The 57,671-nt window shown below is 49.9% G+C and carries 51 protein-coding genes and 1 pseudogene (2 of these 52 only partly in view); 23 read left to right on the forward strand and 29 right to left on the reverse strand.

Translation table 11 applies throughout. The features are described 5' to 3' along the window. Positions 1-95: the final stretch of an ArsR/SmtB family transcription factor gene (locus SYK_RS15200; protein ID WP_281761117.1), read on the forward strand. Its footprint begins 817 nt before the window's first position; 95 of the gene's 912 nt are visible here — the last part of the coding sequence; its start codon lies beyond the left edge, outside the window; it ends in the stop codon at positions 93-95. Between the two features lie 27 nt (positions 96-122). Further along, a complete protein-coding gene (gene ahcY / locus SYK_RS15205) occupies positions 123-1,553 on the forward strand; it encodes an adenosylhomocysteinase (RefSeq protein WP_281761118.1) in 1,431 nt (476 codons plus the stop codon). A 77-nt stretch (positions 1,554-1,630) separates the two neighbouring features. On the opposite strand, the gene SYK_RS15210 is transcribed toward ahcY, so the two are convergent. Then, the gene (locus SYK_RS15210; protein ID WP_281761119.1) at positions 1,631-2,413 is read right to left on the reverse strand and encodes a substrate-binding periplasmic protein; all 783 of its coding nucleotides are present in this window, start codon (positions 2,411-2,413) and stop codon (positions 1,631-1,633) included. Positions 2,414-2,489: 76 nt separating this feature from the next. On the opposite strand from SYK_RS15210, the gene SYK_RS15215 reads away from it, so the two are divergent. Further along, complete coding sequence (locus tag SYK_RS15215; protein ID WP_281761120.1) at positions 2,490-3,509, forward strand: discoidin domain-containing protein; 1,020 nt, start codon at positions 2,490-2,492, stop codon at positions 3,507-3,509. A gap of 23 nt (positions 3,510-3,532) precedes the next feature. Here SYK_RS15215 and SYK_RS15220 read toward each other — a convergent pair whose 3' ends face one another. Further along, positions 3,533-4,786 (reverse strand): molybdopterin molybdotransferase MoeA, encoded by a 1,254-nt coding sequence (locus tag SYK_RS15220; RefSeq protein ID WP_281761121.1) that lies wholly within the window; start codon positions 4,784-4,786, stop codon positions 3,533-3,535. A gap of 7 nt (positions 4,787-4,793) precedes the next feature. After that, on the reverse strand, positions 4,794-5,669 hold the full coding sequence (argB, locus tag SYK_RS15225; RefSeq protein WP_281763281.1) for an acetylglutamate kinase: 876 nt from the start codon (positions 5,667-5,669) through the stop codon (positions 4,794-4,796). 172 nt (positions 5,670-5,841) lie between these two features. On the opposite strand from argB, the gene SYK_RS15230 reads away from it, so the two are divergent. Both SYK_RS15230 and arfB read left to right on the forward strand, forming a co-directional pair. Continuing rightward, a complete protein-coding gene (locus tag SYK_RS15230; RefSeq protein ID WP_281761122.1) occupies positions 5,842-7,035 on the forward strand; it encodes a putative sulfate/molybdate transporter in 1,194 nt (397 codons plus the stop codon). Between the two features lie 885 nt (positions 7,036-7,920). Further along, a pseudogene (arfB, locus tag SYK_RS15235) lies at positions 7,921-8,337 on the forward strand (alternative ribosome rescue aminoacyl-tRNA hydrolase ArfB); the annotation flags it as partial. A gap of 7 nt (positions 8,338-8,344) precedes the next feature. Here arfB and SYK_RS15240 read toward each other — a convergent pair. The 5 genes from SYK_RS15240 to SYK_RS15260 all read right to left on the reverse strand — a co-directional run bounded on the left by SYK_RS15240 (position 8,345) and on the right by SYK_RS15260 (position 12,871). Then, positions 8,345-9,334 carry a glycosyltransferase family protein gene (locus SYK_RS15240; RefSeq protein ID WP_281761124.1) on the reverse strand — a complete coding sequence of 330 codons (990 nt, stop codon included), beginning with the start codon at positions 9,332-9,334 and terminating at the stop codon, positions 8,345-8,347. Further along, the gene (locus SYK_RS15245) at positions 9,331-10,545 is read right to left on the reverse strand and encodes a methyltransferase domain-containing protein (protein WP_281761125.1); all 1,215 of its coding nucleotides are present in this window, start codon (positions 10,543-10,545) and stop codon (positions 9,331-9,333) included. The genes SYK_RS15240 and SYK_RS15245 overlap by 4 nt, the downstream gene beginning before the upstream one ends. A 181-nt stretch (positions 10,546-10,726) precedes the next feature. Then, the gene (locus SYK_RS15250; RefSeq protein WP_281761126.1) at positions 10,727-11,341 is read right to left on the reverse strand and encodes a 3'-5' exonuclease; all 615 of its coding nucleotides are present in this window, start codon (positions 11,339-11,341) and stop codon (positions 10,727-10,729) included. A 103-nt stretch (positions 11,342-11,444) separates the two neighbouring features. Next, the gene (locus SYK_RS15255) at positions 11,445-12,107 is read right to left on the reverse strand and encodes a hypothetical protein (protein ID WP_281761127.1); all 663 of its coding nucleotides are present in this window, start codon (positions 12,105-12,107) and stop codon (positions 11,445-11,447) included. A 17-nt stretch (positions 12,108-12,124) separates the two neighbouring features. Then, the gene (locus tag SYK_RS15260; RefSeq protein ID WP_281761128.1) at positions 12,125-12,871 is read right to left on the reverse strand and encodes a hypothetical protein; all 747 of its coding nucleotides are present in this window, start codon (positions 12,869-12,871) and stop codon (positions 12,125-12,127) included. A gap of 119 nt (positions 12,872-12,990) precedes the next feature. On the opposite strand from SYK_RS15260, the gene lgt reads away from it, so the two are divergent. Then, positions 12,991-13,773 (forward strand): prolipoprotein diacylglyceryl transferase, encoded by a 783-nt coding sequence (lgt, locus tag SYK_RS15265; RefSeq protein ID WP_281761129.1) that lies wholly within the window; start codon positions 12,991-12,993, stop codon positions 13,771-13,773. 164 nt (positions 13,774-13,937) lie between these two features. Here the strand turns inward: lgt and SYK_RS15270 are convergent, their stop codons facing one another. Together SYK_RS15270 and SYK_RS15275 are read right to left on the reverse strand one after the other, a co-directional pair. Beyond that, positions 13,938-14,714 (reverse strand): glutaminyl-peptide cyclotransferase, encoded by a 777-nt coding sequence (locus SYK_RS15270; RefSeq protein ID WP_281761130.1) that lies wholly within the window; start codon positions 14,712-14,714, stop codon positions 13,938-13,940. Positions 14,715-14,847: 133 nt separating this feature from the next. Continuing rightward, complete coding sequence (locus tag SYK_RS15275) at positions 14,848-15,474, reverse strand: TetR/AcrR family transcriptional regulator (protein WP_281761131.1); 627 nt, start codon at positions 15,472-15,474, stop codon at positions 14,848-14,850. 146 nt (positions 15,475-15,620) lie between these two features. On the opposite strand from SYK_RS15275, the gene ispH reads away from it, so the two are divergent. The 3 genes from ispH to moaA all read left to right on the forward strand — a co-directional run bounded on the left by ispH (position 15,621) and on the right by moaA (position 18,248). Continuing rightward, positions 15,621-16,469: a 4-hydroxy-3-methylbut-2-enyl diphosphate reductase gene (gene ispH, locus SYK_RS15280; protein WP_281761132.1), complete on the forward strand. Its 849-nt coding sequence runs from the start codon at positions 15,621-15,623 to the stop codon at positions 16,467-16,469. 402 nt (positions 16,470-16,871) lie between these two features. Next, positions 16,872-17,234 carry a molybdenum cofactor biosynthesis protein MoaE gene (locus tag SYK_RS15285; protein ID WP_281761133.1) on the forward strand — a complete coding sequence of 121 codons (363 nt, stop codon included), beginning with the start codon at positions 16,872-16,874 and terminating at the stop codon, positions 17,232-17,234. Positions 17,235-17,243: 9 nt separating this feature from the next. Continuing rightward, entirely contained in the window at positions 17,244-18,248 is a 1,005-nt protein-coding gene (gene moaA / locus SYK_RS15290; RefSeq protein ID WP_281761134.1) for a GTP 3',8-cyclase MoaA, read from the forward strand. Positions 18,249-18,373: 125 nt separating this feature from the next. Here moaA and SYK_RS15295 read toward each other — a convergent pair whose 3' ends face one another. Both SYK_RS15295 and SYK_RS15300 read right to left on the reverse strand, forming a co-directional pair. Next, on the reverse strand, positions 18,374-22,006 hold the full coding sequence (locus SYK_RS15295) for a DUF748 domain-containing protein (RefSeq protein ID WP_281761135.1): 3,633 nt from the start codon (positions 22,004-22,006) through the stop codon (positions 18,374-18,376). A gap of 180 nt (positions 22,007-22,186) precedes the next feature. Next, positions 22,187-23,407, reverse strand: coding sequence for a hypothetical protein (locus tag SYK_RS15300; protein WP_281761136.1), 1,221 nt, complete (start codon positions 23,405-23,407; stop codon positions 22,187-22,189). Between the two features lie 349 nt (positions 23,408-23,756). Between SYK_RS15300 and SYK_RS15305 the strand changes: the two genes are divergently transcribed. Genes SYK_RS15305 through SYK_RS15325 form a run of 5 tightly spaced genes read left to right on the forward strand, consistent with a single transcriptional unit; the run spans position 23,757 to position 29,404 of the window. Beyond that, positions 23,757-25,490, forward strand: coding sequence for a sensor histidine kinase (locus tag SYK_RS15305; protein ID WP_281761137.1), 1,734 nt, complete (start codon positions 23,757-23,759; stop codon positions 25,488-25,490). 29 nt (positions 25,491-25,519) lie between these two features. Beyond that, positions 25,520-25,951: a response regulator gene (locus tag SYK_RS15310; RefSeq protein ID WP_281761138.1), complete on the forward strand. Its 432-nt coding sequence runs from the start codon at positions 25,520-25,522 to the stop codon at positions 25,949-25,951. Between the two features lie 12 nt (positions 25,952-25,963). Then, positions 25,964-26,338: a response regulator gene (locus SYK_RS15315; RefSeq protein WP_281761139.1), complete on the forward strand. Its 375-nt coding sequence runs from the start codon at positions 25,964-25,966 to the stop codon at positions 26,336-26,338. Positions 26,339-26,361: 23 nt separating this feature from the next. After that, on the forward strand, positions 26,362-26,772 hold the full coding sequence (locus SYK_RS15320) for a response regulator (RefSeq protein WP_281761140.1): 411 nt from the start codon (positions 26,362-26,364) through the stop codon (positions 26,770-26,772). A 58-nt stretch (positions 26,773-26,830) separates the two neighbouring features. Continuing rightward, a complete protein-coding gene (locus SYK_RS15325; RefSeq protein WP_281761141.1) occupies positions 26,831-29,404 on the forward strand; it encodes a PEP/pyruvate-binding domain-containing protein in 2,574 nt (857 codons plus the stop codon). Between the two features lie 79 nt (positions 29,405-29,483). Here the strand turns inward: SYK_RS15325 and tmcA are convergent, their stop codons facing one another. From tmcA to SYK_RS15360, 7 genes are all read right to left on the reverse strand, one after another. Continuing rightward, a complete protein-coding gene (gene tmcA, locus SYK_RS15330; protein ID WP_281761142.1) occupies positions 29,484-29,885 on the reverse strand; it encodes an acidic tetraheme cytochrome c3 TmcA in 402 nt (133 codons plus the stop codon). Positions 29,886-29,895: 10 nt separating this feature from the next. Further along, positions 29,896-31,212 (reverse strand): electron transfer complex ferredoxin TmcB, encoded by a 1,317-nt coding sequence (tmcB, locus tag SYK_RS15335; protein ID WP_281761143.1) that lies wholly within the window; start codon positions 31,210-31,212, stop codon positions 29,896-29,898. A 36-nt stretch (positions 31,213-31,248) separates the two neighbouring features. Next, positions 31,249-31,908 (reverse strand): TmcC family electron transfer complex membrane anchor subunit, encoded by a 660-nt coding sequence (gene tmcC / locus SYK_RS15340; RefSeq protein WP_281761144.1) that lies wholly within the window; start codon positions 31,906-31,908, stop codon positions 31,249-31,251. A 15-nt stretch (positions 31,909-31,923) separates the two neighbouring features. Next, positions 31,924-33,183, reverse strand: a complete 1,260-nt coding sequence (tmcD, locus tag SYK_RS15345) for an electron transfer complex subunit TmcD (protein ID WP_281761145.1) — start codon at positions 33,181-33,183, stop codon at positions 31,924-31,926. A gap of 488 nt (positions 33,184-33,671) precedes the next feature. Further along, positions 33,672-34,844 carry a pilus assembly protein TadG-related protein gene (locus tag SYK_RS15350; RefSeq protein WP_281761146.1) on the reverse strand — a complete coding sequence of 391 codons (1,173 nt, stop codon included), beginning with the start codon at positions 34,842-34,844 and terminating at the stop codon, positions 33,672-33,674. Positions 34,845-34,851: 7 nt separating this feature from the next. Then, complete coding sequence (locus SYK_RS15355) at positions 34,852-35,241, reverse strand: TadE/TadG family type IV pilus assembly protein (RefSeq protein ID WP_281761147.1); 390 nt, start codon at positions 35,239-35,241, stop codon at positions 34,852-34,854. 2 nt (positions 35,242-35,243) lie between these two features. Then, positions 35,244-35,642, reverse strand: coding sequence for a TadE/TadG family type IV pilus assembly protein (locus SYK_RS15360; protein ID WP_281761148.1), 399 nt, complete (start codon positions 35,640-35,642; stop codon positions 35,244-35,246). A 358-nt stretch (positions 35,643-36,000) separates the two neighbouring features. Here SYK_RS15360 and SYK_RS15365 point away from each other — a divergent pair, with 358 nt between their 5' ends. From SYK_RS15365 to SYK_RS15380, 4 genes are all read left to right on the forward strand, one after another. Continuing rightward, on the forward strand, positions 36,001-36,306 hold the full coding sequence (locus SYK_RS15365; protein ID WP_281761149.1) for a c-type cytochrome: 306 nt from the start codon (positions 36,001-36,003) through the stop codon (positions 36,304-36,306). Between the two features lie 248 nt (positions 36,307-36,554). Next, the gene (locus tag SYK_RS15370) at positions 36,555-37,346 is read left to right on the forward strand and encodes a substrate-binding domain-containing protein (RefSeq protein WP_281761150.1); all 792 of its coding nucleotides are present in this window, start codon (positions 36,555-36,557) and stop codon (positions 37,344-37,346) included. 2 nt (positions 37,347-37,348) lie between these two features. Then, the gene (locus tag SYK_RS15375) at positions 37,349-40,552 is read left to right on the forward strand and encodes a PAS domain-containing sensor histidine kinase (RefSeq protein WP_281761151.1); all 3,204 of its coding nucleotides are present in this window, start codon (positions 37,349-37,351) and stop codon (positions 40,550-40,552) included. Further along, a complete protein-coding gene (locus tag SYK_RS15380) occupies positions 40,545-41,615 on the forward strand; it encodes a response regulator (protein WP_281761152.1) in 1,071 nt (356 codons plus the stop codon). The genes SYK_RS15375 and SYK_RS15380 overlap by 8 nt, the downstream gene beginning before the upstream one ends. Before the next feature lie 52 nt (positions 41,616-41,667). On the opposite strand, the gene SYK_RS15385 is transcribed toward SYK_RS15380, so the two are convergent. Next, on the reverse strand, positions 41,668-42,876 hold the full coding sequence (locus SYK_RS15385; protein ID WP_281761153.1) for a M20 family metallopeptidase: 1,209 nt from the start codon (positions 42,874-42,876) through the stop codon (positions 41,668-41,670). A 130-nt stretch (positions 42,877-43,006) separates the two neighbouring features. Here SYK_RS15385 and SYK_RS15390 point away from each other — a divergent pair, with 130 nt between their 5' ends. The 5 genes from SYK_RS15390 (at position 43,007) to SYK_RS15410 (ending at position 48,507) form a co-directional block, all read left to right on the forward strand. Then, a complete protein-coding gene (locus SYK_RS15390; RefSeq protein ID WP_281761154.1) occupies positions 43,007-44,575 on the forward strand; it encodes an ABC transporter substrate-binding protein in 1,569 nt (522 codons plus the stop codon). 74 nt (positions 44,576-44,649) lie between these two features. After that, entirely contained in the window at positions 44,650-45,624 is a 975-nt protein-coding gene (locus SYK_RS15395; RefSeq protein ID WP_281761155.1) for an ABC transporter permease, read from the forward strand. Between the two features lie 9 nt (positions 45,625-45,633). Continuing rightward, positions 45,634-46,521, forward strand: coding sequence for an ABC transporter permease (locus SYK_RS15400; protein WP_281761156.1), 888 nt, complete (start codon positions 45,634-45,636; stop codon positions 46,519-46,521). Beyond that, positions 46,518-47,501 (forward strand): ABC transporter ATP-binding protein, encoded by a 984-nt coding sequence (locus SYK_RS15405; RefSeq protein WP_281761157.1) that lies wholly within the window; start codon positions 46,518-46,520, stop codon positions 47,499-47,501. Before SYK_RS15400 ends, SYK_RS15405 begins: the two co-directional genes overlap by 4 nt. 4 nt (positions 47,502-47,505) lie before the next feature. Further along, a complete protein-coding gene (locus SYK_RS15410; RefSeq protein ID WP_281761158.1) occupies positions 47,506-48,507 on the forward strand; it encodes an ABC transporter ATP-binding protein in 1,002 nt (333 codons plus the stop codon). A 285-nt stretch (positions 48,508-48,792) separates the two neighbouring features. Here the strand turns inward: SYK_RS15410 and SYK_RS15415 are convergent, their stop codons facing one another. From SYK_RS15415 to SYK_RS15455, 9 genes are all read right to left on the reverse strand, one after another. Beyond that, on the reverse strand, positions 48,793-50,127 hold the full coding sequence (locus SYK_RS15415; protein WP_281761159.1) for a sigma-54-dependent transcriptional regulator: 1,335 nt from the start codon (positions 50,125-50,127) through the stop codon (positions 48,793-48,795). Continuing rightward, entirely contained in the window at positions 50,124-51,611 is a 1,488-nt protein-coding gene (locus SYK_RS15420) for a PAS domain-containing sensor histidine kinase (RefSeq protein ID WP_281761160.1), read from the reverse strand. Before SYK_RS15420 ends, SYK_RS15415 begins: the two co-directional genes overlap by 4 nt. A 140-nt stretch (positions 51,612-51,751) precedes the next feature. After that, on the reverse strand, positions 51,752-52,438 hold the full coding sequence (locus tag SYK_RS15425; RefSeq protein ID WP_281761161.1) for a hypothetical protein: 687 nt from the start codon (positions 52,436-52,438) through the stop codon (positions 51,752-51,754). 1 nt (position 52,439) lies between these two features. Then, positions 52,440-53,717: a sulfite exporter TauE/SafE family protein gene (locus SYK_RS15430; RefSeq protein WP_281761162.1), complete on the reverse strand. Its 1,278-nt coding sequence runs from the start codon at positions 53,715-53,717 to the stop codon at positions 52,440-52,442. 69 nt (positions 53,718-53,786) lie between these two features. Then, positions 53,787-54,158 (reverse strand): response regulator, encoded by a 372-nt coding sequence (locus SYK_RS15435; protein ID WP_281761163.1) that lies wholly within the window; start codon positions 54,156-54,158, stop codon positions 53,787-53,789. Further along, positions 54,155-54,541 (reverse strand): response regulator, encoded by a 387-nt coding sequence (locus SYK_RS15440; RefSeq protein WP_281761164.1) that lies wholly within the window; start codon positions 54,539-54,541, stop codon positions 54,155-54,157. The genes SYK_RS15435 and SYK_RS15440 overlap by 4 nt, the downstream gene beginning before the upstream one ends. A gap of 22 nt (positions 54,542-54,563) precedes the next feature. Then, positions 54,564-54,995, reverse strand: a complete 432-nt coding sequence (locus SYK_RS15445; protein WP_281761165.1) for a response regulator — start codon at positions 54,993-54,995, stop codon at positions 54,564-54,566. Then, positions 54,988-56,754, reverse strand: a complete 1,767-nt coding sequence (locus tag SYK_RS15450) for a sensor histidine kinase (RefSeq protein ID WP_281761166.1) — start codon at positions 56,752-56,754, stop codon at positions 54,988-54,990. Before SYK_RS15450 ends, SYK_RS15445 begins: the two co-directional genes overlap by 8 nt. A 381-nt stretch (positions 56,755-57,135) precedes the next feature. Then, positions 57,136-57,671: the 3' portion of an ABC transporter ATP-binding protein gene (locus tag SYK_RS15455; protein ID WP_281761167.1), read on the reverse strand. The gene runs 520 nt beyond the window's last position; 536 of the gene's 1,056 nt are visible here — the last part of the coding sequence; the start codon falls outside the window, past its right edge — the gene reads right to left on this strand; its stop codon occupies positions 57,136-57,138.

The raw sequence follows: 57,671 nt of genomic DNA on the forward strand, positions 1-57,671 counted from the left end.
GGTTGGAAAAGGCGCGGTTTGACGTGAAATCCGTCACTGAATTTGAAGTTAATATGGGACTCGTGGTTGTACTCTACGAGGCCGAGAAAAAATAAAAATCAACACTCTATTTGGAGGAAGTAATGTCCAAGAACGTTATGCCCGTTGACCCGAAGTGCGAGAACAAGGTCGCTGACCTGTCTCTGGCCGAATGGGGTCTCATGGAAATGCAGTTGTCCGAGCGTGAAATGCCCGGCCTGATGGCTCTTATCAATAAATATGGTGAGGAAAAGCCACTTAAGGGTCTTAAGATCATGGGTTCTTTGCACATGACCATCCAGACTGCAATGCTCATCAAATGCCTGTACGAACTGGGTGCCGACTTGCGTTGGGCATCTTGCAATATTTTTTCTACTCAGGACAACGCTGCCGCAGCCATTGCCGAGTCCGGTATGGCCAAGGTTTTCGCATGGAAGGGCGAGACTCTTGAAGAGTTTTGGTGGTGCACCGAGCAGGCCCTGACTTGGCCTGATGGTTCCGGTCCTGATCTTATCGTTGATGACGGTGGTGACGCGACTTTGCTCGTCCATCAGGGCGTGAAGTGCGAAAAAGATCCCAGCCTGTTCGACAAGAAATACGATGTTCAGGAATTTCAGATTGTCATGAATCGTTTGCAGGCATCCTGCGCTGCTGATCCGCAGAAGTGGACCAAAATCGCCAAGGTTATCCGAGGCGTGTCCGAGGAGACCACGACCGGCGTGCACCGTCTCTACGAGATGCAGCGCAACGGCGAGCTGCTCTTCCCGGCCATCAACGTTAACGACTCCGTGACCAAGTCCAAGTTCGACAACCTCTACGGTTGCCGCGAGTCTTTAGCTGACGGTATCAAGCGTGCTACCGATGTCATGATCGCGGGTAAGGTTGTGGTTGTTATCGGTTACGGCGATGTTGGTAAGGGCTGCGCTCAGTCCATGCGCGGTTTCGGTGCTCGTGTGCTCGTCACCGAGATTGATCCTATTTGTGCACTTCAGGCTGCCATGGAAGGTTTTGAAGTCACCACTATGGATGACGCGGCCTCCCGTGGTGATGTCTTTGTCACCTGCACAGGCAACTATCATGTTGTCACTGGTGCTCACATGGACGCCATGAAGGACGAGGCAATTCTTTGCAACATCGGTCATTTTGATTCTGAGATCGAAATGTTGCACCTTGAGGGGAACCCCGAGTGCATCAAGAAAGAAGTCAAGCCGCAGGTCGACAAGTGGACCCTGCCTTCCGGCAAGTCACTCATCGTTCTGGCCGAAGGTCGTTTGGTCAACCTTGGTTGCGCTACAGGTCACCCCAGCTTCGTGATGTCCAACTCCTTCACCAACCAGGTGTTGGCACAGCTTGATCTGGCCAAGAATGAATACGATCCCAAGGTGATGATCCTGCCCAAGAAGTTGGACGAAGAGGTTGCTCGCCTGCACCTCGAACGCCTTGGTGTGAAGCTTGAAAAGCTGTCCAAGGAACAGGCCGATTACATCGGTGTGGAAGTGGAAGGCCCGTTCAAGCCGGATCACTACCGCTACTAGTTTCGACAGATATAATGAATATGAAGGGGAGCCATTTGGCTCCTCTTTTTTTGTGGCATGTGGGCGAAAAAGGATGGCTACCGGTATTTGTCTAGAATCGCCTGAAGTCTTCCGTCTTTTTGCATGGTTTTAAGAGTCTTGTTGAACTCTTTGATGAAGGGTTGCCAGTGTCCTTTTCTGGTGAAGGCGAAACGATAGCTGGCGCTGTCACACGGTGTGTCGTCAAGGATGAAACGGTTAGGGTTGAGTTCTGGCTTGTTACGCATCAACCATTGTGTCTCAACTCGATTGACCAGAGCCGCATCTGCCCGGCCAAGGGTAAGAAGTTCCAGCATGGCGTAGGGAGAAGTGACATCTATTCGTTCAATTTTATTCGGACCGAAGTGTGGTTCGAATACTGGATAGATGAACCCTTTTATTGTGGCTATTGATTTGCCATAGAGCTTTTGGGGCGAAGAATATTCCAGTGGTTTGTCGGTTGGATAAAGGAGTACGTCTTCGCTTTGCATGAAAGGTTCGGTCCACAGGAAGTCCTCTGCATTTGGCACCCATTCAATCGCCTTGGCATGAACATCAACTGAGCCGTTTTCAAGCATCATCCATCCCCGTTGGTTGGGAAGGGGAATGGTCTTTACGGAGTGTCCGAGTGGTGCGGCGACAGCCCGTAAAATTTCAACGAATACGCCTCCGTCAGGATATTCCGGGTTATCCATCAGATAAGGTGGCCAGTCTGTGTCAGGAACAAACATTGTGATCGTTGTCTCAGCCGCTTCTACAGGAAAACAGGAAATATCAAATCCTGTTCCGATCCCAAAGGAGAGGGTGAGGACAAAAGCCAGTATGAGGAATCTACACTTCATAAGAATGTATTATAGTAACAGAGCCCATTTTACAAAGGAATACATGGCAATGTATTTTAATAATGGGTGGTTTTGTATGAAATTTCGCGCAAACAGGTGTGTTTTTTGTGCAGGACTGGCTGCTATGAGTTGTGTTATGAGTCCTCGCATGCGCTATCTTATTTTTCTTTCGATATTTTTTGTTTTGTTTGCGGTGTCCACTCCTGTTTTTGCATTGGAGGTCGAAGTTTCGGTCTCCAGTTTTAAGGTGGATCATGCGTTTTCATATGCTCCCGGTAATCTTCTGGACGGAGATCCCTCGACGGCCTGGGTTGGCGGAAGTATCAGTTCCGGGACTGGCCAGTGGATGGACTTTGCGTTTCCCGTACCGGTCAGGGTGACTCGGCTCGGTATCTTCAATGGTCATCAGGAAGAAGGGCGTTTCAAGGAATTTCGGCGTATTCGTTCCGGGCGTATTGTGTATCCCGATGGATCGGAAAGTCCGTTTTGGCTGCGAGATGAGGCTGGCAAACAGATTATCGAATGTCGATCCAAGCCGGTTAAATCCTTCAGGGTGATCGTGGATGAGGTATTTCCCAAGGGCGGAGCTGTTGGTAAGCAGAAATTGGCGGTTTCCGAGATCAAATTTTATTTGACCCTTATGGCGGTTCCTACAGAAGGAGTTTCTGGGGAGAGCGCAGAGAAAGTTCGAGTTCCGGTGTTGCCCCCAGCGGATTTGACCAACGAAGTTCCAGATGAAATCAAGGAATTACTTCGGACTTTTTATGTAATGCAGAGTTCTCTTGCCGACGACTATCACACTTTGTTCGCACAGCATGTGCGTGATCGGTTTGATTTTCAGTTTGAGGTGTTTAAGCAGATACAGCGTCAGCGTGGGACCTATAAGATTTTACGCACCGCACAGGTGGATCCGGCAGGATTGCGTTTTGATTTGGTCTATTTACAAGAAGATGTGGCCGAGGTTCGTGTATTTGGAACCTATCGGGTACAAGTGGCTGATTTGGATCAGAACCTGGAAGAGGATTCCGTGTTTGCCCTGATGAAAGGGAACGACGGGTGGAAGATCCTCGAGTTGGACGGACAAAAAGATTTTTAATCAGTAATATTGATGGCAACTGCTTAAATAATCCACACGTCAATCAGTTCTCCGTGGTACAATCCTTCGGAGTCTGCTGGAATAGCGGCCAACCCTTGAGCTTGGACAATGGTTCGGAGCAGACCTGATTTGCCGAGGACCGGATGGGCCAGAGGCAGTTGTCCGTCCCGTTCTTCCAGTTTGATACGGATGTAATCTTCCCGTCCCGGTTTGGATGCCACATTTCGAGCCAGTTCGGCCTTGCGTTTTGTACGGTTCATTGCCGTGAATCCCTTGTCATCACCTTGGAGATGACGAATGAGCGGCAAGATCAATACGTGCATGACTACCAGGGCGGATGTCACTTGTCCCGGCAGGCCTAAGACTGGCTTATCTGCTACGCGTCCCAAAATGGTCGGTTTGCCCGGACTAAGGGCCACGCCATGTGCCAGGATTTCGGCGTTTTTCATGGATTCGATGGCTTGCACCGTCAGGTCGCGGACGCCGATGGAGCTGCCGCCGGACAACAAAACCATATCATTGTCTTCGATGGCCTTTTTTAAGGCACGACTCAAGCTTTCAAGATCATCTTTGATGATGCCGTAGCGAGTCGGCTTGCCGTTGGCCTGTTTCACCAGTGCGGCAATAGTGAGGGAGTTGACGTCTCGGACCTGTCCCGGTTTCGGAATTTCTTCGATTTCGATGAGTTCGTCGCCAGTGGACAATATACCCACACGGGGACGGCGGCACAGAGAAATTTCTTCAAATCCCAAGGCTGCGGCAAGGCCAATCTCCTGTGGACGAATGATAGTGCCTGCGGCTAGAGCGACCGCTCCATTTTTAGCGTCTTCACCCCGTTGCATGACGTTTTCGCCGGGGGCCGCGCTTTTGCGGATTTCAATGGTGCCCATGTCAGTATTGGCTTCCATGGTTTGGGTGTGTTCCACCATGACCACGCTGTCCGCGCCGTTTGGGAGTACGCCACCTGTGGCAATTCGAGCACATTCGCCGGGATTCAGTTCAATCTCGGGCATTTTGTCGATGGGCAGGGCTGCCACACATTCCAGATAACCGGGGTTGGATTCCGTGGCTCCGAATATGTCCCGTGCATTGACGGCGAACCCGTCCATGCAGGACCGGTCGAGCAGAGGCCAGTCGTGTTTGGCAATGATGTCGTCAGCCAGAACGCGGCCGGAAGCACGTGTCAGGCTTTTGGTCTCTGGTGCGAGCGGAGAAAATCCTTTGAGCAGGCCGACAAATTCTTCTCGGCTGATAATAGTGAAGAAACCGTGGTTCATGAATATCCTAGTATATAATTTCAGTGCCGATGCCGGATTTCGTGAAGAGTTCCAGCAAAATGCAGTTTTCGACACGACCATCGATAATGGCCGATTTCTCGACATTGGCCACCGCTTCCAGACAGCATTTGATTTTCGGAATCATGCCGCCGGTCACTACGCCGGTACGGATGGCTTCAAAAGCTTCTTTTGCGGAGAGAGATGTCACCAGTTCTTTGTCTTCATCAAGTAGGCCGGGGACATCGGTCAACAGATAGAGACGTTTGGCCCCCATGGCAGTTGCGACAGCACCGGCAACGGAGTCGGCGTTGATATTGTATGTCTCGCCGTTTTCATCAACACCGACAGGTGCGATGACCGGGATGAATCCTTCGCTCAGCAGGGAGTCGATGAGTTTGGTATTGACCGAGGTCACTTCGCCCACTTTGCCGAGATCAATGATTTCTGGCGGTGCGTCATTTTTTTCAATGGCCAGTTCTTTGGGCTCTGCCTGAATGAGTTTGCCGTCTTTACCTGAAAGTCCAACAGCTTCTCCGCCGTGGAGATTAATCAGGTTGACTATTTCCTTGTTCACTTTGCCGACCAGTACCATCTCCACCACATCCATGGTGGCTTTGTCTGTGACACGGTATCCCTGTCGAAAATGTGATTCGATATTGAGTGCGTTCAACATCTCGCCGATCTGGGGACCGCCGCCGTGGACGACCACGGGATTAACGCCGATGTATTTAAGCAGAATAATATTCAGGGCGAAAGCACGTTTCAGCTTTTCGTCTATCATGGCATTGCCGCCGTATTTGATGACGATAGTCTTTCCATAGAATTCCGTGATGTAAGGCAAAGTCTCGATGATGGACTTGGCCTGAAGCTGGTACCGCTTCATGTCCCGTTTGTTGATGGGCTCTTTTTTCATTGATACTCCTGAAACGTGGGCTTTTCGAATTTGTTTCGAGATTGTCAGGCAAAGGCGGGATGAAGTCAATAAACGGTCTTGCCTTCATTGTGTCGAATCTGTAAATTCCTCATACCATATGAAAAATAAGCAGGATAATACCATGAAAATCAGCTTCAACAGAATGGAATGGGCCGGTTCGGTGGGGGATTTGGGGACATTATTGCCTCTGGCTTTTGGTATGATTATGATCAATGGTCTGTCTGCTACAGGCCTTTTTTTGACTGTGGGACTTATGTACGTCGTGGTCGGTTCCTATTATCGGGTGCCTATAGCCGTACAGCCCATGAAGGTTATTTCTGCCTATGGTATCGCGTTGGCCCTGACCCCTGGCGTGATTACTGCTTCCGGCATGCTGCTGGCCGCGCTCCTGCTTATTCTCGGTGCGACTGGGTTGGTCAAAGTTGTTGCCAAAATCGTTCCCAAGTCCGTTATTCGTGGTGTTCAGCTTTCAACAGGTGTGTTGCTTTTATCCAAAGGCGCATCTCTGGTTGTCGGGTCCAATTCATTTCAGACCATGCGTGGAGCTGTCGAACCGTTCATGACCATTCAAAGCCTCGGTCCGGTACCTATGTCGGTGGTGTCGGGAGTGATTTTTGGAATCATCACACTCTTCTTGTTGCGGAGTCATCGGTATCCGGCCGGATTGGTAGTCGTTGTATGCGGGGCGATTTTTGGAGCCGCTTTTGGTGCATGGCGGGAGTTGACTTTGATCCAACCTGGCTTGCATTTCCCGGAGATATTGCCTTTCGGATTTCCTACGGGTGTGGATTTCTCGTATGCCTTGTTTGCTCTGGTTTTGCCCCAGATTCCCATGACTATGGGGAATGCGGTTATCGCCAATCGGGATTTGAGTTTCGAGTATTTCGGCGAAGAAAGCCGTCGGGTCACTGACCGCGCCCTGTGTATTTCGATGGGGTTATCAAATGTCTTTTCGGCTTTGGTTGGTGGTATGCCTGTTTGTCACGGAGCAGGGGGGCTGGCTGCTCATTATGCCTTTGGCGCACGGACACCCGGTTCGAATCTTATTATCGGCGGTTTTTTTGTGGCGTTAGCCGTGTTGCTTGGAACGGGTTCGGTCAACGTGCTTCATCTGCTTCCAATGGGAGTGCTTGGGGTGTTGTTGTTTTTTTCGGGGACGCAGCTTGCCTTGACCATACAGGACGTAGAAGCGCGGACTGATCTTTTTATTATTATCATTATGCTGGGGATTACATTGGCCGCTAATTTGGCTTGGGCTTTTGGGGTTGCCATTGCCTTGGAATATTTGCTTCGTAAAGGACGGATTACTGTATAGATGTTTGTTGAGGTGAGGGAAAAATAAGGATGGCCGCTTAAAAGCGGCCTTTTTTATTGGAAGATGCGCCTTTGGCGAGAGTCATTGTTGGGTGCCGGGCGGGCTTCCTTTTTTGGCAGCGCCCAAAAAAGGAGCAAAAAAGGTCGCTTGCACTAGTTTGGCCGCCCTCATGGTAGGCGGCAAGAATCTGATCCAATCGAGTCGGCCCCACCCGATTAAAAGTATAGGTTCTGCCTCTCCCGTCACCTCTCAGTTTAAGGCAAAGCATTTGATTTTCTTACAAGAGCCGCTTCCTTCGGTTGGTCAGTTTCTAAGCTGTCGATCAAGGGGTGAGCTCGGTCTTCGTCTGATTGGGAGGAGAAAATTGTCTTTGGAGGTAGAGCGGTGTTGGGGTGTTAAACACCCCAAGGCCTTTTATGGTGAGCGAAGAGGTTTAATCCAAAATGGATATTGCTACCGAAAACAAATTTACAGCAATGAAATGTAAAATCCAAAAGTTATGTATGGATAGCGAAGATCCTTATATCAAAAATGAACACCTACACCGGAAAAGTCCTTACAACGACGAGCAATTGATAGCGGGATTTAGAGCCTGTCCAACCCGGCGGAGCGTAGCCCGACTGAGTCTGTGTCACTGGCAATCGTGTCGGGCAGTGGAGCCGCGTACAGGCTCTTGGGTCGTTGTCAGGCGCACAATGAAAAAGGCGTTTTTCGTCTCGAAAAAAGCAGGTCGTTGTAAAAACGGAACACAAAGTAAGAAAAACGAATGAACTTTCACTGCGGATGCACGCATTCCATAAAGAAAGGAAATGTCCACACTTCACAAATAAAAGAAACTTGCACCCCAAAGCCCTCCGTGGCAGGCTCCCCTCCATGTTGCGCATTACTGATAAAATAATCATCCCGTATGAAGAAATACGGTTTATCACGAGTCGAAGTTCCGGCCCGGGCGGCCAACACGTGAACACGACTGATACGCGGGTAACCCTACTTTTCAATGTGGATAAATCCTCAAGTTTGACCCAATTGCAGAAGGTGGCTGTTAAGGGCAAATTGCGTCGGCGAGTGGATAAACGTGGTGTTTTGCGTGTGACCAGCCAGAAGTTTCGCAGCCAGAAATCAAACAAGGATTCCGCTATCGAGCGGTTCATCGAATTGATGCAGTGGGCGGTCAAACCCGTGATTCCCCGCAGGAAAACAGCAGTTCCCAAGTCGTCCAAGCGGCGGAGGATGGAGCGGAAGCAACAAACCAGTCAGCGGAAAAAGCAAAGAAAAATGCCGAATTTGAACGGCGAATATTAAAAGCGGCCTATTTTGTCAGGGCCGCTTTCAAGTATGCTTTACCGAGTTCTGTATCTGTATAGGCCTCGGCCAGATGCAGGTAGAGCAGTTTGAGATATTTGGCGTGGATGTGTCCGGCTTCCTTGAGTCGAGTCTGGACCGTTCCAATCGGGATGGAATCCAGAGCATCCATGAGCGTTTTGAATCGGTGCGTAGGGCGATGCTTGGCATTTATTTCATCCAGTCCGGCCTTGGCTATGGCCTTTCTACGTGCATCATTATCCAATAATTCACAGACCGTTTGAATGAGTTGATCCATGTCATCAGCCGGATAGGTCACGAGATGCTTACCGTTTGTGAACAGGAGTGATTGTCCGTGTCCGACTTCCGGTGTGACCAGGCAGGATCCTGTGGCCAACGCCTCAAACACACGAAAATTCAGATCGCCATGTTCGGCGATGTTTAAGACGACCTTGGCGCGTGGAAAGAGTTCTCCAAATGTTCCTTGCCGGACTTCGAGATTGGGAAAGCGTGCCTTGAGTTCTTTGAGGAATTCATACCGAGCCGGTGTTGTCTCCTTGTTCACATTACCCGCAAACAGTAGGTCCCAGTCTTTTTTTGGCGGCTGAGTCGGTGGGTGTTCTTCTCGTATGGGATATGGCGGCAGCCAGAGAACCTGCTCGTCGGTCAGCCGTTGGCGGAAACGGGGCATGTGATCGCGCAGGCTGACTATAGTCAGATCGAAGGCCTGCGCATACATGGGATACCAGGAATGGATGTGGGAATCGATGGCATAAAAAGCCGTCGGACACGGAAACTTTTCGATGCCGAGCAGGGGCGGTGGTACACTTCGATCTGCGTACAGTAGAATATCCGGTTCACCGTTGCAATGGTTGAGGATTGTGTCCCAAGTCATGGTCGTGGGATCAGTGATGGGGATGTTGACGACATCCACACCCCGTTCTTCGGCATTATGGGGCCTGAAATAATATCCACCGACCCAGGCTATGCGCTTCACTTCCCACCCTCTTGGCGAACCATGTGCAATACTCTTCGCGGCCCGATACAGGACTGCTGTCGATGGGACGGTATATTCCGTTTCAGTTTGAATCCTTGACGGGTGCCTTCACCGATGATGATAGGTAACTGCGATTCTCCCACTTCAAGAATGCATTCGTTGCAGTGTCCGAACATGATCTTGGTGGTCAGCTCGAATTTTCCTGTCCGGTGCAAGACGTTCAAAGCGAGGATTATGTCGTATTTCTGGCTGAGTGGCGTGGTAATGTCGTAGACCATGAAATGGCAGTTCGATTTTTTAACCGAGGCCAGATAGTTGGACAGATCCACAGCGCCTTGATCCATATCTACGCCAATGCCTACCGCGCCCTCTTCCTCGGCTTTGAATGTGTAATAGCCATGCATGCAACCATAGTCGCACAGGCTCTTCCCGTTGAAGTCAACGTCAAGCTTGAGGATGTTTTGCCAAGCCAGTGGAGACAGGGTGAAACCGGGAACAAGGGTGCGTCCATTGTACTCGATTGTCTGGTAAAAAGGGTTGAAGGATTCGGCTTCGGCAACCGTTTTGAAAACTTCGTAATCTTCTTCGGGGATTCCGGGGTGGACAACATCCTGATTATCGATAGCCCATTGGGTGATGGCCTCGGAATCTTCTGTCTCGGAGAAAGAGGGGAGGACCGGCTCCAGCATGTCACAAAACACCTGTGTGGTATTTACGTTTGTATTACCGCCCTTGATTGCCTGCTTGGCCTGTCGGATTTTGCGGAGGAGAAAATGCTCCATGCGGACTTCTCTGGATGGATTCAGATAGAAATTTTGAACAATGGTATATGGCGAATATATATCGTGCAGAGCATCTATGAATCCTTGGTGGATATGCGGGTGGCTCATACGACAGCCTTCAAGAACAATGTTTTGATACCGATGTTTTCTCAGGAGTTGGGCAAAGTGGTCCTTGAAATCTTGATAAGTGCCGGGCTGACGAACCGTTTCAATATCCCCTCCATATTTGTTGGCGACCAGCGGCGTGATGGCATCCAGTCGTAACAAAGCGTAGCCGTGATTTTCGGCAAGGAGTTTGGCCGCATAACTTTTCCCGCCAGCTGGTGGTCCGGCGATGACGACGATCTTGGGGCTGAATTGGTAGTTCAATCCGTGGACAGCTTGATTGCTCTTGGTGGTATTCGAAGCAGGGCTATTTTGCTGTTTCATGAAAATAATCCAATATATTCAAGTTTTTGCATTCAAAAGTTCGCCATAGTCTGTCATGAAAATGGCGAGAGCAGGGTATGATTTACCTATTTGAAGAAAGATTGCACGTAATATGCCATAGCCTCTCCCCCGTTTGTGGAGAGAGGTGTTTTGCGAAAGGTAAGGCGAAGCGAAGATGGGATTATGTCAGGCCTAATTCATCCAAAGCGACATAGAGTTCTCGGCTAATCCAGGCGTCGGTGGCTGCATAATTGACTTGTTGCGGCGTGAGCTTTTCTTTGGCCCAGTTGGAACATTGCGCAGATTTGGAAATACGAAATCCCAGAAGGTTGGCTGCCATGTTGCGCAAGCCGTGCGTTTGCATTCTGGCTTTGGCGGACACATCGGACAGATCAATAAAACCACTTGGTTTGAATTTGGCAAGGCGTTGCAGGCCAAGGATGTCGTCACGTACAGCAACACCTGTCTTGAGGATGTTCTTGTTAGCCAATAAGTTACACAAATCTTCATCCATGGGGAGGATGTTGATTTGAAAAACATAGGCACAATCAGCTGTTGCCAGTTGAAGCAGAGAGGGTGGGCCTGGTTTTTTGCCTTTCTTGAACACGGGGCGTGTTTCAGTATCGAAACCAAGGAGATCATGTCTTGCCATTTCTTTCAGGGCTTGGGCACGTTGTTTTTCCGTGCGGACAACCTTGATTTCCCCTTCGTATCGACGAAGGGGCATGGAGTTGATCTCATCCTTTGTAAAGGCGCGGAGGTATTCCTGCGATATGTCTGTGGCGTCCGTGGTCATTGGTGCAGTGCTTTGCTGTTTGAAGTTGCGCGATATTTGTACATTACAGCCCGTTCGTCAAGCCTTGGTTCCGCTGAATATGATTTTCAATAGGTGTTTGCCGTTAATCCGACACGATGCCGGAAGAGTGACATGGTGCCATGTTCCTGCGCCACCAGTATGCCCCGTTGCATCGTTCGGCGGTCAGGCCAATATCTCTGGGGCTGTTGTTGCGGCTGATATTTTCAATAAACTGTTTTTGTGTAGCGGCATCCAGTGCGTCAGCCACATTGTCAAGATTTGCAGTGCCCGCTTCCAAATCCTTGACCTGCAAAACCGCAGCATCGCTTATGATGCGCTGGGAGGAAAGGGATGTGACAAAAGTCTGTAATGTCTTGATCGTATTTTCGGAGTCTCCAAGGCGGGCGTATGATAAAGCCGTATAGAGGGCTGGCTCCCACATGCGTTTGTCTCTGGTCAGTGTTACTTTCATGGTGTCCACGCATTCCTGATAGCGTTTTGCGTAGTAAAAGGAGATGCCGGCTTTGGCCAGAGTAGAAGGGAACCGAGCGGTCCTACTCGGTGGATCTGCTTTTAGGCCGTCACTGTATGCATCTGCCGATCTGACAAAATATCCGTCTGACTTGGCTGTCTGCTGAGTTGTATATGTACGCCATGCGCGTTCGAAGTTTTTGTCGCCATTTTGGATTGATCTCCAGGCTTGTGCCGGAGCAACGGTGGCGAGCAGCAGGATTGCTGTAAGGATGGTTATGGTGAATCTGTGCATATTGTACTCCTTTCTGATCAAGGCATGTATGCCCTGGCTATGCGAAAAATGTCGTCGTAAGCATACTTGTTGCGGATTGCCAGAGCCATTTCCATGGCCATGTCCATTTTGCGTCCGGTTTCCACCAACACTCGGTCCCTGATACCTTTCATGTGGTAGGTCAGGAAGTCCGCTTCAAAGTTGTCGATGGCTAGTGATACGCCTTCGGAAAAAAAACGGGAACCTGTATGCGGTATGAATTGTTCCAAATTCTGTCGTCCTTCCCGGCGTGCGAACATGACGAAGAACAGGAGTTTGACCAGCAGTCTGTCTGCTTGGAGTTTGTGGTCCACGGATAATAGCGTGTCGAGATTGACGCCTCGTGGTCGGATAGCGTCAAACATAGCGGTGGCCATGTCGAAAGCCCGATCCTCGGTCATGAGCGGATGGGCAAATTTGGAATCCATCCGTACCAGTGTTATGCGGGGGTTCTCGCCGGATGCGATGGCATATATGGCGAGACGCATGAGGTCAATTTTGGTACGATAATCATCGAGCTGGATTTCCCGTTTGGCTTGCGTCAGGCGACGGATCAATGGGATATCGAGATTGGAGAAAGCCGTTTCAAGTAGATGCAGAATGAACGGTTCAACAGTGTTGGCGATCTCTTCATCCAGAATGGCACGGCCTTTTTTGGCATCCATTATCTTTTTAATGGACAACCAATAGGCGGCCAGCCCTTCGACGGGCATCTCTAGTATATCAAGTTCCTGAGGCTTTTCCATGGTGGTGCGCTTTTGGGTTGACGGGGCAATAAAAAAAGAGACACCCTGTCGATTACACGCGAGTGTACCTGAATTTCAGAAGAAAACAAAGAGACATACCGCATACGGAGAGCACTTTTATGTTGGAATACCCACAATTCGACTCGGTCATGGTGTCCATCGGGCCGCTTGAGCTTCGCTGGTACGGCATGATGTACATCTTCGGCATCGTGTCCGGCTGGCTGCTTGGTCGGTACAGGGCGACCAAGCCGTGGAACAAGATGACACCCAAACTCATGGATGATTTCATCACCTGGGCGATTCTCGGTGTCGTGCTCGGTGGTCGTATCGGGTATGTTCTGTTTTACAATGCGAGTTTTTATTTTTCCAATCCGCTTAAGATATTCGCGGTATGGGAAGGCGGTATGTCTTTTCATGGCGGCATGCTTGGTGTGCTGGTGGCCATTTGGCTGTTTGGTCGGGCCAACAACATGACGTTTATGGAACTGGGCGATTTTGTGTCCCCATTAGTTCCTCCCGGACTTTTCTTTGGTCGTATTGGCAATTTTATCAATGCTGAATTGTGGGGCCGCTATACAGATTTGCCTTGGGCCATGCCTTTTCCCGGCGCGGGAGGACTGCCCCGTCATCCTTCTCAGCTTTATGAAGCCGCTCTCGAAGGACTCGTCCTTTTTGCTGTGGTCTGGTGGTATTCTTCCAAGCCGCGTCCCAAGGGATGCGTTGGTGCGTTGTTCCTGCTCGGTTACGGGTGTTTCCGTTTTCTTGTGGAATTTGCCCGCGAGCCGGATAGACATCTCGGTTTTATCGCTTTGAACTGGATGTCTATGGGTCAATTGTTGTGCATGCCAATGATCCTTTTCGGTATTGGCTGGATATGGTGGTCCTATCGGAATGATGTGTAACTCGGTTTGCGATAGCGGCGCATCTTCATGGTTGGGGAAGTTGCGCTTGTCCTCGTTGTACTGGAGTACGGCTGTGGGAAACGCGAACTTTTTCGTCGAGGACCTGCATCACTCTCACAAACTTCACGACAAGTTTCTATGATGCCGTTAGCGGGCGGTCTCTTTTAGAACTTTGGGATTTCAATTTCGAATAATTTGTTCCAATGCTTGCCCGTGACATACAACCGACCAGTCTGCGCGTTGAGAGCAATGCCGTTGGCGACACCGCTGTCTTCTGACAGTCGTTGTCGCAGGGGGGACAGATCAATACGCCCTTGAACCAGACCTGATTCCGGGTCGATGATTACCATGATATCGGATTTCCAGATGTTGGCGTAGAGCAGACCATTTACGTACTCAAGCTCATTGAGAAATCGGACCGGTGTGTTGTTGTCAGTAACAGTGACTGTCTTTATCTGGGCGAAGTCTTCAGGGGCGTGAAAGTGCAGTGAGGCTGTGCCGGACGAGAGGATGAAATCTGTCCCATCAAAGGCTAGTCCCCATCCTTCGGTTTTTTCGGATTTTTTGCGATAGGCGAAGGATGTACGTTTTTTCATGTCATCCAAACCATAGATGAAACCAGTGCCGGAGCGCCATGTGAGCAAACGAAAAGTGTCTCCGCATGGAGCCATGCCTTCGGCAAAGTATCTATTTTTTAGCGGAACAGTTTGCAGGTGGCGGCCTGTTTTCAGATCAACTTTTGCCAGAAAAGAACGTCCATAGCCTCCAGATGATTCGTAGAGTGTTCCTTCATGGAAAAAAAGACCTTGCGTCGACGTCGCCGGATTATGTGGAAATTCCGTAATAAGAGTGCAGGCGTGAGCCTCTGTTTCGGCATAGGTTGTATGTGGGCAAATCAGAAAAGACAGAATAATCAGTAGTATGAAGGTCGATCGGCGCATTGAGTGGATATCCTTACGAATGGCAGGTCGGAAAGAAACATCAGAGGATGTGTCTTTCCGACCTGGGGGAAAGGAGGCAGGAAGTCGGGTCTCGTAGTGGGAGGGTGGACCCGGAAGGCTGCTTCCTAACGTGCTATTGTTTGACGGCATTGATGCCGCCGAGTGCAAATTTAACGACGTGGTCAACAAATGCGTCAATGTTTTCATCCATGCTTGGCCGGTTCGGCGTCAACCGTTCCAGAATGGGCTGGATGAGCAATTGGTCGAGTATCAAGGCCCAGACGTTGGCACTGCAAAAAGCCATGGTCATTTCAGGAGTATCAGGTCCCATGATGTCTTTCATGATTTGGCGCAGTTCGTTGGCGCGAGCCTGCACCTGTCGGCGGACAATGAAGTCGAGATGTTTGCTCGGTTTGGCCATTTCTCGCAGAAAGATCGACCATCTATGCGAGGTCATGCCATTGCCCATTCGATAGATTTCTGCGATCAGACCGCGAACGAATTCATGGAGTCTTTCTTCTGGTTGCAGGGCATCACTGCCAACTTTTTGCCAATCTTCTCCTTTGGGGAAAATTTCTTCCAGTACGGTGGCATACAGGCCGTTTTTGCTGCCGTAGTGATAATTGACTGCGGCGACATTGGCTTTGGCACGACCACATATGTCTCGTACGGTTGCCGAGTCGAAACCCTTGTCTGCAAAAACTTCAATAGCTGCGGACAAAAGTGCTGCCTTGGTGTTGACGTCTTGTGGTTCGTTCATATCTTTATTATCTGTTTGGCGTATTTGATTTTGGATTGCTTGAAACAGTTGTTTTAATTTCCATAGCAAATACAGGGTTTAAGTCAAGCGTATTTTGTCGACGATATTTTGTCGGATGTTGCATAGTGTGAGGCAAGGAGAAGATTGTGGACGTTGTTTTGGCTGAAACAGCCGGGTTTTGTATGGGAGTCGATCTCGCGCTGACGCGGTTGGATGAATTGATCGCCAATGCGAATGGGAGGCCAATTTATATTTTGGGGCCTATTATTCATAATCCGCAGGTGCTCAAGCAGTACGCCGAAAAGGGCGTAGTCATGGTGGATACCCCCGAGGAAGTACCGAGTGGCGCATATGTTGTTATTCGTGCCCATGGCATCACCCGGCAAGTCGAGGAAGGACTCAAGTCTCGCGATGTACACATCAAGGATGCCACATGTCCTCGGGTTAAAAAAGCGCAATTGCTTATAGCGCGTCATGCTGACAAGGATTCAGTCCTGTTGTTGTATGGTGAAGCGGACCATGCAGAAGTCGCTGGCTTGGTTAGTTATGCAGGCAATGGATCTTTCGTATTTAGCACTCCTGAAGAGCTTGAACAGTATGAGCTGGCTAAAGATAAAAGATATGTTTTGGCCGCACAGACCACACAGGATCGTGTTTTATTTGACAAGATTTCCGAACGGTTATCTTCGGATGAAGATGTTGAAGTGACCGTGCTCAGTACTATTTGTGACGCTACCAAGCTCAGGCAGGCCGAAGCAAAAAAGCTCGCCTCTGAAGTTGATTTCATGGTTGTCGTCGGAGGATATAACAGCGGCAATACCCGCCGATTGGCTCAGGTTGTTTCCGATGCGGGGACGCCGTGTAAGCATATCGAAATATTGAGCGAACTGCCGTTGAAGGATTTGGTCGGCTATTCTCGGATAGGGGTTACCGCTGGAGCATCCACTCCGCGAGTCCTCATTGATGAGGTGCTTGATGGCCTGGGTTCTTTGTAATCGAGTTGAGTAATTTTGTCCTTGATGAGCAAAAAGCAGGGACCAGGCGGTCCCGGATGGAAAGAGCTTTCCGGAAGCTGACCCTGGTCCCATGCCCTATGCCACGCCACACCAATCCGTCCTTTTTTGTCGACCAGGGCAGTGGAGGGCGTTGGTCGACGGACCGCACTGGTCGCGGTCATGAGGATGCGGCGGTGGCGGCTTCGATGAGAAAAAATTGTCATGCGGTGGAATTCCTTCGCATGCTGTAGATATACGCCTTTCCTCTCGTGCTGGTATTATTTTTATGTCCTTGAAAAGGGACGGTGCCTGACCGGGGGTAAAAGGAAATGGCTTGTGGTCGAGGGCTGCAAGGCATACCGTCGCGACGAGAACATTCTATGATCAAAAAAGGAGCATGCCATGGACATCAACAAGGCGCTTGAAGACCTGAAAAAAGAACCCGGTTTTGCCGACAACGTGGGAATGGTACTTGTTCATAATGGTATCGTGCGCGGCTGGTCTCGTAAGGATCGGAGCGAAGTTACAGCCATTGAAGTGACACCTGATCTGGAAAAGATCGAGGAAATTCGCAAAGAGATCGAAGCTTATGAAGGCATTTTCAGAGCCAAGGCATTCGCTTTGTCGGGTCGTATGCAGCCCGGCGACGATGTGCTGTTTTTGATCGTGGCCGGTGATATTCGTGAAAATGTGAAAGCAGCCCTCGCTGACTTCCTTGATAGGGTCAAGGCAGAGGCTGTTACCAAGAAAGAGATTTTTGCCTGAGGAAATTCCATGCACGCTCCTATTCAAGACAGTCATGGCCGTACGGCCAGCTACATGCGCATCAGTGTCACGGACCGTTGTAATCTTCGGTGTACCTATTGCGCCGGGGAGGGAATGGAATTCATTCCTCACCCTGACATTCTGCGATACGAAGAAATTCTGGATCTCATTTCTCTGGCCGAGGGATTTGGTGTTGAAAAAGTTCGTTTTACCGGTGGTGAACCTTTTGTCAGAAAAGGATTCGCAGATTTTATGATGAAAGCGGCCCAGCGTTTTCCTGAGGTCGATATGTGCGTGACAACCAACGGCACATTGATCGGTGATCATGTTGAACGCCTTGCCAAGGCCGGTGTGAAACGGATGAATATATCTCTGGATACCATGGATCGGGCGAAATTTGAGAAAATTACCGGGCGGGATGAGTATAATACGGTCCGAGAAAATATTGATCGCTGTCTGGATGCCGGAATGACCGTTAAGGTCAACAGTGTGGCCATGAAGGGAGTCAATGACAATGAATTGCCGGGATTCGTGGAATTTGCTTCGGAACGGAATCTTGATTTTCGGTTTATCGAATTTATGCCTGTGGGCACGGAAACGGGTTGGAAGGATGATCTTGTCTGGACCGCAGATGAGATATTGAACGAGGCCAGTGAACTGACTGAATTGCGGCCTTCCGTTAATGGAAGCAAGCACGGGCATGGACCTGCACGTATGTTTGATATCGTGAACGGTAAAGGACGCATCGGTCTGATCTCGCCATACACCAATCATTTTTGCGCCACCTGCAACCGATTGCGTATTACTTCGGATGGGCTGCTCAGGACATGCCTTTTTTCGGACAAGGTGTACAATCTTCGTCCAGCTCTGCGTAATTCCAAACTCGGTGTAGAATTTGTGGAGCGTATTATTCGTGCCGCGAATCGAAATAAGCCTATCGGTCATGAACTGCTCAAGAAAATGCCCGCAGGGCAGGGTGTCTGCCAAACTCGTATGGCTTCCATCGGCGGATAGGAACCGAATCTGTTTCGTTGACCGGGGATTGCAGTAGTATAAGGCTACAGTTTTTCCCTAGGTATTAATGATAAAAAAGACCTGCTTTCAAATGAAAGCAGGTCTTTTTTATATGTCCCAGCGGGTTAATTGATGCCGAGGTCCGCCCTGTGGGCCGGGACGCCGGTTTTGCCTTTGGCATCTTGCCGGTCGAGAAGGAAAACACGCTCTTTCAACTCCGGCTGTTTTTCGATGATGTAGCCTTTGACAGTGTTGGCCCGATCCATGGCAAGATTATGGAGCAGTTCGTCGGTGATCACGATGCGGTCACGAATGAATTTTTCCATGACATCAACTGGTTGTAAGTCTGTCATGAACAGAGTCGTCGGTTTGATATCTTCTTCGTCCGGTTCGTCTGCATACGCTTCAAATAGGAGGGCTTCATATTCTTCGGGTGTTATGACCATGTCAGCCACGTTTTGTTCAGCTTGTTCGGAACGGGTGAGTGTGTCGTATTTTTGTTGTTTGATCTTGTCTTCGAAGATTGCTGCGATCAAGCCATTTTTGTCCGCCATCGGATCAATGACGCCGTCAACTTCCAGCGTGAGTTTTTTACGTTCACTCAACGCCTTGATGATGGTCTCCATTTTTTCTACCCCACCGGCATCCAATGCGTGTCTGCCGGGTTCAAAGACCACGAAATCCATATTTTCACCACCGCCGAACATGGAGCCGATCAGGGTGAATGGCGATGCCAAAGCCTTGAATAACAGGCTGACAATGGCCTTGAAAACAATACCGCCGATACGGAAATCCGGGTCGTTCAGTTCTCCGCGAATGGGCAGGTTCAACTCCATGTTGCCATTGCCATCTTGAAGCAGGGACAGACCGAACTCTACGGGAACATTGGGTGCATCAGGGCGTTTGTCTTTGGCTCCCAGCACCAGTTGTTCAATGTAGAATTTGTTTTCAGCGTTGAGTACCCAGTTTTCAGTCTTGAAGGTCACGTCCGCATAAAGTCGCCCTTTCTCGATTGGGTAGGCAAGGCTTTTGAGCGTGTAGGGAGTGAGCGGCACAAGTTCCATGCCGTTGATAGAGATTGCCAGGTCCGAATAAATTGGGGAAATGACCGGGTTGACCACGCCCGTGATTGACATGGGAGTGGGGCCGATGTTGGATTTGAAATCCATCTTGGGTCTCGCTTCGGGCGATTGGTCGATGTCAGTGAGTCGCAAATCCATACCGGTTAATTCCGTAGAGAAGTCCGGGTGAACACTCTCGTCTTTGAAGGCGACAGTGCCTTTTGTTATGTTGATTGCGCCAATTTTAACTGATTGGAAGAATGACAACTTTTCTTGGCTTTCCGTCGGTTGAGCTGTTTCTTCTGGGACAATTTGCTCTGTTTTTTCGTTTTCAACCACGGGCGGTGGTTGGGGTACGCGCAAGACTCGCAGTATGTTCATGCGTCCTTTTTCATCGAAATGAATGAGTCCGCGTGGACTTTTCAGGTTGATTTCACCGATGGAAAGCGTGTTTGGGTCGTTGGCAAAGGCGATGGAGTTTATTTCAAATTTGTCGATGCCAGCCACTTCATTTTTACTGAGAGTGTCTTTGATGGAGACTGCGCCGAGCGCTGTATCACCTGTGACAGTGAGTTTTGGTTTTTCGCCTCCCTTGAATGAATATTTCAGGTTGGCAAAAGCTGCGCCCTTGGCAATGAGTAGGTCTGTGTATTCAGCCAGATAGCCATCAAATGGACGTAGTCCAACGCCGTTGACGCGCATGGTTCCTTCAGACCAGAGTGGGGTAATGGAGGCTTTGCCCTGTCCTGAAAATGATCCATTGCCTGTCCATGTTCCACTCAAGGAAAAAGGCATGGTGGCGTTTTTTTGTGTTGAAAGGGCTTGTAGGTCCAGTGTGAACTCTTTGATGCCCAGATTGGCCGGGTGTTTGAGTGCCATGTTCTGGAAGTCGGCGACACCTCCTTTAACAAGAATGCGGCCAAATTCAGCATGCCATCCGCCTGCCCAGGTTTTTTCTGCAACCTCGACGACTTTGGATTCACGCAATATCTTTTCTTCTTTGATCAAGAGTTTACCCAGGTCAAATTGGCCGTTTTTTCCCATGACGACTTTGGCGAATGGACCTGTAATTGTGACGTTCGCGACGGTCACAGCTTTGTTTTTCAAGCTCATGGAAGCACCGGATACATCCAATGCAGTCAGTCCGAGACTTGGTTTTTGGGCATCTGGTTTGCGGATAGAAATATCTCGCAACGAGGCTGTCCCGTTTGTGACATCCAGAGAAGGGGTGTCCCCTTCCATTTTAAAGTCGATGTTGGCCGAAAAGCCTGCAACACCTGTGTCCACAATGAGTGGTTGCGCATGATTGATATAGGATTTGTAGGCCGGGATCGGGAGATTCTTTCCGGTCACAGAAAGGGAGGCTGCAAGGGGTTGTACAGTGGCTATGCCTTCTATTGTTATGATACCCTGAGCCTTGCCTGCCGTAGCTTTTATGTGACTAGGCCTGTCTCCTGCTGTTGTAATTTCCGTTCCTGTGAACGAGAGAGGAGCAAAGGTTCGTTTAAAGCCGTTTTTTACATGGCGGTCTTCCCAATCAACTGCGCCTTCAATTATATCTATTTTTCGAATATCCAGAACAAAGGCTGAATCCGTTTCTGATTTGGTTTTGACCTTTGGGCCGGCTTCACTCATTTTTGAGCCGGGGAAATAGTGCGCCCAATTGATGCTGTTGTCTTTGTTGCGGATAACTTTGAAGTAGGGGTTCTCCAAGCTTATGCTGGTGAGGATCAAGGCCCGGTCTCCCAGAGAGAACCGTTCCATTTCAAAAGCGAGTTCTTTTACCGAGAGTACTGAATTTTCGTTGGGATCAGTCAATTCCATATTGGTCAGCTTGCCACCACCACCGAGGAATAGATTGAGTCGTTGCGCGTCAGGCCGTTCAAAAAAAAGAGAAATGTCCGAGGTGAATTTACCGTCTTTGAGTTGAAGCGGTGTTTTGATTGGTACATATTGCCAGTATTGATTGAGATCAATGTCCACGGCTCCAAGTTCAAATTCTGTGAGCAGGGTTTCGTCAAAAGGAAGTGTCCTGCCTTTCAGTTCGACTGGATCGCCATTGATTACAGCTGTAAATTTAGGCTGGGTAAATTCTTTTTTCATGCTCGTAAAAGACGAGGTGAAAGGAACACGAAGGAAAAGGTCGGAAATGATATGTTTTTTGTGATGAGGTTGGTCGTCGAAAGTAATTTTCGAGTTGGTCATCTCAAAGCCATAGAGCGCGAAGGGGAAAATTGCCTTTTCTTCCGGTGGCGTGTCTGTTGATTCTTCGGTTACGGCATCCGGCGTGCCAAGAAGGTCTGAAATGGAGTATTTCCCGTTCCCAAAGAATGTGATGTCTAACTGGAAATTCTCAAGATGTAGGTAGGCTATGACCGGGGCAAATTTCCATAGTGTGGAGATACCCGGAGCTGCTACGACTTTGTCCACGGAAAGCAGGTTTCCCTCACCTTCCAGCTTGTTGACCTTGAGGTTGATGATTTCAAGGTGGCAGGTGAAAGGGTTGAAGTAGATTTCTTCGATCTGGGCAGGCCTTTTCAAGCCATCATCGATTTGGCCCATGATCACATTCTTCAGTATGGGCGGTACCGCGAAGAAGCCGGATAGGGTGTAGGCAATGAAGGACGCCAAAAGCCAAAAGGCAATACGACGCAATTTGGGAGAGCTAATATGGATTTTATCAGTAAATGACAGCATGTTCGACCTACCTACTGAAGGTGTTTGACTGGGAAGTCTTTTACCTTACCCGAAATTGTTCTCATTATCCATGCTTCTGGTGTGACGAAGAAAGGACATTATTGGGGTAGCATACAGATTAAGAGGCATAGCTTGATTGAGAGGTCGACAAAGAACGGGAAGTCTATGAGTGAGTGGGGTTTATCTCCTCCCAATTATTCCGACGATGAATATTCTGTACAAGGTCAATAATACAAAAAAGATGACGATGAGCATGACGCCGAGCATGAATGCGTGGTTCAGCATCTCTTCCATCTCTCCACTGCCTTGGTCGACCAGTTCGTCGACCCTGTCGAACAAAACGTCCTGTTGCTTGATCAGTCCGGCCATGGCTTGGCTGATTGCTGCTTCACGTTCTACGGAAACATTGAGCATAACGTCGTGAATCATGTCGTCCTGCCATGTAGTCAGGCCAGTTAAGGTTTGGGTCAGGGTTTCATCTCGTTGCTTCGAGAGGTTCACAAAGAGTTGGTTGATGAGCTTGGAGGCCTCGGCGCTCATTTCTTTGGGGAGACTCTCAGCGATATCAGCATATCTTTCGGACAGGCCGACCATCTTTTCCGTGGAAGTAATGAGTCCGTTTGCTTCCGGTTGGAAGACCATTTCAAGATAGGCAAGTCTGATTTGGAAATTAACCAGAAGTTGCATCCGGGAAACGAGGTAGAAGGCTCGGTCAATGGCTAGCTTCATGTCTTGCGCCACCCGTGCGGCTTCTTCGACACTGGCAAAAAGTCCGCCCGGCGCGATGAGCTTACGCATGGACGGTTTGAGACCGAGTTCGCCGAAGTCTTCAAAACGAACGTAGTTGACACTGATTTTGTTTGGGTATTTCGTACGCCATGCCATAATAACTCGTTTGAGTTCTTCTATTTGTGCTGGTGGCATTATCCTATTAGCCACTTCCCAAATATCTTTTTCAGCCTCTTGGATGATGGAGAGGGCGGGTTTTCCTTCTTCGCCGAAAATTTCGGGGATCCAGAAGTCTTCCCATACCATGCGTCGAAGGGTGGCAATGACAGTCATGTCCAGTAAAGACACGCCCGGATAAGGACCGGCTGCTATTTCCGTATTACTGGAAAGGTTGAAAACCAACATTCGGGCTGCGGTCAGCCTTGCCTGTGGCGTGCCAATTGCGTTTATGATTGCAGCGGCTTCACCCATGAGTGTGTTGGTTGTATCGGCGTACGCCATGACGGCAGCCTGGAGCTCCTGTGGCCCCATGTGTTCCGGATTTTCGATTTCCTTGGTCGTTTTGGTCACGAAAAAAGGCTTGGGGTGCTGGGGGCTGTTTACACTTCTTCCCCCTCCGCATCCGAAAAGGATAAGCAGTGTCATGAGCAGGATTGGCAGGTGTAGTTTCATGGCGAATGTCCGTATACTTTGCTCTGAATGATGTATTTTTATGAGTATATTCATCATGCGATAGGAAATATGCAACCATTATTTACTATTTTTTAAACATATATTTGAACATTTGTCTGTTGAAAGAATCATATTTTTTGTGTGCGTGGGCCTTTTTTTTATCCGTTAAGTACTATTTTGTATTTCCGAGTATGGGACGCTGTTTTTGTGAGAAAAAAGTAGGGGTTGTTGATTTATGGGGTAAAATGGTTTTATAATGCACTTAAGTGAAGGAATCCATGTGGTGTTTTGACTGCTTTGACATGGCTCCCCTACCCCCTGTGGCGTTTCCCCGTGATTCGGAGTGAGAATGTCTGATACGCATTATTACCATGGGTTGGCCAAGAGTATGATGTTTACCATCATACTCGTTTCCTTTGCTCCACTTTTGTGCATCGTTCTTATCGCTGGCTATCAATACAGTATTGTTTATGAAGAAAAGGTTGAGGCTCATTTACGTGAGTTGGTGCTGAAGCACGACCAATCGGTGGCTTCATATCTTGAAGAAAAAGTCGCTGAAATTCAGGTTCTTGCTGAAATTATTGAGTTGGGTAAACTCTACGATCCAGCCAGCCTTCAGGCCTTGCATGATGCGCTTGTTCGTGGTCATGGCAGTGATTTTGTGGATTTGGGCATGGTCAACAGTGAGGGAATTCAGGTCGCGTATGCAGGGCCATACAAGCTTCAGGGTGTGAACTATTCCGAAGAGGAATGGTTCAAGGCTGCCAAAAAGCGCAAGGTCCATGTCAGTGACGTGGGCCTGGGGCTTCGCGGAGTACCACATTTTACTATCGCCTTGTTGCTTGATGAAGATGGGCAGGAATGGGTTTTACGGACCACCCTCGATTTTATTGCTTTTAACAAGCTGGTTGAAGATATCCGTATCGGTGAAACCGGTTTGGCCTATATCATTAATAGACAGGCTGAGTTTCAGACCACCCCGCGTCGGGATATGACCGCTGAGGTCCCGTTCCTGCGTCAGATGGCTGTGGCCATGACTGAGCGATCCGGTCTGGTGAGAGGCAGGGCGGCCATGACTGTCGAGACCAATCCAGCCACTGGGCGCGAGACAATATTCGTGACAAGTCCTATCAAGAATGGCGATTGGATTATGGTGTATCAACAGGATGTGGCAGATGCCATGTCCGATTTGAACCGATCCAGGAATCTGGCGTTGGTAGTTCTGTTAATTGGTGGAATTTCTATTGCGGTCATGGCGTATCTCATGAGCAAGCGCATGGCGCGTAAGGTGGCCCGGGCGGATGCGGCAAAGGATATCATGAATGAACAGGTTATTGAGGCTGGCAAGCTGGCATCTGTAGGAGAATTGGCCGCAGGTATCGCCCACGAGATCAATAATCCAGTAGCAATCATGGTGGAAGAAGCCGGGTGGATTCAGGATTTGCTTGAAGAGGGATTGGATGAGGATGATAATGAGCGAGAGGTACAACGCGCCTTGAATCAGATTAGGACTCAAGGGGGGCGATGTAAGGAAATTACCCATAAACTGCTCAGCTTCGCTCGGAAGATCGATCCCACGGTTAAGTCTGTTTGCCTCAACGAACTGGTTCTTGAAATTGTGCAGCTTTCCGAGCAGCGGGCCAAGTATGCCAATGTAGTGATTGAAACCAGTCTTGGTGACAGCATTCCTCCGGTAGAAGCCAGTCCGTCAGAGATGCAGCAAGTCTTTCTTAATTTGGTCAACAACGCCATTGACGCCATGGACCCGGGCGGTGGTAATCTCGACATTATGACTCGTGTGGAAGATAATACAGTGATGGTTTCCATTGCCGATACCGGTTGCGGTATTCCGCAGGCCAATCTGTCGCGTATTTTCGATCCGTTTTTTACGACGAAACCCGTGGGTAAGGGGACTGGCCTTGGGCTGTCCATAATATACGGTATTATTAACAAGATGGACGGCACCATTGCGGTGAATTCCGCTGTGGATCAAGGAACGAAATTTACCATCCGTTTGCCGGTGGCCGAAGGCGAGGATGGAGGTGCGTGTGATTTTAAAATGAATGAACATGGGGCATCATGACGAGGTCCCGGTGAATCTGGAGGAAACATATGCCTGCGAATATTCTTCTCGTCGATGACGAACAGGGTTTTGTTGACACTATGGCCAAGCGGTTGGACAATCGTGGCCTGACGGTGACCATCGCCTACAGCGGACAGGAGGGTATAGATGCCTTGGCCGCTAATCATTTTATTGATGTGGTGGTTATGGACGTCAAGATGCCCGGTATGGATGGCAATGAGGCCTTGAAGGTGGTCAAATCGGAATTCCCGTTGGTGGAGGTCATCATGTTGACCGGTCATGCAACGGTGGAGTCCGCTATCGAGGGTATGAAGTCCGGTGCATTCGACTACATGATGAAGCCGTGTGATCTTGAAGAATTGTTGGTCAAAGTCGATGAGGCCTATGACAAGAAACAAACTCATGAAACCAAAATTCATGAAGCCCGTGCCAGACATATTGTCCTGCGAAGGGGCGATTAGGAGGGATGCTTGATGAGTGATGCGCCCATTCGCCTTCTTTTGGTGGATGATGAAGTCGGTTTTCTGGAAGTTTTACAGAAACGTTTGGGGAAGCGTGGGCTTAACGTGACCATTGCCATCAGTGGGGCCGAAGGCATACAGGTCTTGAGAGGGAGGGATTTCGATGTGGCTGTCCTTGACCTCAAGTTGGAGGACATGGATGGTATTGAAGTCTTGCAGATATTTAAGAAGATGGTTCCTGAATTGCCGGTTATCATGCTGACCGGTCATGGGAGTGAACAGGCGGCGCGGGAAGGTGTGGCATATGGCGCATTCGACTATATGCTTAAGCCGTGTGACCTTGATGATTTGTTGAAAAAGATTCGCCAGGCCGTTGATCAGGCATAATTGGCAAATGATGGAGAGTGTATATGGCAGGCATCAAGGTGCTTCTCGTGGATGATGAAGCGGGTTTCCGTAAGACGCTGGGTAAAAGGCTCGGCAGGCGGGGAATGACTGTTGAGGAAGCAGACTCGGGCGAAAAAGCTCTTGAAATTCTCGAATCATTTGAGCCGGATGTCGTTTTGCTTGATGTCAAGATGCCCGGCATGGATGGCCTGACAACTTTGCATAAGCTTAAACTGATCAACCCATTGGTCGAAGTAGTTATGCTTACCGGACACGCTAGCATGGATATTGCCATCAACGGTATGGAACTGGGGGCGTTTGACTACTTGATGAAGCCTGTGGAGTTCGAGGAGTTGTTGTATAAGCTTGAGGATGCCTCCATTCGTAAACGGCATCATGAAGAAAAAATTACGGCCAAGGAACACAGTCAGTAGCGGCCAATCATGATCTATTTTTCCCTGAAAATGTATTTTCTGTGTCGACGGAGGCCATATGGGCTTTCTTGACTGGTTGCCGTGGAGAGCGCGAAAGAAAACCCCTGAAGAATTGTCAGAGATTCGTCGGGTCTTTGCGGCGCGATATGATCATTTTCGTCTTTTGATTCAGGCCAACACGCGCGCCCATGAATTGATAGGTGAGCTGGAGGAAGCCCTGCGCGGTTTTACTCCTTATGGAATGGAGTACGTCAACACTCTGTGCACTCGAATTTCAACATCTATTTTTCAAATGGTCCGTCATTTGGGTGAACTGGATCACAAAGGGCACGACGAGCTTATGATCGCCATGCAGTCCATCAACGAGCGTATCATGACAGCGCTTGCGCCGGAAGAACATGTGATGAGCGGAGAGCTCGTCTTTGATTTGTCAGAAATTGGACGGGATCATGCGGATTTGTGCGGTCCCAAGATGGCCATGCTCGGTGAGGCAGGGAGCAGTCTCGGGTTGAATATTCCTGCTGGATTCGTGGTTACTGTGGCGGCGTATCGACGGTTTGTTGAAGCCGGCGGATTGCGGCCGGAAGTGGCGCGACTCATTCAGGCTACTGATGGAAACGATAGAGAGGCTTTGTTTCGAACCTCGTCGGATATAATGCAACTGGTCATGGAAACCCGATTGCCCGATGATTTGGCTGAAACAATTTTGGCCGCTTATGATCGGTTGAGCGAGCGACTTGGCGAACTGCCGGATCTGGCTGTTCGTTCCAGTGCTTTGGGTGAAGATGTCGAAGGTTCATCATATGCTGGGCAGTATCGGTCCGTCCTCAATGTGGACCGTGGAGCATTGTTGGATTCCTATAAGGAAGTGTTGGCATCTAAATTTTCAAGACAAGCCATGGCCTATCGCATGAATCGCGGCATCAGGGACGAAGATGTCGCCATGAGTGTGGGGTGCATGACCATGGTTCACGCCATGTCCGGGGGCGTGGCCTATTCCCGGAATCCGGTCAACGTGCGGGACGATTCCGTTTCTATTCATTCTGTTTGGGGTTTACCCAAGCCAGTTGTCGATGGCACGGCTGAGACTGACGTGTTTTTGGTGAATCGTGATTCTCTGGTTGTGAACGACCGTATTGTTGCTGAAAAGCCCGATATGTTCGTGTGTAGCCCCAAGGAAGGCGTTTGTCGCGAAAGTTTGCTGGAGGAGCAACGGTGCGAACCTTCCTTGACTGATGAACAGGCCGCGACAATTGCCCGTGAGGCTGTACGGATTGAAGAACAATTTGGCACACCTCAAGACATAGAATGGGCCATGACGCCGGATGGCGTCTTCCATTTGTTGCAATGCAGGCCGCTTATGCAGATCGAGTCCGCCAAAATTGCCCATCCATCCGCTGCCGATTTGCCAAAGCCGGTCTTATCCGGTGGACGAACAGCCAGTCCCGGTGTTGGGGTTGGTCCTGCATATTCTGTAAGGAAAGACGTGGATGCTTTGTCTTTCCCTGACGGCGGGGTGTTAATTCTTAAACATGCTTTACCCAGTCGTGCGGCGTTGCTTGATCGATGCAGTGCGTTGATTTCGGAGCAGGGTGGCATGGCCGGTCATTTGGCGAATGTTGCGAGAGAATTTGGCGTTCCTGCGCTGTTTGGTGTGAAAGGTGTGGTCGGGAATTTTGAGAACGGTCATATCCTTACAGTGGATGCCGATGGCCACGCGGTGTATGATGGAGCGGTTGAACCATTGCTCGTGGAAAAACCGAGAGAACGGATTATGCGCGGGAGTCCTGTGCAGGGAGCCCTCAGGAAAGCGGCGCGTCATATTGTTCGTCTTAATCTGACTAACCCGGAATCCCCGGAATTCAAGCCGGAGAATTGTAAGACCCTGCACGACATCATGCGGTATTGTCATGAAAAGGGCGTAGCTGGAATGTTCGAGTTTGGCACGGACAACGATTTTATTGAAGCTGCGAGTCGTCAGCTTATTTGCGATGTCCCCAAACAGTTTTGGGTGTTAAATCTTGACGACGGTTTCTTGCCGGAAGGAGAGAACAGGTCTGACCAATGTATTTTGCTCAAACATGTGGACTCATACCCCATGCATGCCTTGTGGGAAGGGATGCAGGCAGTTCAGTGGGAAGGCCCCCCGCCGGTTCATACCAAGGGGCTTATGTCGGTCATGTTTGAGGCTACCATGAATCCGGATTTGAATCCGTCATCCGGCACTCGGTATACGCAGAAAAATTATTTCATGATTTCCAAAAATTATTGTTCGCTGCAATCTCGTTTCGGTTTTCATTTTTGTGGTGTCGAATCTCTGGTGTCAGATCGGACCAGCGAGAATTACGCCAGTTTTCAATTCAAGGGTGGAGCTGCCAATGTGGAACGGCGCATTCTGCGTGCTCGTTTCGTGGGAGATCTATTGGAAGAACTGGAATTTCGTGTCCGTGTTCGTCAGGATAATATGTTCGCCCGAGCTGAAGGGCTTCCTCGGAAGGCCATGGGCAGGCGGTTGAAAATTCTTGGCTATCTCATCACGCACACCCGTCAGCTTGATATGATCATGACCAATAAGGCCGAAGTCGCACGACGCAAGGCTCGGTTCCTCAAGGATTTTGCGATGTTTGATTGATTGTCTTGAGGTCATATAGCAAGAAAAAGGCCCCGGAAGCGATGCTTCCGGGGCCTTTCATATTCAGTAAGCCTATCGTCTACTTAGTGTGGCATTCGCCGCAGGCAACCGGGCCTTTGGCCTGCTGCTTGTGGCAATCAATGCACTGCTTGTGGTAGGCGCGCATCAGCGGAGTGCCGCCGTCAGTGCGTTCTACCTCATGGCAGGATGCACAGGTTTCGCCTTCGCTGGAGTTTTCAAGGTCCTGCTTGCCGTCATCGGTGATACCGTGGTGACAGACAACGCAGTCTTCCAATTCTGCCTTTTCATTGTGGGCGTCATGCATGAAGGGGACCTGCGGGCGTTCGAGTTTGGCGAATGCGTCCACGGGGATCATTGTCATGTCGTCCTGAGCAAAGGCGGCCGGAGCCATGTATGCGATGACCAGCGCAAGGATGGTCAGCATGGAGGCCGCAAGCTTAATGGTATTTCTTTTGTGCATGGCGTCCTCCTTACACTTCCGGTTTTTCCATCAGTTCGTAGATGATATCGCCGATGAACTTTCCGTGCATGCCGAGATCATAATAACCGATGATATCTTCAATGCCGCCGTGGCAGTTGTGGCATGGGATAACGATATCCTTGACTCCGGTGTTCTTGAGCTGTTCAGCCTTGACCCGGTTGCCTTTCATGCGTGTGTTTTTGAACGGCGGACCGCAGTTGATGACACCGCCACCGGCGCAACAACAGTAGTTGTGCTCACGGTTGGGAGTCATTTCCACGACCTCTTCACAGAGGTAGTGAACTACGTCTCTGAGCTTGTCCATCAGACCGCGGCCACGAATGACGTTGCACGGGTCCTGAATGGTGACAGGCTTTTCGTATTTATGGGTGATCTTGAGTTTGCCTTCCTGAATCAAATCCCAGTAGAATTCGATGGCATGGATGACAGGAATGGGCATTTCCTTGTAGCCGAGCCAGCGGTTGCCCATGTCATAGATAGACCTGAAGGCGTGACCACATTCGCCCATGACGATGCGTTTAACACGCAACTTCTGAGCAGACTCGTAGTGGGCGCGTTTAATGCGACCCATGTTTTCCCAGTCTCCCACGTACATACACATGTCCGAGTTATCCCAACCGGGATGGGACGGCATTGTCCAGTCAATACCGGCTGCGTTCATGATGGCGGCAGCCTGATAGATGAGCTGGGTACGGAACTTCGGTTCGGGACCGATGACCGAGTAGTAGACGTCTGCTCCTTCCTTATCGAGAGGAATGCGCAGGTCCGGGAACTCATCACGGGCTTCGTCTTCCTGCCATTGCAGGGAGTCGATCCACTCATCATCCTTGACCCACATCTGGTTCATGGTGGAGGAGTGAGAGTGCGCTGTATCGCGGATGTACTGCGGGACAACGTCCAGCAGGTAGCAGATACGGCGGACTGTGATCATGACGTACGCAATATCAATGCCCACTGGGCAGTAATGCGCACACCGTTTGCACAGGTTGCATTCGGTGAAGGCGATCTGGGCCATCTCGTAGATGCGCTCAGGGGTAACCTTTCCCTTGGTGTCCATCAATTCGTACATTGTCTCCGTAGCTTTACTCACTGGGGAGTAGCTCGGATCCTCATCGTGGGACATGTAGAAGTGACAGCCTTGCGAACAAAGACCGCAACGCATGCACGTCTCTTTGTACGCTTTCAGCTTTGCTCCGGTTTCGCCGGCAAGCGTTTTGGTGACCACTTCCTGAATTCTTTCGGTGGTCAGACCGGCGATACCGGCTTCAAGGCCGACATCGGATATTATTCTGTCAGTTATACTCATTATTCATAACCTCGCGTTACTTTGATTAGTTGTGGCCTACCAGTCGTTGGCGTGGCGAACGCCACCGAACTCGGAACCCATGTACGCCCTGGTGAACAGGATGAACAATGCATGGCTCAGGCGGGTGAACGGAATCAGCGCAATAAGAAGTTCTGCGAAGATTACGTGCAAGGTAGTCATCAGGAGAACCGGACCCACCTGATGGTAGGCCAGAACGCCAGTGATGAATGGCATCACAACAAGAATCAGGGCAAACCAATCCTGACAGCGGGTCACGCCCTTGACGTGAGGCAGTGTCAATCGGCGGTATGCGAAAACCGCACAGCCAGCGATGGCCACGAAGCTGATGACATCTCCCATGTAGGAGGGCAGGCTCGGAATACTGATACCAAATGCGGTGTCCCAAAGAACCACGTGGGCGTTCAGAAACACGGCCACCAAAAGGAACGCGATGTGAAACACGAAAGTGGTCACGGTCGCGAGGGGGTCGGATTGCCAGCCCTGGGATTTGAAAGGCACCATCCATGCGAGGATGGAGCGCAGTCCGTAGTACCAGCTCATGTAAGCCAGAGAGGAGCCGTCTTTGGCCTTGGCCAAAGCATACATGCTCACCAGACGGTAAATGGAACCGATGATGAAGATGCCGAAAGCAACCCAGGCGAGGGGGCCGGTGACGAAAGTATACAAATCAGTCATTGCGTCTCCCTTCGCTTAGAATTTATCCACTTCCGCAACAATGCGGATGTAGCTGTTGTTTTCGATGGCGCGGATGAGCACTTTGGTTCCGTCTTCGTTGAAGACCGGAGGCCATGCATGATCAAAGTCTCGTTCGAACGGCTTGCCATTGACCAGAATGCGGCGTTTGCCGTCTTTCTCGACCATGGTGGCAGCGTTTTTGGAATCGGCGGAGAAAGTGACAGGCCAAGCCATTTCGTACGAGCCGGCCCAGGCTTTACCATCCACCACAACTTCGAAGTTTGCGCTGTATTCGCTTCCCAGTACGCCTGCCCGTTTGCCGTCAGGGCTGATTACCAGATCGGTAACGGTGGAGTACGTGGTGTCCCAAGGGGCGTTATCGCAGGCAGCGGTGAATTGACCATAGCCAGTGGCAACGATAGCCCACAGCTTGCTGCCGTCTTCCGAGTGCTGGAGTTCCAGACACTGGGCGTAACGGGGTTCCCAGATAACAACGCCATCACGAGCGACGCCCCATTTGCCCTCAATACGGACAGGAGCGACGATGGTGCCGTCTTTAGGGTTAAAGTTGGGTTCCCATACCTGATTAAAGGTTTGGGCCCACGGCTTGTCGTTTACGACGATGGTGTTTTCGTAAACAGTGACGCGTGCCTGTGCGGCAACAGTGTCACCCTTTGCATTGAAAGTCGGAGTCCAGACGTTCAAATAGCGTCCGGCCCAAGGCTTTCCATCAACGACGACAGAATATGCGCCGCGCTTGAAAGCTTCAATGTCAGCTGCAGGCATTTTTTCTACCTGCGCAACGCCAGCTGTGTGCAATCCGTCTGGAGACAGTGCAGGCTGGTTGACGTTGTCATAGGTTTCTTCCCACGGCTCACCGTTCAAGGCCATGGAGTACCGTTCCATGCCCTTGTGCATGGTAGCAATACCGGAGCCGTCTTCGCTGATGAGTGTGTCCCAGATGTAATCGGTTGCTTCGCCGACCATTGTGTCGTCCACGGTCAGAGCCCACTCCATGTCTTGTTGACAGATAGTGGCCAGTCTTCCATCCGGTGTAAATTTCGGATACCAGATCTTTTCGTAAACGTTTTCCCATACCGAGTCGTTGGTTCGAACGGAGAATTCGCCGTCGCCTACTTTGACGATTGCGGCCAGTGTTTCGCCATCAGGTGAAACATAAGGCTCTTCCTGCCATCCGTGCCCTTCGAGCGGGGAAAGGGATTTAACGACCGTTTTCTGGCCGGTTTCCCAATCCCATGAGGAGATTTTTCCCATAGCACCCCCTTGTGTGTGACGCCGTGTTTATTACGGCAAATGCGCCTCGCTCATGCAAGGCAGACCAATAAAGCAGTGTGGTAGAAATCGTCATAATTGGACCTTTCCGGGCCACATCCATGACGAGTTCAACATCAGAGGATTTAATACGATCGGAACAGTGTTTTCACTATTTCGGATCGATGGCGTGCATCCCTTCCCAAAAACGCACCCCAATCCATGGCTGTTTCCAGCTGAAGCCGTGATCCTTGCATGACTGAACAGCCATTCAATCGTCTGATATATCTGACGATTCAAGGCTCTTGTCATCCCGCGGACCAGCGACATGGTTCTCTATAACCATAGCCAGTGTAAATAGTCCATTCTTTTCAGAGTAAAAGCACTGTTTTGCGTGAGATAAAAACCCACCAAATCGGTGCCAAATTGCCGATGAAAAAGGGCGATTTTGCTTTATGCAAAATCGCCCTTCGAGTTATAAAGTACTGTCCCTATTGTCGACTGGAGTCGAGCATGAGTCGGCTTATGCGTAGAAGACAGTCCGAAGAACCACCTGGTTCTGGATCAACCGCTACAGTATTCATGAATCGGGCTGTCACATTACCATTGCTGTCGACATTTTCGATGAAAAAGGCACCAAGCTCATAGACTGTAATGACATTTCTACCGCCTGTTGGCGGGTAGCGAGGGTCATAGAAGGAGATGATGGCGACGCGAGGACTGTCGAGAGGATCACTAAAGGAGCTGCCTTCAATGGAGTTAGTTGATGTGTCCCATGCCGCGTAGGGATCAAGTCCAATGAGGTTGTTGGTTCCGGCTTTGACCGGGCCAGCCGAGTTGCCGGGTTCGATCAACAATTCGTCGCCTGGTTCAACAGGATATTCACTGTTGGAGCCGGTACACCCTTCAATATTTTCTTTGACCATAGCCGCACCCGTTGTCGGATTGCCTTTGTTGATGGGTGGCAAATCTATAAGATTGTACTGCCCGGGAGCGATGGCCAAGCTTGGGTCGCCCGGTTTGATAATGATCTGGGTGCCGACGTCGTCCTGAGTGTATCCGAGGACTTCTACCGAGTCGAGTTCCTGAACGCTTTCCACGTCCATCCTGTCGTTTTCGTAGTACTTGGTGGCAGGGGCAGCCGAATCGTTCCATGTGAATTTGGTGGGAACAACAAAAGGTTTGATGCATTTGCTGGAGCAGATGCCGACGATACCTGCACGGGCTACGACTTGAATGTTTGCGAAGGGAATACCTATAGCCTTACCAAAATACAGTGGGAATGGATTGCCTTGGGCTTCATTGAGAGTGACGGTGACTTCGACTTGATTAGGCTGGTCCTCATCAGGCACGCCATCTCTCAGGAAAACGATGTCTGTCGGCGTCACTGATTCGTTCGGAATATCCGTCGCTGTCAGGTTTCGTTCCGCGTATTTTGTGACAATGGCCCTGAGTTTTTCTATGTCGCTTCCTTCGGCCATAAGAGAATTGGCTCCGGCCAGTGCTCCGGCATCGGCAGCTGTCTGAATTGCGCCACGTTTGATATAGATTCGACCTATATCTACAGCCAAGGCACACATCCCCATCAAGGCGGCCATGCACATACCGACGAGAATGCTGGCCACGCCGTGTTGTTGGGAAAAAAGATTACGTAAAATGGTCATAATGGCATCACTCCACTTTGGCGTAGGCAACTATGGAGATGCCGTCCGGCATGAGTTCTTCCCATGGAAGTACGGTGCTTCCAGAGAGGTTGTAATTTAGCCTTACGGCAATTTCCTGACCGAGTTCAGGGTCATCCTGTCCGAGCTCTATTTCCACGACAAGGTTGTTTGATTCAAGCCCTGCAGATTCGACAAAGGCCTGCACTTGGGCAACAGGGTCATTCCCACGTGAGGCCATGACTACGCCTTCTCTTGCTGCGCGGGTTAAAATTTGATTCATGTCTATTAATTGAGACGCATCCCACATGCCTGTAATTAGCGGGATGAGTAAGAGTGACATAAGAAGGGCGAATTCAAGGGCCATGGCGCCTTGTTTCTTTGTATTATTTTTGCGCATGGTTACCTCTCATGAATCATGACAGCCGCAGCCGAAATGTTGGTCGGCCCTTCCAGAGATGGAAGCAGGTTATCGATGACATAAAACTCGAAGGGGACAGAAACTTTGACTTCAACGGGTTGTGACGCCTGGCGGTCGCTGATCACGACAGATGAAGACTGGTTAATTCCGCCTGACACCAGTTCTTCGGTAACAACCGATTCAATTTGGCTGGTGGTGCTTTCGTGAAGAATGGCTGTACGAGCTCCTTCGAAGGCTGCGTCACGGACAACACTTTGTGTCCAGTATAATCGGCCAGTATCCATGACGCCGACCAGTAACATCATGAAGATCGGGAACAACATGGCCATTTCTATGGCTGCTAATCCTTGTTTGGACTGAGTTTGTCTGTTCTTTTTCATTGTTGCTCCTGGTTACGACGCTTGTCGTAATGCGACTTTATTTAATGTAAAATAAGCAAGAGACATGCCATTGTTTTGTTGGGGTTTTGGAAATTTTAATTGCTTGAAATGAAAGATGTTTTAAGAATATATGAGGAGCTCCTCATGTGAATGCTTTATAAAATCCAGCATTTATAGAGTCGCCTTGATGAGAGCTCTATTTTGGATGGAGTGTGTTTTAGACAACCAATGGTGTTTTGGGAGTTGTAGATCGGATGAATTGTGGGTATATAGGAAATAATCCTGTTTACAGTAAAAGTGGTTTTGATTTACTTTTTATAGTGAAATGTCGTTAACATATTATATATTGAGGGCCACCATGAAGAAGATTCTTGCAATACTGACCGTGATTTTCTGTTTCGGCGTGACCGCAGCTTTTGCCGTTGACGGTGGAGCTTTGTACAAAAAACGGTGTGCCAAGTGTCATCGTGACGGATCCGAATCGTCTAAATCCGGCGGCGGTGTCGTTCTTAAAGGGCAGAGTAGTGGGGAGATCGAGATGAAAATGAATGGGTACGCCGATGGTTCGTATGGCGGAAAGAAAAAGAAGACCATGATACGTATTGCCAGCAAGCTCAAAGGGCAGGAAATCAATGCCATCGCGGAGTATATAGGCTCCATGTAACCCCTGAAATTATCTGATATACAGAAATATCGCCCGCGCCATGTTGAGGTGCGGGCGTTTGTGCTTTAAGTGAATAATATAATTGATAGGTTCAATGGTTATTTGCACCGTGCTTATGTGAGGAGCCCGATAATTTGGGTTTGAGGTTTTGTATCGCTGAGTGTCTTTTCGGCAACCTGATGTGCATGAGCATGCCGGGTGTTGGATTGTCGGCCCGGAAAATAGCACGGAGTTATGGAGTTGGTTAAATGGATTGTATATTTTCAATGAGAAAAAGCACGGCTTTGGGATTTTTCGTACTCCTTCTGTTCGTGTGGCAGGGCGGGACTGGGTGCAGCCGTCGTGCTGATGCGGATAAAGATCGGAAGACCTTGATAGTCTTTTGTGGGTCTACGATGATTTCTCCGATAATGGAACTTGCCAAGCGGTTTGAGGCAACACACGATGTTACAGTGAAGATGACCTCTGGTGGTTCTCAGGATTTAGCCAAATCCATTGAGGTAAACCATGTGGGTGACATTTTTTTTCCTGGCTTCAAGACATTTGTTGATACCATGGAAGCCGACGGGCAAGTGGTCGATAGCGGGATGGTCGGGCATAATGAACTGGTAATTTTTGTGGCCAAGGGTAATCCTAGGGAATTAACGGGTGACCTCGTTCAGTTTGTGGACCCATCTTTGGCAGTTGTCATCGGTCATGAGGATCTTGGTGCTGTCGGAAAAGAGTCCAAGAGGGCTTTGTCGGTCATGAATATTTATGAGCAGGTGGTACGAAATACGGTTTTCATGGTATCGGATTCGAAAGGGTTGAGTGCCGCAATTCGAGAAGGCAAAGCGGATATCGTGCTCAACTGGAAGGCTGTAGCCCAACTTAAGGACAATCTTGATTATATTGACGTGATCCCCGTTAAAGGTATCGCTCCAAAACCGTTGGTCATGGCAAGCCTTATCTATAGTGCCAATCCAGAACTGGCCAAATCCTTTTTGCAACTCTGTGTCTCTCCCGAAGGCCGTGCGGTCTTTGAAAGGTTCGGTTTTTAATAATGGCTTTCAGTTTTCGAGAACCGATTTTACGGAAGATGTATTCCTTTTTCCTTTTGACCGGTGCGTGCATCTTCCTGACTCTTGCTTCTCATTTCCTTTTGGAAAAAAGTCAGGAAAATGCTCTTGATTTTGAGCAGAATCTGCGTGTTAAAACGCATATCAGCCTTATTGTTCAGCAGGAAATCCGTTCATTACAAAATCAGTTTCAATATATGTTGCTGTCTGCATCCGTTATAGAGCTGGACAACGCAAACAGCGAAATCGGCAGACTCCTGGAATTGGTGCAATCTGCTGTTTCGGTCATTGAACATGGCGGTGAGTATATTACCAAGGTCTCGGTAAACTTTGGAAATAAGGATATTATTGCCTGGCCGATTCGGCATGTAGTTGAAAATGAGGGAGAGGTAAGTTTGTCTGCCATCGAAATGCGGACTAATCTTGCACGATTGGAAGAGATGCGGACAGAATATTATGCCGTGATGCAGCAAGCGGTGCTCAGTCCCAATGGAAGAGAAGAGGGTGACTTGGCCCTGTATCACAAAAAGATTGCCCCGTTTTTTACTCGGTTGGTGGAGAGTTCCAACCGTTTGTATATAGAAAGCCTTGAATCCGAAAAATTTGCTGAGAAAGAGCGCAAGGGACAGGTTCATTTTTATAATTGGGTCGCATCAATTGTGGTCCCTTTCTTTTTGGTTATGACGGGTTTGATTGCGTTGTGGATTATCCGTGACATTCGTCGGCTTATCCATGAACGAGCCGAAGCTTTGGCCTCCATGACCGAGACCAAAGAAAATCTTGAAGGAATGGTTTTCAAACGCACCAAGGCCTTACGGCAGGAAGTCTCGGAACGAAGATTGGCGGAAAAGCGATTTGCCCGTCAGGCAGATTTTTTGACAACAGTTATTGAATCTCTCGGGCACCCTTTTCATGTCATCAATGTCCATGATTATACGGTTTCCATGTCTAATCAAGCAGCTAGAGACAAAGCTCTTGGTGCGGGGGACCATTGTTATTCGATGAATTACGATCTGCATAAACCGTGTTCGGCTATCGAACGAGGCTGTCCGCTTAATGAGGTAAGAAAAACCAAGAAACCGGTTATTCTGGAGCATAAGATTTCAACGTCAGACAGAGGGATACAATACCTAGAGGTCCATGGGTATCCCATTTTTGATAGTCAGGACAACGTCGTTCAGATGATCGAATACAGTTTGGATATTACGGAGAAGCATTTAGCATTGCGTGCGCTGGAGCAATCTAGGGATGAACTCGAGCGCAAAGTTCGTGAACGGACGTTTCGCTTGGAAAAGGAAGTGATTCAGCGGGTTGAAATTCAGCAGGAACTTGAAGCCAGTGAACGTCATTTTCGTACACTTATTGAGTGTATTCGAGATGTTATCGTTATTTTGAACAATGACGGGATCATTACCTATGTATCTTCGTCAATTGAGACGAATTACGGATATTCTCCCGATTTGCTTTTAGGAAAATCTTTCAGGGAGTTCGTACGGGTGGGTGAAGATACTCATTTGGAAAAACCCTCGGATACGTTTTTTCTCGATGCCGTGAATCTCGATGAGCCTTTGGAGCATATGGCGGTGAGTTCGGACGGGATGAGTTTCTCTATGGAGTCCCGTGTGCAGGATATGTTTCAGGATCCTGCCATCGGGGGGCTTTTGGTTACCTGTCGAGATGTTACGGCCCGCAACAAGGCCGAGGAGATGCAGAAGCGGCTCAATATGGTTATTGAGCAGAATCCTTCTAGTATAGTTATCACCGATACATCTGGAAATATTGAATATGTCAATCCGCAGTTTGAACGACTGACCGGGTATAGCCGGGAAGAGATTGTCGGGAAGAATCCGAGCATTCTCAATTCGGGACTGACAGACCCCGCGCGTTTCGTGGCTATGTATGAAGCCATCGGCAGGGGAGAAGTTTGGCAGGGAGAATTTATCAATAAAAATCGAGCCGGTGAATTTTACACGGAAAACGTGATCGTGGCTCCGATCAAGAATAATCGGGGCGAGGTGACCAATTATGTGGCACTCAAAGAAAATATAACCGAACTCAAGAAGGCTCGTGAACAGGCGGAAAGTGCGGATAAGGCAAAAATGGAATTTTTGTCTCGCATGAGTCATGAACTTCGTACACCACTCAATGCCATCATTGGTTTTTCCAAGCTGCTTATGGAGGACAAGTTTGGTAATTTATTGCCTAAGCAGATTGAGCAGACCAATCGAATTCATGTGGCCGGTAACCACCTTATGCAGATGATTTCCGAAATACTCGATTTTTCTCGTATCGAGACAGGGAGTTTTTCCATCCGGCTGGAGCCAGTGTTTCCTTCGGAAATAGTCAATGAATGCCTCATGCTTACAGAAAATATGGCCCGAGAAAATGGGGTCGTTTTTTCGGTGGAAGATTCCGTTTATGCGATGCCGCGTCTTATTGTCGATCGGATTCGTTTCAAGCAGGTGTTGGTCAACTTGATGTCGAATGCGATCAAGTACAACATCAAAGATGGGGCAGTGAGGATTTCGGCTGAAGTGCATGGCGGTTCGGCTAAAATTCGTGTGGTTGATACGGGGATCGGTATCCCGGCAGACAAGCAGGGTGAGCTGTTTACTCCCTTTACCCGGATGGTGGCAGAGCACTCCGGCATCGAGGGGACGGGGATCGGTATGACGATCACCAAGCAGTTGTTGGAAGCTATGCATGGAACCATTGAATTTATCAGCACGGAGGGTGAGGGGTCTACTTTCACTGTCATTTTGCCATGTGAAGAAGAAATTATATCCGGGCCGGGGCCGGATATGGTGTTAAAAGATTCAGGAGCGGCTGATCTTTGTATTTTGTATGTGGATAATAATTCTGAACGCATCAGTTCCATGCGAGAACTTGTGGCAGCTTGGCCTGATGTAATCGTTGTCATTCGAAGGAGCTGGGAAAAAACTTTCACGGCTATCGATTTGCTCAAGCCGGAAATAGTTGTTGTCAACGTCGCTTTTGCCGGGCAGGACTACGCCGAGTACGTCCGGGAGTTGAAAAATCGGAGTGATATCTCGCCGACAGTGTTGACGCTGGGAGAAGATGAAGTCCCGGTACCGGCGGTCGGAGTAGATGGGAGTTTGTGTTCTCCTGTGTCTTTGCAGGACATCATTGATGTATATAATGCCAGTCAAGGAAAGGACGATGATTGATAAAACAACACTTTACTCGTCGAGTATCCTGATCGTTGACGATAATCCCACCAATATAGCCCTGCTCGAAGATATTCTCGAAGAAGAGGGGTATGATAATTATACCTCCACCACGGACCCGCGCATGGTGGTCGAATTGCATGCAAAGGAAAAATTTGACCTCCTGCTTCTTGATATACGTATGCCGTATATGAACGGGATCGAGGTCATGCTTGCGTTGCGCGATCAGAATCAGTCAGACTACTTGCCTATTTTGGTTCTGACGGCACAGACGGATCAACAGACTCGTCAGCGGGCGCTTGAAGCCGGAGCTAAGGACTTTTTGACCAAGCCGTTTGATCATTGGGAAGTCCTGCTTCGGATTCGCAATATGTTGGTCACAAGACATTATTATAAGCGGCAGGTAGTTCGTGGAGATCTCCTTGAAGAACAGGTGCGGGAACGGACGCGCGCCTTGAGCGAGGCACAGCTTGAGATTGTTCGTCGACTTGGTCGAGCCGGTGAATATCGTGATAATGAAACCGGGGCGCATGTTATACGCATGAGCAAGGTGGCTGAAATTCTGGCGCGGGGTTTGGGTTTGGAAAATGAAATGTGCGAGCGTATTCTTCACGCCAGTCCCATGCATGATGTGGGCAAGATAGCCATACCGGACGCCATCCTGCTCAAGCCGGGGCCACTCGACAAGGCTGAGTGGGAGATCATGAAAGGCCACACGACTTTTGGAAGTGACATCATGGGCGACCATCCGTCAGATGTTATCCTCATGGCGTCGGAGTTGGCCCTGTGTCACCATGAATGGTGGAATGGTAACGGCTACCCCAATGGTCTCAAAGGTGAAAATATCCCGTTGTGCGCCCGAATAGCCACGGTTAGTGACGTCTTTGATGCGTTGATGTCACATCGTCCTTACAAGGAACCGTGGCCTGTGGAGAAAGCAGTAGCCTACATCAAAGAGTCGTCCGGCACGCAGTTTGATCCTACGGTTGTCGAGGTGTTTTTGGACAGCCTTCCGGCAATCATGGCTGTTCGCAAAGAACATCCTGATCCAGAAAAGGGATAAATGTGTGACCGACCACCGTAATAATATGGCAGTCGGTCTCATTTGTAGAAAACTACGCGTATTTTTCGTATGCCCTGACTGCACTCAGAGCGGTCAGCAATGCCTGACGAACCATCGAGTCTGCCCGCATGCTTTCGTCCGGGGTGTGGAGCTTTTCGCCGGATGATCCGAGGCCGTCCAATACGGGGACACCCGCCTCGGAGACGATGTTGGCATCGGACCCGCCGCCCCGGAAGTTGGATTTGACAGACAATCCCAATTCTTTTGCAGCCTGTTCCACTGAATCAAACAGCGCAAGGTTTGCCTCGTTGGGAACCATGGGCGGACGTTCTATCTGAATTTTAAGGGTCGCTGATGTGCCGGAAAGAGTCGGCGAGGTGATGATTTTGTTGATGGCGGACCAGACTTTGTCTCGTCCTTCCATGGTTGTGAATCGTGTTTCAACTCGTGCTTTTGCTGTTGCGGCGACCGTGTTGGGGCCAACGCCACCTTCAATCTGCCCAACGTTCAGGGACGTGCCGGCTTCAGGATCGTTCAATGCTTCAAGCGCGGTGACCATCTGCGCCATTTCCGCAATGGCACTCGCTTTAGGAAAGGCTGCGTTGCCAGCGTGTCCGGCTTTACCGGTGACTTCAAAATCGAAGACGATGCGGCCCTTGCGACCTGTGACTATTTCACCGCCATTGGCACCAGAGCCTTCCATAACAAAACAGAAGTCGCTTCTTTTTGCTTCTTTTACAATAATGTCGCGGGAGTGGGGTGAGCCGATTTCCTCGTCAGAGTTGTAGGTGAATCCGACAGGGATTGTTTCTAGCAACCCGGCAGCCTGCATGGCCTTGGCTGCGAAAATACCGACGACCAGACCACCTTTCATGTCGTAGACGCCGGGACCGTATATGGTGTTCCCATCTTTTCTATAAGTATCGAACCCCATTTCTGGCGGAAAGACCGTGTCCATGTGACCGATCATGAGCAGACCGCCGCCGGAAATGCGAGCGGCGTTCTCGGCCACCAGATTATCGCCAGTGACATCACGCTGTTGACGGCGGATTGTCAGGCCCATGTCTTTAAAGGTGCCTTCAAGGACGTCCACGACCTTGTCCACTCCTTTCTTGTTTCCAGAGTAACTATTGATGTTCACGATCTGTTCAAGCAGGTCGAACATTTCGTTTTTGTTGTCTTCAAGGTACGTTTTGAGCGTTTGTATCATGTCCATGATGGTTTTTCCTGTACTTGGTTGGCGGTGTAAAACGGTGGACATGTTACAGGCAGCCAAATATTTGTTCAAGGAATTCAATGTATGGAGTTTTTTCGTCGAATATATTGATTTTTTGTAGAATTTATGACATTTTTGTGAGCCTTTTCTCGGTAAAAACCACAAGGAGATATTCATGAAAAAGAAACTGTTGATCAGCTTCGTCATCATGGCGAGCCTGATCCTCGGCGCATCCATTGCGATGGCCAAGGATCTGACCATCGGCCTCAAGGGCGAGCCTACCTCTCTCGACCCTCATTTCCACAATGTCACCCAGAACAACCAGATGGCCCTGTGGGTCTTTGACAAACTTATTCTTCAGGACTCCCGCCAGAAGTTGTATCCCGGTCTGGCCGAATCTTGGACACCTGTCAGCGACACCGTTTGGGAGTTCAAGCTCCGCCAAGGCGTCAAATTTCATGATGGTTCTCCGTTCACCGCAGAAGATATGAAATACACCATCGAGCGCATCCCCAATGTTCCTAACAGCCCCTCTTCCTTTACCGGTGCTGTGGGTGCGATCACCGAGGTCGAAGTTGTGGACCCGTACACCGTGCGTATTCACACTGAAAAACCGGCTCCTTTGATGCCGCGTAACTTTGCATCTTTCACCATTGTTTCCAAGAAAGCCTCTGAGGGCAAGGCCACCGAAGATTTCAACTCAGGTATAGCCTGTATCGGCACCGGTCCCTACAAGTTGGTCGAATGGGTTCGTGGTGACAAAATTGTCTACGAACGTAATGATGATTACTGGGGTGTGAAGCCCGCATGGGAAAAGATCATCGTTCGTCCCATTTCCAATGATGGAACACGCGTGGCTGCTCTTCAGTCTGGCGATGTTGACTTGATCAACTTTGTTCCCCCGGCAGACGTGAAGCATCTCAAGGCCGCCGAAGGTGTCGCTTTGTCGCAGTCTCCGTCCACCCGTCTGATCTACCTGCATCTTGATTCCGATCGTGACGATTCTCCCATGGTTACCGATAATGACGGTAACAAGATCAAGAATCCCATGAAGGACGTTTGCGTCCGCAAGGCCATTTCCAAGGCCATCAATCGCGAAGCCATTGCTGCTCGCATTATGGAAGGTCTGGCCATTCCCGCAGCACAGATGTTGCCCGAAGGCTATGAAGGGACTTCCAAGACTTTGCAGCCCGAAAAATATGATCCCAAGGGTGCCAAGGCTTTGCTGGCCGAAGCCGGTTACCCCGAAGGTTTCAAGCTGACTATTCATGGTCCCAATGACCGTTACGTCAACGATGGCGACATTGCTCAGGCTATCGCTCAGATGTTGACCAAGGTTGGCATCAAGACTGAAGTTAACACCATGCCCAAGGCCGTGTACTTTGGTAAGGCATCCGCGCTGGAATTTAGCCTCATGCTGCTTGGTTGGGCCACTGATACCGGTGAGCACACCAACTGCGTCGGTTCCCTGCTGCATACCTACGACAAGGAAAAGGGCTTCGGGTCTGCCAACCGTGGTCGTTATTCAAACCCCGTGGTTGACCAGAAGCTGGAAGAAGCTTTGGTGACTGTTGATCCTGCTGAGCACAACAAGATCGTCATCGAATGCGTTGAAGCCGGTATGAATGACGTTGGCATCGTGCCCATCCACTTCCAGGTCTCCGTTTGGGGTACCAAGAAGGGTCTGACTTACAATGGTCGTACCGACGGTTACACGCTGCCTTACGAAATCAAGGCTCAATAAAACCGTTTCAATTGTGTACAACGGGGGGACGCGTTATCGCGTTCCCTCGTTTTCCACGTAAATAAAGGACAGAAATGCTCGCGTTTCTTATTCGTCGCATCACTCAGAGCGCAGTCGTGCTTCTGGTTATGTCGGTTCTTGTGTTTGTCGGTGTGTACTACATCGGCAACCCGATCGACATTCTGATCGCACCCGACGCTTCTCCGGCCGAGTACGCTCGTGCCGTCAGCGAGTTTGGTTTGGACAAACCGCTGTGGGAACAATATTTCATTTTTCTCAAAGGCGCCCTGCATGGCAATTTCGGCAATTCGTTCGTATACAACGAACCCGCTCTCAAGATCATTTTTGATCGACTTCCGGCCACGTTGGAACTCGCCTTCACTGCCATGTTCATGGCGGTGTTCATGGGTATTCCGCTGGGCATGATCGCTGGTATCCAGCATGATAACTGGATCGGGCGTAACATCATGCGCTTCTCCATCCTCGGATTTTCCCTGCCTACATTCTGGGTCGGGCTCATGCTCATCATCATTTTTTCCGTGCAGCTCGGCTGGCTCCCTTCAGGTGGCCGTGGCGAGCCTGTCGAATTTCTTGGTATGCACTTCAGCTTTCTGTCGTGGAAAGGGTTGTCGTATCTCATTTTGCCAGCGTCCAATTTGGCCTTGTTCAAGACGTCCCTGGCCATCCGGCTCAGTCGCGCCGGAGTTCAGGAAAATTTGCAGATGGATTACGTGAAGTTTGCACGGGCCAAGGGCTTATCAAACACTCGTATTATCGGGCTGCATGTCATGAAGAATATCATGATCCCAGTGATTACCGTTCTCGGCATGGAGTTTGGTAACCTGATCGCATTCGCGGTTGTTACGGAAACAATTTTTGCATGGCCCGGTATGGGCAAGTTGGTGATTGACTCCATCGGAGTTTTGGACCGGCCTATCATTGTGGCATATCTGCTCATTACGGTGACCATGTTCATTCTCATCAATTTGATCGTGGACATCTTGTACTCGGTCCTTGACCCCAGGGTTCGCCTGGGCGACGAGCGATAGGGGGAGAACATGGCACAACAAAGTGAATCCTTGTTCTGGCAGACTGTTCAGGAATATTTCGAGAGCCGGGTGGCGACCATCGGGCTTATCCTTTTGACAATCATTGTTGCGGTGGCCTTGTTGGCACCGTTTATTTCGCCGCAAAATCCGTATGATCTCATGTCTATTGATATCATGGATTCCAAGCTTGCTCCGGGCGAAACGACTTTTGACGGAGCTACCACCTTCTATCTTGGTACGGACAGTCAGGGGCGCGATATGCTCAGCTCCATTCTGTACGGACTGCGCATTAGTCTCGGCGTGGGAGTACTTTCCACGGTTATCGCGCTCATTATAGGTGCGATTATCGGCCTTTGGGCTGCGTATCAAGGGGGGAAGACTGACGCTTTCATCATGCGAACGGTGGATTTGCAACTGAGTTTTCCCGCCATTTTGGTGGCGTTGATCCTACTCGCCATTCTCGGCAAGGGTATCGACAAGATCATTTTGGCGTTGGTCATGGTTCAGTGGGCGTATTACGCACGCGCCATCCGAAGCAACGTATTGGTGGAGCGCAACAAGGAATACGTGGAAGCGGCCAAATGTTTGGCGCTACCCAAGCGGCGAATCATGTTTGGTCACGTTTTGCCTAACTGTACGCCTGAGTTGATTGTTATTTCCACAGTCAAGGTGGCCGGGGCTATTGCTCTTGAAGCGACTTTGTCCTTTCTTGGTCTGGGAATGCCTATCACCAAGCCGTCGCTTGGTCTGCTTATCGCCAACGGATTCAAATTCCTGCAAAGCGGGTATTATTGGATCAGTGTGTATCCCGGCATAGCCCTGTTAATACTCATCGTCTGCATCAATCTGGTCGGCGACCGGTTACGCGACGTGTTGAATCCGAGGTTGAAGCGATGAGCGCACCACTTCTTGAAATGAAAGACCTCCAGACCTATTTTTATACCCGTGCGGGTGTGGTCAAGGCGGTCAACGGCATATCTCTCACCGTGAACAAGGGTGAGGTTATCGGCATTGTCGGCGAGTCCGGCTCTGGTAAATCCGTTATGGGCTTTTCCATCATGGGACTTGTTGATCCTCCAGGTCGTGTGGCTGGTGGGTCCATCAAGTTCAAGGGCAAGGAATTGGTCGATCAGACCGAGCCTGAATGGCGTTCCTTTCGTGGTAATAATGTGGCCATGATTTTTCAGGACCCCATGATGACCTTGAATCCTGTTTTGCGTATCGACACGCAGATGATCGAAGCTATTCGAGCTCATGAAAATGTCAGCAAGGCCGAGGCCCGTCGTCGTTCCGTCGAGGCTTTGGGTATGGTCGGAATTCCATCGCCCGAGGAGCGCATCAAGGCGTATCCGCACCAGTTCTCTGGTGGTATGCGTCAGCGTGTTGCCATTGCGACCGGGCTGTTGAATAATCCCGACCTCATTATTGCGGACGAGCCGACCACTGCGCTCGACGTGACTATTCAGAGTCAGATTCTCGCAGAGATGCAGAAGCTCTGTCGTAAAACGGATATGGCTCTTATGTGGATTACTCATGACCTGACTGTCATCGCTGGGTTGGCTCATCGGGTCGCTGTTATGTACGCAGGGACAATTATTGAGGAAGGCCCTGTGCAGGATGTGCTTGATAAACCACTGCATCCTTATACCGAAGGGTTGATTGGCTCGGTACCGAGTCGCAACCGGCGGGGCGAAAGACTTTATCAGATTCCAGGGACAACTCCGTCCCTGATTAATCTGCCGGAAGGGTGTCCTTTCAGGATGCGTTGTTCCCGGAGTTCAGAGAAGTGTTTTCAGGAGCCGCCCGTGACCATTATGGACGATGGCCGCAAGGTTTGTTGTTTTCATCCGGGCAAATATAACAGGAGCAACGGATAGTATTATGAGTGACGTAAAGACACCGTTCATCCGCTGTGAACATATCAGTAAGGTTTTTGAGAAAAAACTGGACTTTGCCAGTAAAGCGGCCCGCAGGCTTGGTGCGAAGATTCTCGAAGAGCGTGTACAGGCTGTGGACGACGTGAATCTGTACGTCATGCCCGGCGAAGTAGTCGGGTTGGTGGGTGAGTCCGGTTGCGGAAAGTCTACCCTTGGCCGCATGATCTGCGACATTATGCAGCAGACATCCGGCAATATTTATTACAAGGGTAAGAATGTTGTCGAGATGACCGCCAAGGAAAAGCTCGACTATGCCATCAATGTTCAGATGATTTTTCAGGATCCGTTTGCCTCGCTCAATCCGCGTAAGCGCGTCAAGGCGATCATTGGCGAAGCCCCATTATATCACGGTATGACCACGGCTAAAGAATTGGATAATTATCTTGATGGAGTCATGGAACAATGCGGTCTGGATACCTCCTTCAAGAATCGGTATCCACATCAGTTTTCCGGTGGACAGCGGCAGCGTGTCGGCATTGCTCGTGCTATGGCCGTGAAACCGGAATGTCTGGTCTGCGATGAATCCGTGGCTGCTTTGGATGTATCTATTCAGGCCCAGATTCTGAATCTGTTTATGGACTTGAGGGAACAGCACAATCTGACTTGTTTGTTCATCTCTCATGATCTTGGTGTGGTTGAGCACATTTCCGACCGTATCGCCGTTATGTATCTTGGACGTATCGTGGAAACCGCGCCCGTGGACGAGTTGTTCAAATCCCCATTTCATCCTTATACTCAGGCATTGTTGAACGAAGTGCCAAGGCTGGATAAACGCGGTGTGGATTTTTCTCCGCTTATCGGTGAGATTCCATCTCCTTTGGACCCGCCAACTGGCTGCCATTTCCATCCGCGCTGTGCGCATGCCATGGATATTTGCAAGCGAGAGGCCCCGACTCGGCGTGAAATCGCACCCGGCCGGTATGCTCGATGCCATCTGGATTCCTAGAAAGTGCGATTTTGTGAAGAATAAGGCCCCATGATATTTATCGTGGGGCCTTTTTTTTGTTTGACTAAGTAGCCTTCGGCGGTGCTTTTAGCGGGACCAGAGAATCTTTTGGAAAAGGTTCTTTGGACTTTTCCAAAATCTTTTGTCGCTCGCAACGCTCGGGGGCATACGTTTACAACGATGTCTATCCCCCTCGCCGAAGGCGCGACAAAAAGTTCTGGAAGGGGAGTCCAGAGGGGGAACCTCTTGAAAGAGGTTTCCCTTCTGGCCGCCGGAGGCATCTTTTTATTTTTGAGCGTCCATTCGTTTGAGCTTCTCGCGCAGGGTCTTTCGGTTGATTCCGAGGATTTCTGCGGCTCGGGTCTTGTTGTCGCCGGTCATGGCAAGCACGTTGAGGATGTGTTCGGCTTCGACTTCATCGAGGGAACGGTCAACGCGTCCGCCTGCTGGCAGACTGAACCGCATGTCTTCCGGGAGATCTGCGACTTCGATCACGTCTCGGTCTACAATGACGACCAGACGGTGGATGAGATTTTCCATTTCGCGGACATTGCCGGGCCACGGATGATTGCGGAGGGCATTGAGGGCTTCGTCGCTCAGGACAGGTGCAGTGCGCCGCATGGTTTTTGAAAATTTGTTCAGGAAATGGTTGATGAGCGCTAGCATGTCGTCACCACGTTCTCGCAAAGTGGGAACCGGGATGTCTACGATGTTTATGCGGTAATAGAGGTCTTCGCGGAAGCTGCCTTCCTCTACCAGTTGTTTAAGGTTTTCGTGGGTGGCGGCCAGAATACGAGTGTCAGCAGTGAGCACCTTGCTGGAGCCTACCTTGCAGAATTCTTTTGATTGGATGACCCGAAGGATTTTGGCCTGCATGTTGGGGCTGGCGTCACCAATTTCGTCCAGAAAAATTGAGCCGCTGTGTGCTATTTCGAAAAAACCAGCCCGACCGTTTTTGGCGCCGGTAAAGGCTCCTTTGACATGGCCGAAAAGTTCGGATTCTACGAGTCCTTCCGGGATGGCGGTACAGTTGACCGGGACGAACGGGGCGGAACGGCGGTCGCTGTTGTAGTGGACTGCACGGGCCACAAGCTCTTTACCTGTGCCTGAATTGCCAGAAATAAGGACGTTGGCATCGCTTTTGGCGGCCTGCTCTATACGACGGAAGACCCTTTTCATTTCCGGGGAATCGCCGATGATACCAAAGTTGTCGGGTGGCGTGTCGCCGGTACTTAGGATGCGGCGCCGGAGCAGTCGATCCACAATGCGCTGTACAGCCGTAAGCAGTTCATCTGTTGTGAAAGGTTTGGCGAGGTATTCTCCGGCGCCGTCCTTGATGGCTTTGACCGCTCCGGGAATGGAGGGGTAGCCGGTGATCATCATGATTTCCGTGTGCTGGTGATTGTCACGGACGTGTTTGATGAGGTCCAGACCGGTCGCTTGTGGCATGCGAAAATCCGTGATGACAAGGTCTATGTCCAGTTCCTCAAGTAAGGGCAGGGCTTCGGCCACGGCCTGGCATGTATAGACTTCGTATCCGCCGGACTGAAGGTTGCGCTTGAGAACTTCAAGGGTGTTGGCGCTGTCGTCCACGGCCAGAATCCTAATATGATCACTCATGGGTATACCGTTGTGTTGCGTTGACTGGGGAAGGCGATTTCTACCTGCGTACCATTGTTTTGGGTGGAGTTTACCTGAATGAATCCGTTGTGTGCCTTGACGATTCCGTGAACTACGGACAGGCCTAATCCGGTTCCTTTGTCCACATCTTTGGTGGTGTAAAACGGGCTGAATATCTGTTTGAGTGTGTCCTGCTTCATCCCTGAGCCAGTGTCTTCTACTATGAGATAGACATCGCCCTTATCCACCGTGCGTGCCGTCAAAGTGCCGCCATCGGGCATGGCCTGAATGGCGTTGGCTGCCAGGTTGACTACGACCTGTTTGATGTGTTGAGGGTCAGCCATTATGTGGGGGAGGGCTTCGTCAAATTCACACCGGACTTCGACATGGGAACGTTTGGCATTGGCCGAGGTGATATGCAAGGCCTGATCCACCAATTCGTTGAGATTTACAGCGATTTTTTGGGGTGGGAACTGGCGGCTGAAGAACATGAGTTTGCGGATGATCTCGCGTGCGTGCAGGGATGAGTCCACGATATTTCCAAGATCATTGGTCGCTTGTTCCGGCAGTTTTGGTGTCTGGAGGGCCAGTTGAGCAAATCCGAGAATGTTCGCCAGTGGTTCGTTGATTTCATGGGCTACGCCAGCAGAAAATTGGCCGATTTTTGCCAATCGGTCTGCTTGTCGGAGTTGGCTCTCGAGAGCCTGTTTTGCTCGACGGGTTTCCTTTTTTCCGATGAGGATTGAGACTTGTTTTGCCACCATGACCAGAAAGCCTTTTTTGTGTCTGAGTATGGCAGGGGAAGGGTGCTCTTCGCTGTTATCCACGGATACAGTCAGCATACCCCGATGTTCCTCATTGACAAGTAGTGGTTCTGCAAAGGAATGGATATCTTCTGAAATTCCTACGGTTTTCCAGGTTTCGCCATCCAGACTGATTCGGACATGCGTCCGAGCCGGGTCCTTGAAAGCGTGTGGCAGAAGGTGGACTACCTGATCCAACATAGAGGCGAGCTTCGGCTGCATACTCGTCATGATCTGGCTGATTTTATAGAGACAGTCGAGTTCCCGGTTGCGTTCGATCAGGGAATACCTTTCACGAAGCAGTCCTTTTTCGCGCAGGATGAGGTTAGTCACGTCCTGTCCAACGCATAACAGGCTGATAATTTCGCCGTTGGAGTCGGTCAGGGGTTTGAGGTTCCAGTTGACGTAAACTGTATCACCGTCTCTGGCTGAAATGACTCCGGCAAAGGCGGATATGTCGAGTTCTTGAAAACTGTCAGTGATGGCGTGTCGAGCGGCCTCTCGATCTTCTTCTGGGATGAAGGTTTCAAACCAGTCCCGCCCAGCCAGTTCCTGCATGGTGTAGCCGGAAAGGAATTCAAGTTCCGAGTTACCGTGAATGATCCTCCCCTTAATATCCAGCGTGACCACGATGCCGTGGGTGAGCTGCATGACCGTTTCGTAATAATTGTGGAGGTTCATCATATTTCCTTTATGGATATAAAATATATGGAAATCGGTGATGAGTAAACACCCGTGACCAGAAAGGGCGTAAAGGGTGCACGGCCCGACCTCTCGGGGACGGTCGGGCCGTGCGGCATAGGGTATGTACTTACAATGAATTAATGGCTGAGTCTCAGTCCCCATCCTTCAAAGACGAAGAGAATGGCAAAGCCGTACCACAGGGTATAGAAGACATAGAAGACCAGTGAGAATATAACCAGACCAAGATTATCCATGATGTGCATGGGCTCAATCTTGAAGTAGTTGTATGCGGCTTCCACTCCCTTCTTTTCTATAGTGTTGATAACCTTGGCAGCTTCAAACTGACCTTGGTCCGTGAGTTCCTTGTCCATGAGCTTCAGGCTGGTCCACCAGTTGAACATGATTCGCCGGGGTTCCAGGTTGTATTTTGTTTGCAGTACGTCACCCTTGTTGTGATACATGGTGTCGCAGTCCGTGAGGGTTGCATCCAGAATGCTGCCCAAAGAACCGTTGACGTGTAACGCCTTTCCCTGCAGAGCGGTTTTGACACCGGCTGTCAGGAACAGGGCCGTGGCCTGACTGGCTTCGATCTCGCTGTCGTAGTTCAGCGTTAAATCAATGTCCGTGGATGCATACTTGCTGAATTCTTTCTTGAGAGCCGGGGCATATTCCACGGATCCCTTTGAGATTGAGTTGTAAAGGTTATCTAGATATTCCATTGCATTGTGACCATTAAATAATGGCTGGAACATGAAGAACAGGACAACGAAGAAGGCTACCAGGAGACCTGCGCCTCCATAGAATTCCTTTTTGTTATGAATCATTTTACGCCTCCTTTCGCTTGAGCGACGAGATGTTCTTGAGGAACGTTCCGATGACCCAGACGGAGAATCCTCCGATCACAATGAAAAACGCCCATATACCGATATCGTTAAGTATCGATCCGAATCCGGGCGAAATGGGAATGAGACCCATCTCACCAAGTTTGCCCGGCAGGGCGAAAATACGGTTCATGAAGCCGGCCAGGACAGCCATTGCGTAGAAGCCGCGAATGGTGATGCCAGGAACAACTTTGGTGACCAAAGCACCGATCTGGATACCAAGGAGGGAGCCGATGAGCATACCCATAGCCAAGGTATAAAAGATGAATCCGTAGATAGCGTACTGGGTGACTGATGCAAAACCTGCAGTGAATACAATCTGGAAGATGTCAGTACCGACTGTTGTCATGGATGACACACCCAGAACGTAGACGAAGATCGGGAAGGTCAGGAACCCACCACCAACACCCATGATGCCTGCAGCCAGACCGACGAGGAGACCAGACAGAACCAGGAATATCCAGGAGATTTTGCGTCCGCCGGGAATGAGGTCTTGGTCGAACTTGATCATGGGCGGGAACTTGACGTCCTGAAGGGACTTGGACATGGCGCCAATTTCTACACCCTCTTCGCCACCGTGCGCTCCGCCGCCTTTATCAGCCTTGCGAGAACGAAGGAAGTCGGTCAGGGCATAGATGCCGAGGAATCCAAGCATGACGGAATAAATAGTGGTGATGAACGCGTCGCTCAAGACCGGATTTATTTCATACAATACACGGTTGATGATACCGCCAGCCGTGGCTCCAAGGACGGCTCCAATAAGGAACACTGCGGCCAGAGGGACGGAGACATTACCGAGTTTGCGGTGAATGACACTGCCCATGATCGCCTTGGCGAAAATATGGAAAAGGTCTGTACCAACTGCCAGAATGCCTTTGATGCCTGCGGACATGAGGGCCGGGGCGATAATGAATCCGCCACCCGCGCCGATACATCCGGTAATCAGGCCTGCCCCCACGCCGATGGCGATGGACACAAGGAAAATGCCCAGACTGTAAAACGCCGGACTGTATGCTTTCTTTCCACCGAGCAGATCGGGCAACAACGGTCCGATGTCATCGGCAAAGGCAATGCCGCCAAGAATGATGGGAATGACCATCAAGCCAATAATCATAAGCTTCTTTCGGCTGCTCACGATGGACTTGGCATTGGCGATTTCCCACTCTGCCATGGCGCCAGCCCCGGCGAGCATGAACTTCCCCCACTGACTGAAAAATCTCATGTGTATCCTCACTTCCTTTAGGTGTTGTATCGTCTGGATTCCGTCTAATTAAAGTATGGAAATCCTGATTCACGTATCATTTCTGCTTGCTTCACGCACTTTGTCAACCAATTCGTCAATATTTACCGGCTTCATCAGGTATCCGCAGGCTCCAAGTCCCATGCTTGCAAGGACCATGTCCGTGTCTGCGTGGGCAGTGAGCATTATGACAGCTATCTGTGGATGAGTCCGTTTGATTTCGCTCAGGGTTCTGAGTCCGTCCATGCCTGCCATTTTAATATCAAGCAGGATGACATCCACTGGACGGTTGTCGAGTTCGGTCAACGCATTTTGGCCGCTGGAGGCGGTGTGGACGTCCATGCCACGCCGCGCTAGTCGTTTGCCAAGAGGTGCGCTGAAATCGATTTCGTCATCGACCAGCAGAATCCTGATTTGTTTCATGACGCTCTCTCCAGGCTGACTTGCTGGGAAATCATGTCCAGCAGTGCGCTGAAATCGAATGGTTTCGACAGATATCCGGCGGCACCGTTTTTTATACAGGCCGCTCTTGCCACTTCACATCCATGGCCAGTCAGCATGATGACCGGCATTTGCGGTATCAGCAGCTTGAAGACTTTCAGGATTTCGATTCCATCCATGCCTTCGAGCTTAAGGTCCACGATGGCGACATCGAAATCACGGTTTCGGAGAATTTGGATAGCCTCCTCGCCGCTGGAAGCAGTGCAGGCGTTGACGCCTCGCCGCTCCATGCGCTTGCAGAGTACGTCTGCAAAGCCGGTTTCATCGTCTACGATGAGCAATCTGATTTCTTTGATGTCTGTCATGTTTTGTTCCGCCTTCGAACTGTTACGCCATGCGTTGGGCGATGTCCGAGACCCGGGCGTCCACTGCCTCGGCCTCGTGGTCTTGCTTCAACGCCACTGCTTCAAGGATCTTGGCATTCAATTCTTCAAAGTCGCAGGGCTTCATGAGATAGTCGTATGCCCCGTGCTGGATTCCCTCGATGGCTGTGGGGACCGTTGCATGGCCAGTCAACATGATGACTTCGACCAGAGAGTACGCTTCCTTGATTTCCTGCAAGACTGTCAGGCCGTCCTTGATGGGCATCTTCATGTCCAGAATGACGACTTGAATACCTGGATTTTCTGCAAGCCGAGTCATGGCTTCGTCGCCGTTGAACGCCTTGAAGACAGACATGTTTCGCTTACCGAGTCGCTTGGCAACCGCTTCCACGAAGCCCACTTCATCGTCCACTATCAATACGGTGGCATCAGTCATGGAGCATCTCCTTTGGTGTTTCCTGATTGGTGTGGTGAGGAGGAATGGGGAGCCGGATATTGAATCTGGTTCCTTTCCCCACGGTACTTTCAACATCTATTTCTCCACCCATTTGGTGGATGATTCCGAAACATATGGACAGTCCAAGTCCGCTGCCCTTGCCCACGGGCTTGGTGGTGAAAAATGGATCAAATATCCTATTCAGATTGGCAGCCGCGATACCGGGACCAGTGTCGGCCACCGAGATGAGGATCTGACTATCCTCGGTTCCGCACGAGACGGACAGAACGCCCCCGACAGGTTCCATGGCTTGGATGGAATTGTTCACGAGATTGAGGAGCACCTGCTGCAATTCCGTGGTTGAAGCATTGATACTCGGTAGATCCGTGTCGAGATCCAGCGAAAAGTCCACCTTGGCGTATTTGGCTTGTTGCATGGATATGTCCACCACTTCTTCAACAAGCTCCGGCAGAGATATTTCAGTAGCGCGAGAATCAGACTGTCGGGCAAAGCTGAGGAGCTTATGGGTGATGTCTTTGCACCGTTGTCCCTGAGTACGGACTTGATGCAGAGCACGGTCGATTTCGGTCGAAGCCTTTATTTGGGCCTTTTCATCTTCCAAGAGGTCGCTGACCCATCCCGCTTCCTCGATCATGATGGCAACGGGGTTATTTATTTCGTGAGCAATTCCCGCCGCAAGTTCGCCGATAGCTGCCAGCTTACCGGTTTCCACAATCTGCTTGCTCATCAACTCGGATTCCACATCCATGGACTTGAGTCTGACCACGAGCTTGCGGGAGATGACGATTGCTGTAGCAACGATGGCAACGCCGCCCAACAGGAAAATAATGAGTGTGACCATTTCACTGCGCGTCATGGCAGAAAAAGCGTCTGCGTAATTTTGTTGATATACGAGTGACCAGTCGCCGTTCTTCATGGGCGAGGAAACTGTGATGTATGTGTCGTCATTCTCAGCAAGGGCTTCACGGATGGTGATACCCCGGACGCTTGCCGGGATGAGAGTGGACTTGATTGGGGTCAAGGCCATTTTCTGGTTGTTCAGGGGTGTTGTCTGAAACACGCCTTCTCGATTGAGAATATAAGCGCAGCCGGTTTCACCGATGCGGATGTTTTCAACGATGGAACTGAAGGCCAGGAAGTCAATGGATGCACGAAGTGTCCATTGTTGTTTATCCATGTTGTTTATGGTGATGATGAAATGAGGAGATTGGCGCAGTCCCATGAATACGTCACTGATGTACGTGGTCTTGTTTCGAGACTTTTTGTACCATTGAGCCTGTGAATAATCGGCACCGAGCAGCTCGAGTGGCCCGGCGTATGCCACCTGCTTGCCGTTTTCATCAATCACTCCGAGGTCCACGAAGATGCGACCATACTGCTGACGTAATCCCTTCAGAGTATTTTCGATGAATACGGGGTCAGAGAGTTGTTCGTAGGTAAAAACCTTGTTGAGGTATTGAATTTCCGAGAGTTTTTCCTTGAGGAAACTGTCGATCTCATGCTTGTGCTTGTCTACGAGCTCGGCAAGGTGTGCGTATACTTTTTCGTGATATATGGAACGGAATTGGTCGAAAATCAGGCCACCCACCAGAATCAACGGAGCCAGCGAAACCGCGATGATGGTCAGCGCGATGTTGCGGGACAGTTTGTCGTACGAGACGTTCTTTTCAGGGTGCATGGCTGGTTCCAATGTCTTTGTCGAGGTTCCACGTATTTTAATGAGATCAATGAGTCTCACCCTCTAAAAAGCAAATGGTGTGCCATTGGATGGATGGTCGACTATAAAGAGGGTAATAGGGGTTACCGTCTCTTACTCATTGAAATAAAAGAATTTATTTTAATAATTAAGAGAGCATCATTGAGCCTTCAGGATGAAGTGAGAGGGGGAATTAAAGAGAGTTAGTTCAAGCTTTTCTTTTGAATTGGTACATTTTGTCTCGGTGGTACAAAACGCCTCGCCGGGAGAAAATGGGGCGAAAAACCGTTGATTTCAAAGGTGAGAATGAAAGAAAAATGGAGGCGAGGCATTTTGTACCACCTCGAAGCGTCCATTTGAGAATGATTCAGTTTTTATATTTTCAAGAGGTATTTTTTTTAAAGGAAAAGATAGAAAATTGAATCAGGCTGAAATTGTCTGAGGTGGCATGAAGTGTAGATGTGGCTTGGCTATGCCGAGATGTACAGTCGTGTTTTTTGTCGAATGTTCCAGAGCCGTGAGTTGGTCGACGGTAGCAGTGACGGTCTGGTCGTCGCATCGGATTTGTGCGGTCCAATGGAATCCGATGCGGTCGATTCGGGTGACGTTACCCCGGAGCGTGCACCAGTCGTCTGGGAACCGATTTGTTTGTGAGACCAGAATGTCTTCTGGGCGGAAGGCGACGTATCCATCGTCCCAGTCCGGTTTTCTGTCCAGCGAGACTGTGTGTCCGGCAAATGAGCATTGTCCGTTGTGGAAGCATGCGGGCAGGACGTTGGCCATGCCCACGAATTCGGCCACAAATGGGGTGGCAGGTTGACGGAAAATATCGGTGACATCTCCAGCCTGTTCAAGTCGACCGTTGCGGATGACGGCGGCGCGGTCTGCCAGTGTCAGTGCGTCTACAAAATCGTGGGTGACCATGAGGATCGTTAGGCCAGTGTCCTGATGTAGTTCTT

It is taken from the genome of Pseudodesulfovibrio nedwellii (genome assembly GCF_027923765.1).
Classification (GTDB): Bacteria; Desulfobacterota; Desulfovibrionia; order Desulfovibrionales; family Desulfovibrionaceae; genus Pseudodesulfovibrio; species Pseudodesulfovibrio nedwellii.

Coding starts and splice junctions, on each gene's coding strand:
- SYK_RS15385 (WP_281761153.1), bottom strand. CDS start 42,876: ATGTCCACCGTTTTACACCGCCAACCAAGTACAGGAAAAACCATCATG.
- SYK_RS15230 (WP_281761122.1), top strand. CDS start 5,842: ATGAAAATCAGCTTCAACAGAATGGAATGGGCCGGTTCGGTGGGGGAT.
- argB (WP_281763281.1), bottom strand. CDS start 5,669: ATGAAGCGGTACCAGCTTCAGGCCAAGTCCATCATCGAGACTTTGCCT.
- SYK_RS15405 (WP_281761157.1), top strand. CDS start 46,518: ATGAGCGCACCACTTCTTGAAATGAAAGACCTCCAGACCTATTTTTAT.
- SYK_RS15370 (WP_281761150.1), top strand. CDS start 36,555: ATGGATTGTATATTTTCAATGAGAAAAAGCACGGCTTTGGGATTTTTC.
- SYK_RS15420 (WP_281761160.1), bottom strand. CDS start 51,611: ATGAACCTCCACAATTATTACGAAACGGTCATGCAGCTCACCCACGGC.
- SYK_RS15390 (WP_281761154.1), top strand. CDS start 43,007: ATGAAAAAGAAACTGTTGATCAGCTTCGTCATCATGGCGAGCCTGATC.
- SYK_RS15275 (WP_281761131.1), bottom strand. CDS start 15,474: ATGAACGAACCACAAGACGTCAACACCAAGGCAGCACTTTTGTCCGCA.
- SYK_RS15220 (WP_281761121.1), bottom strand. CDS start 4,786: ATGAACCACGGTTTCTTCACTATTATCAGCCGAGAAGAATTTGTCGGC.
- SYK_RS15415 (WP_281761159.1), bottom strand. CDS start 50,127: ATGAGTGATCATATTAGGATTCTGGCCGTGGACGACAGCGCCAACACC.
- SYK_RS15305 (WP_281761137.1), top strand. CDS start 23,757: ATGTCTGATACGCATTATTACCATGGGTTGGCCAAGAGTATGATGTTT.
- SYK_RS15395 (WP_281761155.1), top strand. CDS start 44,650: ATGCTCGCGTTTCTTATTCGTCGCATCACTCAGAGCGCAGTCGTGCTT.
- SYK_RS15380 (WP_281761152.1), top strand. CDS start 40,545: ATGATTGATAAAACAACACTTTACTCGTCGAGTATCCTGATCGTTGAC.
- SYK_RS15310 (WP_281761138.1), top strand. CDS start 25,520: ATGCCTGCGAATATTCTTCTCGTCGATGACGAACAGGGTTTTGTTGAC.
- lgt (WP_281761129.1), top strand. CDS start 12,991: ATGTTGGAATACCCACAATTCGACTCGGTCATGGTGTCCATCGGGCCG.
- SYK_RS15355 (WP_281761147.1), bottom strand. CDS start 35,241: ATGCGCAAAAATAATACAAAGAAACAAGGCGCCATGGCCCTTGAATTC.
- tmcD (WP_281761145.1), bottom strand. CDS start 33,183: ATGGGAAAAATCTCCTCATGGGATTGGGAAACCGGCCAGAAAACGGTC.
- SYK_RS15250 (WP_281761126.1), bottom strand. CDS start 11,341: ATGACCACGGACGCCACAGACATATCGCAGGAATACCTCCGCGCCTTT.
- SYK_RS15425 (WP_281761161.1), bottom strand. CDS start 52,438: ATGATTCATAACAAAAAGGAATTCTATGGAGGCGCAGGTCTCCTGGTA.
- tmcA (WP_281761142.1), bottom strand. CDS start 29,885: ATGCACAAAAGAAATACCATTAAGCTTGCGGCCTCCATGCTGACCATC.
- tmcB (WP_281761143.1), bottom strand. CDS start 31,212: ATGAGTATAACTGACAGAATAATATCCGATGTCGGCCTTGAAGCCGGT.
- SYK_RS15255 (WP_281761127.1), bottom strand. CDS start 12,107: ATGCACAGATTCACCATAACCATCCTTACAGCAATCCTGCTGCTCGCC.
- SYK_RS15400 (WP_281761156.1), top strand. CDS start 45,634: ATGGCACAACAAAGTGAATCCTTGTTCTGGCAGACTGTTCAGGAATAT.
- SYK_RS15445 (WP_281761165.1), bottom strand. CDS start 54,995: ATGACTGATGCCACCGTATTGATAGTGGACGATGAAGTGGGCTTCGTG.
- ahcY (WP_281761118.1), top strand. CDS start 123: ATGTCCAAGAACGTTATGCCCGTTGACCCGAAGTGCGAGAACAAGGTC.
- tmcC (WP_281761144.1), bottom strand. CDS start 31,908: ATGACTGATTTGTATACTTTCGTCACCGGCCCCCTCGCCTGGGTTGCT.
- SYK_RS15315 (WP_281761139.1), top strand. CDS start 25,964: ATGAGTGATGCGCCCATTCGCCTTCTTTTGGTGGATGATGAAGTCGGT.
- SYK_RS15300 (WP_281761136.1), bottom strand. CDS start 23,407: ATGAAACTACACCTGCCAATCCTGCTCATGACACTGCTTATCCTTTTC.
- SYK_RS15285 (WP_281761133.1), top strand. CDS start 16,872: ATGGACATCAACAAGGCGCTTGAAGACCTGAAAAAAGAACCCGGTTTT.
- SYK_RS15295 (WP_281761135.1), bottom strand. CDS start 22,006: ATGCTGTCATTTACTGATAAAATCCATATTAGCTCTCCCAAATTGCGT.
- SYK_RS15350 (WP_281761146.1), bottom strand. CDS start 34,844: ATGACCATTTTACGTAATCTTTTTTCCCAACAACACGGCGTGGCCAGC.
- SYK_RS15210 (WP_281761119.1), bottom strand. CDS start 2,413: ATGAAGTGTAGATTCCTCATACTGGCTTTTGTCCTCACCCTCTCCTTT.
- SYK_RS15435 (WP_281761163.1), bottom strand. CDS start 54,158: ATGAAACAAATCAGGATTCTGCTGGTCGATGACGAAATCGATTTCAGC.
- SYK_RS15375 (WP_281761151.1), top strand. CDS start 37,349: ATGGCTTTCAGTTTTCGAGAACCGATTTTACGGAAGATGTATTCCTTT.
- SYK_RS15320 (WP_281761140.1), top strand. CDS start 26,362: ATGGCAGGCATCAAGGTGCTTCTCGTGGATGATGAAGCGGGTTTCCGT.
- SYK_RS15365 (WP_281761149.1), top strand. CDS start 36,001: ATGAAGAAGATTCTTGCAATACTGACCGTGATTTTCTGTTTCGGCGTG.
- SYK_RS15410 (WP_281761158.1), top strand. CDS start 47,506: ATGAGTGACGTAAAGACACCGTTCATCCGCTGTGAACATATCAGTAAG.
- SYK_RS15430 (WP_281761162.1), bottom strand. CDS start 53,717: ATGAGATTTTTCAGTCAGTGGGGGAAGTTCATGCTCGCCGGGGCTGGC.
- SYK_RS15215 (WP_281761120.1), top strand. CDS start 2,490: ATGAAATTTCGCGCAAACAGGTGTGTTTTTTGTGCAGGACTGGCTGCT.
- SYK_RS15270 (WP_281761130.1), bottom strand. CDS start 14,714: ATGCGCCGATCGACCTTCATACTACTGATTATTCTGTCTTTTCTGATT.
- moaA (WP_281761134.1), top strand. CDS start 17,244: ATGCACGCTCCTATTCAAGACAGTCATGGCCGTACGGCCAGCTACATG.
- SYK_RS15245 (WP_281761125.1), bottom strand. CDS start 10,545: ATGAAACAGCAAAATAGCCCTGCTTCGAATACCACCAAGAGCAATCAA.
- SYK_RS15325 (WP_281761141.1), top strand. CDS start 26,831: ATGGGCTTTCTTGACTGGTTGCCGTGGAGAGCGCGAAAGAAAACCCCT.
- SYK_RS15360 (WP_281761148.1), bottom strand. CDS start 35,642: ATGAAAAAGAACAGACAAACTCAGTCCAAACAAGGATTAGCAGCCATA.
- SYK_RS15260 (WP_281761128.1), bottom strand. CDS start 12,871: ATGGAAAAGCCTCAGGAACTTGATATACTAGAGATGCCCGTCGAAGGG.
- SYK_RS15440 (WP_281761164.1), bottom strand. CDS start 54,541: ATGACAGACATCAAAGAAATCAGATTGCTCATCGTAGACGATGAAACC.